The sequence below is a fragment of the Citrobacter sp. B72 genome (assembly GCF_016894305.1).
Classification (GTDB): Bacteria; Pseudomonadota; Gammaproteobacteria; order Enterobacterales; family Enterobacteriaceae; genus Citrobacter; species Citrobacter portucalensis.
In genome coordinates, this window is sequence record NZ_CP069801.1 from 4,540,841 (window position 1) to 4,598,511 (window position 57,671).

The 57,671-nt window shown below is 52.3% G+C and carries 49 protein-coding genes, 1 tRNA gene and 3 rRNA genes (2 of these 53 running past the window's edge); 32 read left to right on the plus strand and 21 right to left on the minus strand.

Features of this window, described 5'->3' with window-relative positions; genetic code table 11:
- The 5 genes from JQN59_RS21800 to JQN59_RS21820 all read right to left on the minus strand — a co-directional run.
- Window positions 1-720, minus strand: partial view of a SulP family inorganic anion transporter gene (locus tag JQN59_RS21800; RefSeq protein ID WP_008785980.1) — the 5' end (the start) only. It extends 1,002 nt beyond the left edge of the window; 720 of the gene's 1,722 nt are visible here — the first part of the coding sequence; its start codon is at window positions 718-720; the stop codon falls past the left edge of the window.
- Window positions 721-1,055: 335 nt separating this feature from the next.
- A 5S ribosomal RNA gene (rrf, locus tag JQN59_RS21805) occupies window positions 1,056-1,171 on the minus strand.
- A 94-nt stretch (window positions 1,172-1,265) separates the two neighbouring features.
- Window positions 1,266-4,173: ribosomal RNA gene (locus JQN59_RS21810) — 23S ribosomal RNA — on the minus strand.
- Between the two features lie 221 nt (window positions 4,174-4,394).
- Window positions 4,395-4,470: transfer RNA gene (locus JQN59_RS21815), tRNA-Glu, on the minus strand.
- Between the two features lie 85 nt (window positions 4,471-4,555).
- Window positions 4,556-6,097: ribosomal RNA gene (locus JQN59_RS21820) — 16S ribosomal RNA — on the minus strand.
- The 16S, 23S and 5S rRNA genes sit together here with 1 tRNA gene alongside, the layout of an rRNA operon.
- A 615-nt stretch (window positions 6,098-6,712) precedes the next feature.
- Here JQN59_RS21820 and JQN59_RS21825 point away from each other — a divergent pair.
- From JQN59_RS21825 to JQN59_RS21845, 5 genes are all read left to right on the plus strand, one after another.
- A complete protein-coding gene (locus tag JQN59_RS21825; RefSeq protein WP_003826772.1) occupies window positions 6,713-8,344 on the plus strand; it encodes a sensor histidine kinase in 1,632 nt (543 codons plus the stop codon).
- Complete coding sequence (gene dcuR / locus JQN59_RS21830; RefSeq protein ID WP_008786975.1) at window positions 8,341-9,060, plus strand: two-component system response regulator DcuR; 720 nt, start codon at window positions 8,341-8,343, stop codon at window positions 9,058-9,060. Before JQN59_RS21825 ends, dcuR begins: the two co-directional genes overlap by 4 nt.
- A 717-nt stretch (window positions 9,061-9,777) precedes the next feature.
- The gene (gene dcuB, locus JQN59_RS21835; protein ID WP_003031873.1) at window positions 9,778-11,118 is read left to right on the plus strand and encodes an anaerobic C4-dicarboxylate transporter DcuB; all 1,341 of its coding nucleotides are present in this window, start codon (window positions 9,778-9,780) and stop codon (window positions 11,116-11,118) included.
- Window positions 11,119-11,214: 96 nt separating this feature from the next.
- The gene (gene fumA / locus JQN59_RS21840; RefSeq protein WP_008786974.1) at window positions 11,215-12,861 is read left to right on the plus strand and encodes a class I fumarate hydratase FumA; all 1,647 of its coding nucleotides are present in this window, start codon (window positions 11,215-11,217) and stop codon (window positions 12,859-12,861) included.
- A 147-nt stretch (window positions 12,862-13,008) separates the two neighbouring features.
- Entirely contained in the window at window positions 13,009-13,632 is a 624-nt protein-coding gene (locus JQN59_RS21845) for a DUF2238 domain-containing protein (RefSeq protein WP_032941584.1), read from the plus strand.
- A 20-nt stretch (window positions 13,633-13,652) separates the two neighbouring features.
- Here JQN59_RS21845 and JQN59_RS21850 read toward each other — a convergent pair whose 3' ends face one another.
- The 3 genes from JQN59_RS21850 to melA all read right to left on the minus strand — a co-directional run bounded on the left by JQN59_RS21850 (window position 13,653) and on the right by melA (window position 16,788).
- Window positions 13,653-13,907 carry a SemiSWEET transporter gene (locus JQN59_RS21850; protein WP_032942140.1) on the minus strand — a complete coding sequence of 85 codons (255 nt, stop codon included), beginning with the start codon at window positions 13,905-13,907 and terminating at the stop codon, window positions 13,653-13,655.
- Between the two features lie 2 nt (window positions 13,908-13,909).
- On the minus strand, window positions 13,910-15,340 hold the full coding sequence (melB, locus tag JQN59_RS21855) for a melibiose:sodium transporter MelB (RefSeq protein WP_149608183.1): 1,431 nt from the start codon (window positions 15,338-15,340) through the stop codon (window positions 13,910-13,912).
- Window positions 15,341-15,432: 92 nt separating this feature from the next.
- Window positions 15,433-16,788: an alpha-galactosidase gene (melA, locus tag JQN59_RS21860; RefSeq protein ID WP_149608182.1), complete on the minus strand. Its 1,356-nt coding sequence runs from the start codon at window positions 16,786-16,788 to the stop codon at window positions 15,433-15,435.
- 269 nt (window positions 16,789-17,057) lie between these two features.
- On the opposite strand from melA, the gene melR reads away from it, so the two are divergent.
- From melR to pmrB, 7 genes are all read left to right on the plus strand, one after another.
- Window positions 17,058-17,990 (plus strand): transcriptional regulator MelR, encoded by a 933-nt coding sequence (gene melR, locus JQN59_RS21865; RefSeq protein ID WP_003826756.1) that lies wholly within the window; start codon window positions 17,058-17,060, stop codon window positions 17,988-17,990.
- A 237-nt stretch (window positions 17,991-18,227) separates the two neighbouring features.
- Window positions 18,228-20,495 carry an arginine decarboxylase gene (gene adiA / locus JQN59_RS21870; protein ID WP_020996085.1) on the plus strand — a complete coding sequence of 756 codons (2,268 nt, stop codon included), beginning with the start codon at window positions 18,228-18,230 and terminating at the stop codon, window positions 20,493-20,495.
- A gap of 314 nt (window positions 20,496-20,809) precedes the next feature.
- Complete coding sequence (locus JQN59_RS21875) at window positions 20,810-21,571, plus strand: AraC family transcriptional regulator (RefSeq protein ID WP_149608181.1); 762 nt, start codon at window positions 20,810-20,812, stop codon at window positions 21,569-21,571.
- A 127-nt stretch (window positions 21,572-21,698) separates the two neighbouring features.
- On the plus strand, window positions 21,699-23,036 hold the full coding sequence (adiC, locus tag JQN59_RS21880; protein ID WP_003031853.1) for an arginine/agmatine antiporter: 1,338 nt from the start codon (window positions 21,699-21,701) through the stop codon (window positions 23,034-23,036).
- Between the two features lie 146 nt (window positions 23,037-23,182).
- Window positions 23,183-24,820 (plus strand): phosphoethanolamine transferase EptA, encoded by a 1,638-nt coding sequence (eptA, locus tag JQN59_RS21885; protein WP_048215101.1) that lies wholly within the window; start codon window positions 23,183-23,185, stop codon window positions 24,818-24,820.
- A 4-nt stretch (window positions 24,821-24,824) separates the two neighbouring features.
- Window positions 24,825-25,493 carry a two-component system response regulator PmrA gene (pmrA, locus tag JQN59_RS21890; protein ID WP_008786966.1) on the plus strand — a complete coding sequence of 223 codons (669 nt, stop codon included), beginning with the start codon at window positions 24,825-24,827 and terminating at the stop codon, window positions 25,491-25,493.
- A gap of 9 nt (window positions 25,494-25,502) precedes the next feature.
- Window positions 25,503-26,576: a two-component system sensor histidine kinase PmrB gene (gene pmrB / locus JQN59_RS21895; RefSeq protein WP_103015279.1), complete on the plus strand. Its 1,074-nt coding sequence runs from the start codon at window positions 25,503-25,505 to the stop codon at window positions 26,574-26,576.
- Here the strand turns inward: pmrB and pmrR are convergent.
- Both pmrR and proP read right to left on the minus strand, forming a co-directional pair.
- Window positions 26,570-26,659, minus strand: a complete 90-nt coding sequence (gene pmrR / locus JQN59_RS21900) for an LpxT activity modulator PmrR (protein ID WP_003826741.1) — start codon at window positions 26,657-26,659, stop codon at window positions 26,570-26,572. The genes pmrB and pmrR overlap by 7 nt on opposite strands.
- A 987-nt stretch (window positions 26,660-27,646) precedes the next feature.
- On the minus strand, window positions 27,647-29,149 hold the full coding sequence (gene proP / locus JQN59_RS21905) for a glycine betaine/L-proline transporter ProP (protein WP_003826737.1): 1,503 nt from the start codon (window positions 29,147-29,149) through the stop codon (window positions 27,647-27,649).
- Window positions 29,150-29,848: 699 nt separating this feature from the next.
- Here proP and kdgT point away from each other — a divergent pair.
- On the plus strand, window positions 29,849-30,847 hold the full coding sequence (gene kdgT / locus JQN59_RS21910) for a 2-keto-3-deoxygluconate transporter (protein ID WP_128317538.1): 999 nt from the start codon (window positions 29,849-29,851) through the stop codon (window positions 30,845-30,847).
- A 30-nt stretch (window positions 30,848-30,877) separates the two neighbouring features.
- On the opposite strand, the gene JQN59_RS21915 is transcribed toward kdgT, so the two are convergent.
- Both JQN59_RS21915 and crfC read right to left on the minus strand, forming a co-directional pair.
- Complete coding sequence (locus JQN59_RS21915) at window positions 30,878-31,771, minus strand: diguanylate cyclase regulator RdcB family protein (protein WP_048227455.1); 894 nt, start codon at window positions 31,769-31,771, stop codon at window positions 30,878-30,880.
- Window positions 31,768-34,125 (minus strand): clamp-binding protein CrfC, encoded by a 2,358-nt coding sequence (crfC, locus tag JQN59_RS21920; protein ID WP_136392398.1) that lies wholly within the window; start codon window positions 34,123-34,125, stop codon window positions 31,768-31,770. Before crfC ends, JQN59_RS21915 begins: the two co-directional genes overlap by 4 nt.
- Before the next feature lie 541 nt (window positions 34,126-34,666).
- Between crfC and JQN59_RS21925 the strand changes: the two genes are divergently transcribed.
- The 16 genes from JQN59_RS21925 to phnP all read left to right on the plus strand — a co-directional run bounded on the left by JQN59_RS21925 (window position 34,667) and on the right by phnP (window position 46,603).
- Complete coding sequence (locus JQN59_RS21925; RefSeq protein ID WP_003031835.1) at window positions 34,667-35,002, plus strand: zinc ribbon domain-containing protein YjdM; 336 nt, start codon at window positions 34,667-34,669, stop codon at window positions 35,000-35,002.
- Window positions 35,003-35,141: 139 nt separating this feature from the next.
- Window positions 35,142-35,591, plus strand: coding sequence for a VOC family metalloprotein YjdN (gene yjdN, locus JQN59_RS21930; RefSeq protein ID WP_048215105.1), 450 nt, complete (start codon window positions 35,142-35,144; stop codon window positions 35,589-35,591).
- A 132-nt stretch (window positions 35,592-35,723) separates the two neighbouring features.
- On the plus strand, window positions 35,724-36,512 hold the full coding sequence (phnC, locus tag JQN59_RS21935; protein ID WP_048215106.1) for a phosphonate ABC transporter ATP-binding protein: 789 nt from the start codon (window positions 35,724-35,726) through the stop codon (window positions 36,510-36,512).
- A 23-nt stretch (window positions 36,513-36,535) separates the two neighbouring features.
- On the plus strand, window positions 36,536-37,552 hold the full coding sequence (gene phnD / locus JQN59_RS21940) for a phosphonate ABC transporter substrate-binding protein (protein ID WP_008786961.1): 1,017 nt from the start codon (window positions 36,536-36,538) through the stop codon (window positions 37,550-37,552).
- Between the two features lie 133 nt (window positions 37,553-37,685).
- Complete coding sequence (gene phnE, locus JQN59_RS21945) at window positions 37,686-38,465, plus strand: phosphonate ABC transporter, permease protein PhnE (protein ID WP_016155398.1); 780 nt, start codon at window positions 37,686-37,688, stop codon at window positions 38,463-38,465.
- 20 nt (window positions 38,466-38,485) lie between these two features.
- Window positions 38,486-39,211: a phosphonate metabolism transcriptional regulator PhnF gene (phnF, locus tag JQN59_RS21950; RefSeq protein ID WP_020996086.1), complete on the plus strand. Its 726-nt coding sequence runs from the start codon at window positions 38,486-38,488 to the stop codon at window positions 39,209-39,211.
- Entirely contained in the window at window positions 39,212-39,664 is a 453-nt protein-coding gene (gene phnG, locus JQN59_RS21955) for a phosphonate C-P lyase system protein PhnG (protein WP_008786958.1), read from the plus strand.
- Entirely contained in the window at window positions 39,661-40,257 is a 597-nt protein-coding gene (gene phnH, locus JQN59_RS21960) for a phosphonate C-P lyase system protein PhnH (RefSeq protein WP_008786957.1), read from the plus strand. Before phnG ends, phnH begins: the two co-directional genes overlap by 4 nt.
- Window positions 40,257-41,324 carry a carbon-phosphorus lyase complex subunit PhnI gene (locus JQN59_RS21965; protein ID WP_048215109.1) on the plus strand — a complete coding sequence of 356 codons (1,068 nt, stop codon included), beginning with the start codon at window positions 40,257-40,259 and terminating at the stop codon, window positions 41,322-41,324. Before phnH ends, JQN59_RS21965 begins: the two co-directional genes overlap by 1 nt.
- 46 nt (window positions 41,325-41,370) lie before the next feature.
- The gene (gene phnJ / locus JQN59_RS21970; RefSeq protein WP_049259807.1) at window positions 41,371-42,162 is read left to right on the plus strand and encodes an alpha-D-ribose 1-methylphosphonate 5-phosphate C-P-lyase PhnJ; all 792 of its coding nucleotides are present in this window, start codon (window positions 41,371-41,373) and stop codon (window positions 42,160-42,162) included.
- Window positions 42,159-42,917, plus strand: coding sequence for a phosphonate C-P lyase system protein PhnK (gene phnK, locus JQN59_RS21975; RefSeq protein WP_003844769.1), 759 nt, complete (start codon window positions 42,159-42,161; stop codon window positions 42,915-42,917). Before phnJ ends, phnK begins: the two co-directional genes overlap by 4 nt.
- Before the next feature lie 121 nt (window positions 42,918-43,038).
- Window positions 43,039-43,725 carry a phosphonate C-P lyase system protein PhnL gene (gene phnL / locus JQN59_RS21980; protein ID WP_003826708.1) on the plus strand — a complete coding sequence of 229 codons (687 nt, stop codon included), beginning with the start codon at window positions 43,039-43,041 and terminating at the stop codon, window positions 43,723-43,725.
- Complete coding sequence (gene phnM / locus JQN59_RS21985; protein ID WP_149608180.1) at window positions 43,722-44,858, plus strand: alpha-D-ribose 1-methylphosphonate 5-triphosphate diphosphatase; 1,137 nt, start codon at window positions 43,722-43,724, stop codon at window positions 44,856-44,858. Before phnL ends, phnM begins: the two co-directional genes overlap by 4 nt.
- A gap of 2 nt (window positions 44,859-44,860) precedes the next feature.
- Window positions 44,861-45,415, plus strand: coding sequence for a ribose 1,5-bisphosphokinase (gene phnN / locus JQN59_RS21990; RefSeq protein ID WP_048215112.1), 555 nt, complete (start codon window positions 44,861-44,863; stop codon window positions 45,413-45,415).
- Complete coding sequence (gene phnO / locus JQN59_RS21995) at window positions 45,402-45,836, plus strand: aminoalkylphosphonate N-acetyltransferase (RefSeq protein WP_048215113.1); 435 nt, start codon at window positions 45,402-45,404, stop codon at window positions 45,834-45,836. The genes phnN and phnO overlap by 14 nt, the downstream gene beginning before the upstream one ends.
- Window positions 45,837-45,844: 8 nt before the next feature.
- Window positions 45,845-46,603, plus strand: coding sequence for a phosphonate metabolism protein PhnP (gene phnP, locus JQN59_RS22000; RefSeq protein WP_149608179.1), 759 nt, complete (start codon window positions 45,845-45,847; stop codon window positions 46,601-46,603).
- Window positions 46,604-46,655: 52 nt separating this feature from the next.
- Here phnP and JQN59_RS22005 read toward each other — a convergent pair whose 3' ends face one another.
- The 4 genes from JQN59_RS22005 to JQN59_RS22020 form a co-directional block, all read right to left on the minus strand.
- A complete protein-coding gene (locus JQN59_RS22005; RefSeq protein ID WP_008786950.1) occupies window positions 46,656-46,997 on the minus strand; it encodes a HigA family addiction module antitoxin in 342 nt (113 codons plus the stop codon).
- Window positions 46,998-47,017: 20 nt separating this feature from the next.
- A complete protein-coding gene (locus tag JQN59_RS22010; RefSeq protein WP_032942116.1) occupies window positions 47,018-47,320 on the minus strand; it encodes a type II toxin-antitoxin system RelE/ParE family toxin in 303 nt (100 codons plus the stop codon).
- A gap of 156 nt (window positions 47,321-47,476) precedes the next feature.
- Entirely contained in the window at window positions 47,477-47,806 is a 330-nt protein-coding gene (gene yjdP, locus JQN59_RS22015) for a DDRRRQL repeat protein YjdP (protein WP_003031807.1), read from the minus strand.
- Between the two features lie 69 nt (window positions 47,807-47,875).
- Entirely contained in the window at window positions 47,876-50,140 is a 2,265-nt protein-coding gene (locus JQN59_RS22020; RefSeq protein ID WP_149608178.1) for a hybrid sensor histidine kinase/response regulator, read from the minus strand.
- 114 nt (window positions 50,141-50,254) lie between these two features.
- On the opposite strand from JQN59_RS22020, the gene JQN59_RS22025 reads away from it, so the two are divergent.
- From JQN59_RS22025 to JQN59_RS22035, 3 genes are all read left to right on the plus strand, one after another.
- Window positions 50,255-51,778 carry a sugar ABC transporter ATP-binding protein gene (locus JQN59_RS22025; protein WP_003844755.1) on the plus strand — a complete coding sequence of 508 codons (1,524 nt, stop codon included), beginning with the start codon at window positions 50,255-50,257 and terminating at the stop codon, window positions 51,776-51,778.
- Window positions 51,771-52,766, plus strand: coding sequence for an ABC transporter permease subunit (locus JQN59_RS22030; protein WP_008786947.1), 996 nt, complete (start codon window positions 51,771-51,773; stop codon window positions 52,764-52,766). The genes JQN59_RS22025 and JQN59_RS22030 overlap by 8 nt, the downstream gene beginning before the upstream one ends.
- 88 nt (window positions 52,767-52,854) lie before the next feature.
- Window positions 52,855-53,796 (plus strand): ABC transporter substrate-binding protein, encoded by a 942-nt coding sequence (locus tag JQN59_RS22035; RefSeq protein ID WP_003826688.1) that lies wholly within the window; start codon window positions 52,855-52,857, stop codon window positions 53,794-53,796.
- A 73-nt stretch (window positions 53,797-53,869) separates the two neighbouring features.
- Here the strand turns inward: JQN59_RS22035 and JQN59_RS22040 are convergent, their stop codons facing one another.
- The 5 genes in view from JQN59_RS22040 to JQN59_RS22060 are tightly spaced (at most 46 nt apart) and all read right to left on the minus strand, a layout consistent with a single transcriptional unit that may run on beyond the window.
- On the minus strand, window positions 53,870-55,276 hold the full coding sequence (locus JQN59_RS22040; protein WP_149608177.1) for a hypothetical protein: 1,407 nt from the start codon (window positions 55,274-55,276) through the stop codon (window positions 53,870-53,872).
- Window positions 55,273-55,533: a PAAR domain-containing protein gene (locus JQN59_RS22045; protein ID WP_003826683.1), complete on the minus strand. Its 261-nt coding sequence runs from the start codon at window positions 55,531-55,533 to the stop codon at window positions 55,273-55,275. The genes JQN59_RS22040 and JQN59_RS22045 overlap by 4 nt, the downstream gene beginning before the upstream one ends.
- A gap of 1 nt (window position 55,534) precedes the next feature.
- Complete coding sequence (locus JQN59_RS22050) at window positions 55,535-56,308, minus strand: T6SS immunity protein Tli3 family protein (protein ID WP_149608176.1); 774 nt, start codon at window positions 56,306-56,308, stop codon at window positions 55,535-55,537.
- Between the two features lie 46 nt (window positions 56,309-56,354).
- On the minus strand, window positions 56,355-57,134 hold the full coding sequence (locus JQN59_RS22055) for a T6SS immunity protein Tli3 family protein (RefSeq protein WP_204528149.1): 780 nt from the start codon (window positions 57,132-57,134) through the stop codon (window positions 56,355-56,357).
- Between the two features lie 46 nt (window positions 57,135-57,180).
- A protein-coding gene (locus tag JQN59_RS22060) for a T6SS immunity protein Tli3 family protein (protein WP_149607428.1) crosses the window boundary here: on the minus strand, window positions 57,181-57,671 show its 3' portion. 289 nt of this gene lie beyond the right edge of the window; 491 of the gene's 780 nt are visible here — the last part of the coding sequence; the start codon falls outside the window, past its right edge; the stop codon is at window positions 57,181-57,183.

Consider the following 57,671-nt stretch of genomic DNA (forward strand, 5'->3'; position numbering starts at 1 on the left):
AGACTGAAAGCCCGATCCCCCAATAGTGGCAATCCCATACTGCTGCGCAGATGTAATCCATACCAGCGCCGTTGTTATCACAATAGCAATCAACGGTGCTGGCCATTGGCTACGAAACGTTTTGATAGCTATTAAAATCGCTAACGTTAGGATGGAGATACCTAAGGTTAATAAATGAATTTCTGAGAGTCGGCCAGGCAGGGCAATGATCTTCTCAATCACTTGCTCTTCATCAAGCGTAATCCCCAACACCTTACCGAGTTGCCCGACAATAATCGTCACGGCAACCCCGTTAAGCAGACCCGTTAGAATGGGATGCGAAAGCAAGTCAGCAAGCGCACCCAGGCGAAATTTACTGGCAAGCAGGCACCATCCCCCCATCATCACAGTCATGACAATTGTCAACTGCCAGTGAAGTTCTGGGTTTCCGGCAGAAAGAGGAACCACAACGGCCGCAATTACCGCGCAGGTCGTGGCATCAGGGCCAACAATCAATTGGCGGGAAGAACCAAACAGCGCATAAGCTAGCATTGGCAAAACGCAGGAATATAACCCGACGATAGCCCCGACTCCCGCCAACTCAGCGTAAGCAATCGCAACCGGTAGTGCTACGGCAGCAACGGATAATCCGGCTTTAACATCATGTTTTAGCCAGCTTTTATCGTACGCTAATAAATTTTTTAGCCCCGGCATGTAGTTTAATACCATTTTTCCGAACACTTTATTCTCCGGATAGACCCTTACTTATAGATAAAGGTACACGTAACTGTCGCAGGCGATCCTGATATTTTCGGGAGGTAATACAGAAAATTCAGATTGGGGGTTTACCGCATATACCGCAGGATGGCTTGTGTTATGGAGGCTCAGGATATAGCTTTGCACCCGATGGTGCGGTGTTGTGATGTGCCTGATGCGCTGCGCTTATCAGGCCTACAAAATACGTTCAGCCCGGCCCCTGCAGGCGGATAAGGCGGTACGCCGCATCCGGCGGTTTTCATCCCGCACAGACGCAAAAAAGCCCATCCGTCAGGATGGGCTTTTTCACTTTAATTGATGCCTGGCAGTTCCCTACTCTCGCATGGGGAGACCCCACACTACCATCGGCGCTACGGCGTTTCACTTCTGAGTTCGGCATGGGGTCAGGTGGGACCACCGCGCTACAGCCGCCAGGCAAATTCTGTTTATCAACACACCTCCTGGGCATGTCGATGTTATCTGTATCAGGCTGAAAATATCTCTCTTCGCCAAAACATCTTCGGCGTTGTAAGGTTAAGCCTCACGGTTCATTAGTATCGGTTAGCTCAATGTATCGCTACACTTACACACCCGACCTATCAACGTCGTCGTCTTCAACGTTCCTTCAGGACCCTTAAAGGGTCAGGGAGAACTCATCTCGGGGCAAGTTTCGTGCTTAGATGCTTTCAGCACTTATCTCTTCCGCATTTAGCTACCGGGCAATGCCATTGGCATGACAACCCGAACACCAGTGATGCGTCCACTCCGGTCCTCTCGTACTAGGAGCAGCCCCCCTCAATTCTCCAGCGCCCACGGCAGATAGGGACCGAACTGTCTCACGACGTTCTAAACCCAGCTCGCGTACCACTTTAAATGGCGAACAGCCATACCCTTGGGACCTACTTCAGCCCCAGGATGTGATGAGCCGACATCGAGGTGCCAAACACCGCCGTCGATATGAACTCTTGGGCGGTATCAGCCTGTTATCCCCGGAGTACCTTTTATCCGTTGAGCGATGGCCCTTCCATTCAGAACCACCGGATCACTAAGACCTGCTTTCGCACCTGCTCGAGCCGTCACTCTCGCAGTCAAGCTAGCTTATGCCTTTGCACTAACCTCCTGATGTCCGACCAGGATTAGCTAACCTTCGTGCTCCTCCGTTACTCTTTAGGAGGAGACCGCCCCAGTCAAACTACCCACCAGACACTGTCCGCAACCCGGATTACGGGTCTACGTTAGAACACCAGCCATTAAAGGGTGGTATTTCAAGGATGGCTCCATGCAGACTGGCGTCCACACTTCAAAGCCTCCCACCTATCCTACACATCAAGGACCAGTGTTCAGTGTCAAGCTATAGTAAAGGTTCACGGGGTCTTTCCGTCTTGCCGCGGGTACACTGCATCTTCACAGCGAGTTCAATTTCACTGAGTCTCGGGTGGAGACAGCCTGGCCATCATTACGCCATTCGTGCAGGTCGGAACTTACCCGACAAGGAATTTCGCTACCTTAGGACCGTTATAGTTACGGCCGCCGTTTACCGGGGCTTCGATCAAGAGCTTCTCCTTACGGATAACCCCATCAATTAACCTTCCGGCACCGGGCAGGCGTCACACCGTATACGTCCACTTTCGTGTTTGCACAGTGCTGTGTTTTTAATAAACAGTTGCAGCCAGCTGGTATCTTCGACTGATTTCAGCTCCATGGGTAAACCACTTCACCTACATATCAGCGTGCCTTCTCCCGAAGTTACGGCACCATTTTGCCTAGTTCCTTCACCCGAGTTCTCTCAAGCGCCTTGGTATTCTCTACCTGACCACCTGTGTCGGTTTGGGGTACGATTTCGTGTTACCTGATGCTTAGAGGCTTTTCCTGGAAGCAGGGCATTTGTTACTTCAGCACCGTAGTGCCTCGTCATCACACCTCAGCGTTAATAAGGTACCGGATTTACCTGGAACCTCCGCCTACATGCTTAAACCGGGACAACCGTCGCCCGGCTAACATAGCCTTCTCCGTCCCCCCTTCGCAGTAACACCAAGTACAGGAATATTAACCTGTTTCCCATCGACTACGCCTTTCGGCCTCGCCTTAGGGGTCGACTCACCCTGCCCCGATTAACGTTGGACAGGAACCCTTGGTCTTCCGGCGTGCGGGTTTTTCACCCGCATTATCGTTACTTATGTCAGCATTCGCACTTCTGATACCTCCAGCATACCTCACGACACACCTTCAACGGCTTACAGAACGCTCCCCTACCCAACAACACATAGTGTCGCTGCCGCAGCTTCGGTGCATGGTTTAGCCCCGTTACATCTTCCGCGCAGGCCGACTCGACCAGTGAGCTATTACGCTTTCTTTAAATGATGGCTGCTTCTAAGCCAACATCCTGGCTGTCTGTGCCTTCCCACATCGTTTCCCACTTAACCATGACTTTGGGACCTTAGCTGGCGGTCTGGGTTGTTTCCCTCTTCACGACGGACGTTAGCACCCGCCGTGTGTCTCCCGTGATAACATTCTTCGGTATTCGCAGTTTGCATCGGGTTGGTAAGTCGGGATGACCCCCTAGCCGAAACAGTGCTCTACCCCCGAAGATGAATTCACGAGGCGCTACCTAAATAGCTTTCGGGGAGAACCAGCTATCTCCCGGTTTGATTGGCCTTTCACCCCCAGCCACAAGTCATCCGCTAATTTTTCAACATTAGTCGGTTCGGTCCTCCAGTTAGTGTTACCCAACCTTCAACCTGCCCATGGCTAGATCACCGGGTTTCGGGTCTATACCCTGCAACTTAACGCCCAGTTAAGACTCGGTTTCCCTTCGGCTCCCCTATTCGGTTAACCTTGCTACAGAATATAAGTCGCTGACCCATTATACAAAAGGTACGCAGTCACACCCCAAAGGGTGCTCCCACTGCTTGTACGTACACGGTTTCAGGTTCTTTTTCACTCCCCTCGCCGGGGTTCTTTTCGCCTTTCCCTCACGGTACTGGTTCACTATCGGTCAGTCAGGAGTATTTAGCCTTGGAGGATGGTCCCCCCATATTCAGACAGGATACCACGTGTCCCGCCCTACTCTTCGAGTTCACAACACATGCACTTTTGTGTACGGGACTTTCACCCTGTATCGTGCGACTTTCCAGACGCTTCCACTAACACACATGCTGATTCAGACTCTGGGCTGCTCCCCGTTCGCTCGCCGCTACTGGGGGAATCTCGGTTGATTTCTTTTCCTCGGGGTACTTAGATGTTTCAGTTCCCCCGGTTCGCTTCATTACGCTATGTATTCACGTAATGATAGTGTGTCGAAACACACTGGGTTTCCCCATTCGGAAATCGCCGGTTATAACGGTTCATATCACCTTACCGACGCTTATCGCAGATTAGCACGTCCTTCATCGCCTCTGACTGCCAGGGCATCCACCGTGTACGCTTAGTCGCTTAACCTCACAACCCGAAGATGTTTCTTTCGATTCATCATCGACTTGCAAAAATTTGAGAGACTCGAACACACCGCTTTTCATTTCTTATTACGGAGAAATGAAACAGTGTGTCGTTTCAATTTTCAGCTTGATCCAGATTTTTAAAGAGCAAATATCTCAAACGTGACTCGAAAGTCAGTTTTGAGATACTTCGGTCGGCGACTTTCACTCACACATACCAGCAAGTGGCGTCCCCTAGGGGATTCGAACCCCTGTTACCGCCGTGAAAGGGCGGTGTCCTGGGCCTCTAGACGAAGGGGACACTGAAGTCTCAATCGCAAGACGCCTTGCTATTTACTTTTCATCAGACAATCTGTGTGAGCACTACAAAGGCAGGTTCTTTAAGGTAAGGAGGTGATCCAACCGCAGGTTCCCCTACGGTTACCTTGTTACGACTTCACCCCAGTCATGAATCACAAAGTGGTAAGCGCCCTCCCGAAGGTTAAGCTACCTACTTCTTTTGCAACCCACTCCCATGGTGTGACGGGCGGTGTGTACAAGGCCCGGGAACGTATTCACCGTGGCATTCTGATCCACGATTACTAGCGATTCCGACTTCATGGAGTCGAGTTGCAGACTCCAATCCGGACTACGACATACTTTATGAGGTCCGCTTGCTCTCGCGAGGTCGCTTCTCTTTGTATATGCCATTGTAGCACGTGTGTAGCCCTACTCGTAAGGGCCATGATGACTTGACGTCATCCCCACCTTCCTCCAGTTTATCACTGGCAGTCTCCTTTGAGTTCCCGGCCTAACCGCTGGCAACAAAGGATAAGGGTTGCGCTCGTTGCGGGACTTAACCCAACATTTCACAACACGAGCTGACGACAGCCATGCAGCACCTGTCTCAGAGTTCCCGAAGGCACCAAAGCATCTCTGCTAAGTTCTCTGGATGTCAAGAGTAGGTAAGGTTCTTCGCGTTGCATCGAATTAAACCACATGCTCCACCGCTTGTGCGGGCCCCCGTCAATTCATTTGAGTTTTAACCTTGCGGCCGTACTCCCCAGGCGGTCGACTTAACGCGTTAGCTCCGGAAGCCACGCCTCAAGGGCACAACCTCCAAGTCGACATCGTTTACGGCGTGGACTACCAGGGTATCTAATCCTGTTTGCTCCCCACGCTTTCGCACCTGAGCGTCAGTCTTTGTCCAGGGGGCCGCCTTCGCCACCGGTATTCCTCCAGATCTCTACGCATTTCACCGCTACACCTGGAATTCTACCCCCCTCTACAAGACTCTAGCCTGCCAGTTTCGGATGCAGTTCCCAGGTTGAGCCCGGGGATTTCACATCCGACTTGACAGACCGCCTGCGTGCGCTTTACGCCCAGTAATTCCGATTAACGCTTGCACCCTCCGTATTACCGCGGCTGCTGGCACGGAGTTAGCCGGTGCTTCTTCTGCGAGTAACGTCAATCGCTGCGGTTATTAACCACAACGCCTTCCTCCTCGCTGAAAGTACTTTACAACCCGAAGGCCTTCTTCATACACGCGGCATGGCTGCATCAGGCTTGCGCCCATTGTGCAATATTCCCCACTGCTGCCTCCCGTAGGAGTCTGGACCGTGTCTCAGTTCCAGTGTGGCTGGTCATCCTCTCAGACCAGCTAGGGATCGTCGCCTAGGTGAGCCGTTACCCCACCTACTAGCTAATCCCATCTGGGCACATCCGATGGCAAGAGGCCCGAAGGTCCCCCTCTTTGGTCTTGCGACGTTATGCGGTATTAGCTACCGTTTCCAGTAGTTATCCCCCTCCATCGGGCAGTTTCCCAGACATTACTCACCCGTCCGCCACTCGTCACCCAAGGAGCAAGCTCCTCTGTGCTACCGTTCGACTTGCATGTGTTAGGCCTGCCGCCAGCGTTCAATCTGAGCCATGATCAAACTCTTCAATTTAAAAGTTTGATGCTCAATGAATTAAACTTCGTAATGAATTACGTGTTCACTCGTTGAGACTTGGTATTCATTTTTCGTCTTGCGACGTTAAGAATCCGTATCTTCGAGTGCCCACACAGATTGTCTGATAAATTGTTAAAGAGCAGTTGCGACGCGCTTTAGCGCTCTGTCGCGAGGTGGCGTATATTACGCTTTCCTCTTTCAGAGTCAACCCTCATTTTCAGGTTTTTCTCTTCAACCGAACCGGCTGTTTGTGTGAAGTGATTCACATCCGCCGTGTCGATGGAGGCGCATTATAGGGAGTTTCCTGCGGCCCGCAACCCTTAAATGACAGAAAAATGACTGACTGCTGCATTCCACAGCAAAACCCCGCCTTATACCCATTTACACACAGAGTTATCCACAATCGTAAGGAAATTATCTGTAAGCGTCCCTAAAAAGGGAGAGAATCGGTATGAAAACCTCTATTATGAAAACCTCTATATAGAAAGAAATTCACTCTACGCTATATAAAGAAGAAGGACTGACAACTTAAGCGCCATAATCCCTACCACCTTTGAATTACGCACCCCATCAGGCAATAATACCCGCACAAACCGTGATTTCAGGACCGTGATGAGATACTCCCTGCAACGTACTGCTATACGTAAACGCCCGATGAAGCTTGGCACCACCGTGATCCTCATGGTTAGTGCAGTACTCTTCTCCGTGCTGCTTGTCGTTCATCTGATTTATTTCTCGCAGATCAGCAACATGACGCGCGATGCATTAGCGAGTAAAGCGCTTGCGGTCGCGCGAACGCTAGCCAACTCTCCGGAGATCCGCCAGGGACTAATGAAAAAGCCCGAGGAAAGCGGCATTCAGGCGATTGCCCAGGCGGTGAATAAGAGCAACGACTTTTTGTTCATCGTCGTCACTGATATGCAAAGCATTCGTTACTCCCATCCCGAAGCGCAGCGAATCGGTCAGCCATTTAAAGGTGATGACATATTGCTGGCCCTGCAGGGTAAAGAGAATGTCGCCATTAATCGCGGATTCTTGGCTAAAGCTCTACGTGTATTTACTCCTATCTATGACGAACATCACCGGCAGATTGGCGTCGTGTCGATCGGCCTTGAGCTAAGCCGGGTGACTGAGCAGATCAATAACAGCCGCGGCAGCATCATCTGGTCAATCTTATTTGGCGTACTGGTTGGACTGCTCGGTACATGGGTATTTGTCAAAGTCCTCAAGCGCATTCTGTTTGGCCTGGAGCCTTATGAAATCTCCAATCTGTTCGAACAACGCCAGGCGATGCTGCACTCTATAAAGGAAGGTGTTATTGCCGTTGACGAATGCGGTGAAGTGACCCTGATTAACCAGGCTGCGCAGGAGCTGCTGGATTATCACAAATCACAAGATGATGCCCAGCTCTCCACACTCAGCCATGCGTGGTCACAGGTGGTCGATTTTTCACAGGTACTACATGACGGAACGCCACGCCGCGATGAAGAGATCATGGTGAAGGATCGGCTACTCTTAATTAACACGGTCCCGGTACTCAGCAACGGTAAAATCATCGGTGCCATTTCAACCTTCAGAGATAAGACTGAAGTCCGAAAACTAATGCAACGTCTGGATGGTATGGTCAACTATGCCGACGCACTTCGTGAACGATCCCACGAATTCATGAATAAATTGCACGTGATTCTGGGATTATTGCATCTGAAAAGTTATAAGCAGCTTGAAAATTACATCCTGAAGACCGCAAACAATTATCAGGAAGAAATTGGCTCACTGTTAGGAAAAATAAAATCACCGGTGATCGCAGGATTTTTACTCAGTAAGATTAATCGCACATCTGATTTAGGCCATAGTCTGGTCATTAGCAATGAAAGCCAGTTACCGGAAAATAGCAACGAAGATCAGGTGGCGGTGCTGATTACCGTTCTGGGGAATCTGATTGAAAACGCCCTGGAAGCGCTAGGTCAAGAACCTGGTGGTGAGATCAGCGTATCCTTGCATTATCGACACGGCTGGTTGCATTGCGAAGTGAATGACGATGGTCCGGGGATTGCCCCCGAAAACATTGAGCACATCTTTGAGAAGGGCGTTTCGTCAAAAGGAACCGAACGGGGCGTTGGTTTAGCGCTTGTTAAACAACAGGTTGAAAACGTTGGCGGTAATATTTCCGTCGAGTCTGAACCTGGGATCTTCACCCAATTTTTTGTACAGTTACCGTGGAATGGTGAGAGGGCCAGCAGATGATCAATGTCTTAATTGTCGATGACGATGCAATGGTAGCGGAATTAAACCGCCGTTATGTCGCGCAACTCTCCGGTTTTCACTGCTGCGGCACAGCCTCCACGCTGGAGAAAGCAAAAGAGATAATCTTTCATAGCGGTCATCATATCGATCTGATTTTGCTAGATATTTATATGCAAAAAGAAAACGGTCTGGACCTGCTGCCGGTTCTGCACAGCGAAGGTTGCAAGTGTGATGTCATCGTCATCTCTTCCGCCGCTGATGCCACCACCATCAAAGATTCACTTCACTACGGTGTTGTTGACTACCTGATCAAACCTTTCCAGGCTTCCCGGTTTGAAGAAGCGCTCACCGGCTGGCTGCACAAGAAAAATGAGATGGACAAGCATCAGTATTATGAACAGTCTGAGCTTGACCAGCTGATTCACGGCAGCTCTTCCAATGAACAGGAAGCACGGCGCTTACCTAAAGGGTTAACGCCACAAACGTTACGCACGCTGTGTCAGTGGATTGATGAGCACCAGGATCAGGAGTTCTCCACGGATGAGCTGGCCAACGAGGTCAATATCTCGCGCGTCTCTTGCCGTAAATACCTTATCTGGCTCGTCAATTGTCACATCTTATTTACCAGCATCCATTATGGCGTGACCGGCAGACCTGTTTATCGTTATCGCGTGCAGGCTGAACACTACTCATTGCTTAAACAATATTGCCAATAAATACACTTGGGATTATTTGTTATTTGAAAGTAACAATTATTAAAATAATGAAAAATCCCAATTTCACCAGCTGGCACTGTAAAATTATAAATTTGCGTTAGATCAAATATATTTGTATCCGGCATGTTAAATGTATTATTTTAATATTGACAACCATCACACTGTTTTTAATTTCAAAATCGCTAACAAAAGTTAATTAAGTATTATCTAACTCGCAGAGTGTGTATTTTTACCCATAAAGGATTAGTCTGAAATTAACCAGACATACAAAATCTAGACTGGTAGCAATGGAGACCATGCTACGTACCATGGACACCGTACATTTTTGTGAGCAAATAAAAGTATCCCCACGCCAACTTCATCACATCATGAAATGGCGTGACCGTGATCACATAAATAACCCACTCACTCATTCTGCCGGTGGTTCATGTAATAGCGGAAAACGCAAAACAGATAAATTACAGCGTCAACCGCGGCTCTCCATGTTCAGCTCTGCTTCCCATCGCCTGAGGATTCTCTCCTCTGATCAAAGCCACAGAAAAAAACTAAATATCGCCATAACTTTAAAAAAACATTCTAGCAAGACATTTGAACATTAATCGCAAATACGGACATATCGAATACTGACCATTTTTTGATGCTTATTCTGGCAAAAAAGAATGTGGCACAGATCCATTTTTCAAAAAATTGACTGGGTTTTTCGCGAGGGTAAATAAAATGTTATTTAGTATACAACTTCTCATAATATTAATATGTTTGTTTTATGGTGCCAGAAAGGGCGGTATCGCGCTGGGTTTATTAGGCGGTATCGGCCTGGTCATTCTGGTTTTCGTTTTCCATCTCCAGCCGGGTAAACCACCTGTAGATGTCATGCTGGTTATTATTGCCGTGGTGGCCGCATCGGCAACCTTGCAAGCCTCCGGCGGCCTTGACGTTATGCTGCAAATCGCTGAAAAGCTGCTGCGCCGTAACCCAAAATACGTTTCCATCGTCGCACCTTTCGTTACCTGCACCCTGACGATTCTCTGCGGTACAGGGCACGTGGTATACACCATCCTGCCAATCATTTATGACGTTGCCATTAAGAACAATATTCGCCCGGAACGTCCGATGGCGGCGAGTTCTATCGGCGCGCAGATGGGGATTATCGCCAGCCCGGTTTCTGTAGCCGTGGTGTCACTGGTGGCAATGCTGGGTAACGTAACGTTTGAAGGCAAGCATCTCGAATTCCTCGACCTGCTCAGCATCACCATCCCGTCTACCCTGTTGGGTATCCTGGCGATCGGTATCTTCAGCTGGTTCCGTGGTAAGGATCTGGATAAAGATGAAGAGTTCCAGAAGTTCATTTCCGTACCTGAAAACCACAACTATGTGTATGGCGATACCGCCACGCTGTTAGACAAAAAGCTGCCGAAAAGCAACTGGCTGGCCATGTGGATCTTCCTGGCTGCAATCGCCGTTGTTGCCGTGCTTGGCGCGTTCTCTGAGCTGCGTCCTACCTTTAGCGGCAAACCGCTGTCAATGGTGCTGGTTATCCAGATGTTCATGCTGCTGACCGGTGCGCTGATTATTATCTTGACGAAGACCAATCCCGCTTCAATATCTAAAAACGAAGTCTTCCGTTCCGGTATGATCGCGATTGTGGCGGTGTACGGTATTGCCTGGATGGCCGAAACAATGTTCGGCGCGCACATGACAGAAATCGAAGGTGTGCTGGGCAATATGGTGAAAGAGTATCCGTGGGCCTATGCAATTGTTCTGCTGCTGGTATCCAAATTTGTAAACTCCCAGGCAGCGGCGCTGGCAGCGATTGTTCCGGTCGCGCTGGCAATCGGGGTTGATCCCGCGTACATCGTGGCTTCTGCTCCGGCATGTTACGGTTACTACATTCTGCCGACCTACCCGAGCGATCTGGCTGCTATCCAGTTTGACCGTTCCGGCACCACCCACATCGGCCGCTTCGTTATCAACCACAGCTTCATTCTGCCTGGCTTGATCGGCGTAAGCGTATCCTGTGTCTTTGGTTGGATCTTCGCCGCAATGTACGGTTTCCTGTAATCACAGTTCGCGTGCCGTCCACGTTGGTACGGCACGCCACCATGAAGACACAGAGAATTTTAAAATTCCTGAGAAAAATGAAAAGGCTGGAAGCAAATGTCAAAAGTTGAATTCACTTACCAGGCGGCTTTCCCACTGGGGGAAGACAAAACTGAGTACTACCTGCTGACATCCGATCACGTCAGCGTCGGCGAGTTTGAAGGCGAAACAATCCTGAAAGTAGCCCCTGAAGCACTTACACTACTGGCCCAGCAAGCCTTCCACGATGCCTCCTTCATGCTCCGCCCAGAACACCAACAGCAAGTCGCCTCAATTCTCCATGATCCCGAAGCCAGCGAAAACGATAAGTACGTGGCGCTGCAGTTCCTGAGAAACTCCGAAATCGCCGCCAAAGGCGTGTTGCCAACTTGCCAGGACACCGGTACGGCAATCATCATGGGTAAAAAAGGTCAGCGTGTTTGGACCGGCGGCGGCGATGAAGCGGCGCTCTCCAAAGGCGTATTTAATACTTATATCGAAGATAACCTGCGCTACTCGCAAAACGCGGCGCTGGATATGTACAAAGAAGTGAATACCGGCACCAACCTGCCCGCACAGATCGATCTGTACAGCGTGGACGGCGACGAATACAAATTCCTGTGCGTGGCCAAAGGCGGCGGCTCAGCCAACAAAACCTATCTGTATCAGGAAACCAAAGCGCTGCTGACTCCCGGCAAACTGAAAAACTTCCTGGTTGAGAAAATGCGCACGCTGGGTACCGCAGCTTGCCCTCCGTATCACATCGCATTCGTTATTGGCGGTACGTCAGCGGAAAGCACCCTCAAAACGGTGAAGCTGGCCAGCACACACTACTATGACGCGCTGCCGACTGAAGGCAATGCTCACGGCCAGGCATTCCGCGATCTGCAACTGGAACAAGAACTGCTGGAAGAAGCGCAGAAACTCGGCCTTGGTGCTCAGTTCGGCGGGAAATACTTCGCACATGATATCCGCGTGATCCGCCTGCCTCGCCATGGCGCGTCCTGCCCGGTTGGTATGGGTGTTTCTTGCTCCGCAGACCGTAACATCAAGGCCAAGATCAACCGCGAAGGGATCTGGATTGAAAAACTGGAACATAACCCAGGTCAGTATATTCCGGAATCTCTGCGCCAGGCGGGCGAAGGCGAAGTGGTTAAAGTTGACCTTAACCGCCCAATGAAAGAGATCCTCGCCCAGCTCTCTCAGTACCCGGTTTCTACTCGTCTGTCACTGAGCGGTACTATCATTGTTGGTCGTGACATTGCCCACGCGAAGTTAAAAGAACGTATTGAGTCCGGCGAAGGTCTGCCGCAGTACGTGAAAGATCATCCGATCTACTACGCGGGTCCGGCCAAAACGCCTGCAGGCTACCCGTCCGGTTCTTTAGGTCCAACTACCGCGGGTCGTATGGACTCCTACGTTGACCTGTTGCAGTCTCACGGCGGCAGCATGATCATGCTGGCAAAAGGTAACCGTAGCCAGCAGGTGACTGACGCCTGCCACAAACACGGCGGCTTCTACTTGGGCAGCATCGGTGGACCAGCAGCGGTACTGGCGCAGCAGAGCATTAAGCATCTGGAATGCGTGGAATACCCGGAGCTGGGTATGGAAGCTATCTGGAAAATCGAAGTAGAAGATTTCCCGGCTTTCATTCTGGTCGATGACAAAGGCAACGATTTCTTCCAGCAAATCGTCAGCAAACAATGCGCTAACTGCGCGAAGTAACCCATTCGGCCCGGCACTGGACTGGCACTAAATTTTTGGCGTCAGTCCAGCGATCCCCCCGGGCCAACTTTATCCCCCCATTTACTGGTATTGAATTTTTGCCGTTCACAGGGAATAGTGATCTTTTCCATTACGTGTGAATTCGCAATGCTCCGCACTCTGAACCCCACAATCTTGCGCACCGGTGCATTGATCCTGGCGCTGATTCTAATCTACACCGGTATCTCTGCCTCGGAGAAAATCACCTGGCTGATGGAAGTCACGCCAGTCATTATTGTCGTCCCGCTGTTGCTGGCTACCATGAAGCAGTACCCATTGACGCCGCTGCTTTATACGTTGATTTTCTTGCACGCCATCATTCTGATGGTAGGCGGGATGTATACCTACGCCAAAGTCCCCGTCGGTTTTCAGGTTCAGGAATGGCTGGATCTCAGTCGAAACCCCTATGACAAGCTGGGCCACTTCTTCCAGGGGCTGGTACCAGCCCTGACGGCAAGAGAGATTTTAGTGCGCGGCAATATTGTCCGTGGTCGTAAGATGCTGGCATTTTTGGTCTGCTGCGTAGCACTGGCGATTAGCGCAATGTATGAACTCATCGAATGGTGGGCCGCGCTGGCAATGGGACAAGGTGCGGATGACTTCCTTGGCACGCAGGGTGACCCGTGGGATACCCAGTCAGACATGTTCTGCGCCCTGCTCGGTGCGTTAACAACGGTCCTCGCACTGGCGGGCTGGCACAATCGGCAGTTGAAAACGGCCGGAGAGCGCTAACGCTTCTCCGGCAATCTACATTACCTACTGCGATACTTGATAACCAGAATCGGCAAGGCGAACAACAGTGTCAGAAAGTTCGCCATGCTGACGGCAGTATCTTCAATCAATAATCCGTAAATCAGCCACAAAACCAGCCCGCACACAAACATCACATACATCAAACCGGAGATGCCTTGCGTGTTGCGAGTGGTAATAACCTTAATGGCTTGCGGTAAGAAAGAGAGCGTCGTCAGGCTGGCCGCCAAATATCCAATCAACGAATGCCATTCCATCGCTACGCCTTCACATCGCCTGGAGCCACTACCGCAATAGCCGGGATATCCGGTTGCTCATGGTGCTGAGGCACCTTGCGATACTTATCCAGTAAATGGATCTGGATCCTGCGCAGGGTGTCGCCATTCAGTCGATAAAAGCGGAAATACAGGACTAAGGTCACCACAAAAAAGAGTGCGGGTAGCGCTATCATAATAAACTGCATGCCAACGATGGTTTCGGCAGACTGCGCGACATTTGGCGCGTAATTAATCACTCCGAGTATCAACGCGATAAAGAAAGCGGCAAATGCTGACCCACCTTTTACCACCATTGTCTGCACCGAATAAGCGATACTTTCACAACGAACATTAAGTTTGTATTCGCCGTAATCAACGGTATCCGCCACCATAATGACCTGCAACACCCAGAAAAGCGCAGAACCAATATTCAGTAAAACACCCGCTATAACAATCAGTAAGATATTATGGAAATCTGCCAGCGCCATCACCAGTAGTACGCTACAGCTAAGCACCGGCAACACCGATGCCCCAGCCCACAAGATCCGTCGTGACAACGCGTTTACCAGCCGAGGAAAGAAAATCAGCGTCAACAGGTTTGCCGCACCTGCGTAAGACATGTAGTACGGGAAGAGACTTGCATCGCCAATCACGTAGGTAAAATAGTAAATGGCAAAGCCAGCAATGATATTAGATGCAATATTGTAAGCCAGTGCCATACCTAACAGGCAGGATAGCTGGTCATTTTTATAGATGAGCCCAATGATCGCTTTCAACCCAAGACGACTGCTGTCTGCCGTGGCCTCACTGTCTGACGAATAAACCTCATGCACATTCCGTAGCGTCACAACGGTGGAAACGATAAAGAACGCGATGAGAATTAGTGTAAACATCTGAAAACCAAAACCACGATCTGCTCCGCCAACATAGCTCACAAAAGGCAGCGTCACGCCTGCGGTAACAAACCCAGAAAGGCTGGCGAAGAAACGGGGGTACGGCACCAGTTGTTCACGCTCGCGTTTATCCAGCGTAATGGTTGGCACCAGTGACCAGAATGGAATATCCATAATGGTGTAGGTCATTCCCCATAATATATACGTCACGCAAACAAATACGACCTGCGCAGTACCCTCAAAAAGATGTGCGCTAAAAAGCAAAAACAGCACCAATGAGTTCGCCAGCGTACCGAGCAAGATCCAGGGTTTAAATTTTCCCCAGCGCGATCGGGTGGCGTTCACAATCCAGCCCATGATGGGATCGTTTACCGCATCCCAGATCCTTGCCGCCAGGAACAACGTTCCGACCAGCCCCACCGATAATCCCACTACGTCGGTGTAGTAATACATCAGGTACATGTACACAATACCGATGGCGAAATCCTTACCAAACGCTCCAAATCCATAACTGAGTTTTGTTGTCAGAGATATGCTCATAGGGTATCGGGTCGCTGTTACCAGCGCCCGCCTTCTGTAAGAGGAAACGTCAGAGGTTAAACGCCGGATGCAATGCCCGGCGTGATTGTGTATTAACGGTGCAGCCAGGCCGGCAGCCAGTCGCCGTGAGACGCGATCAGGTCGTCCACCAGCGCATAAATCTCTTCAATCCCCAGTACCGCGGCGGTATGCGGATCCATCATCGCCGCGTGATAAACGCGATCGCGATTCTCCGTCAGGATGGCTTCCGTTAGCAGGGTCTGAACATTGATATTGGTTTGCATCATGGCCGCCAAATGTGACGGGAGAGTCCCGACTTTCGTTGGCTGAATACCATTCGCATCAACCAGACAAGCGACCTCAACGCAGCAGCCTTGCGGCAGGTTATCGATCAGATTGTCATTGCGAACGTTGCCATACACGACGCTCGGTTCACCGGTCCAGATAGCATTCATGATAGTGCTGGCATATTCGCGCGACGGTTTAATGTCGATCCGCTCAGCCGTTTTGTACTCTTCCAGCTCTTTTTTCCAGTTCGCCAACTGTTCCACACAACGTTTCGGATATTCATCCAATGGCACCTTATAGCGCTCAATCAAATCTTCACGCCCCGGTTTGATAAACCACGGCGTATATTCGGCGAAGTGCTCCGACGATTCGGTGACGAAATACCCCAATTTTTTGAACATTTCATAACGCACAATGTTCTGGCAACGGGTATTTCCGTGAATATTTGGTTTCGGCGCCTGACCGGATTCATAGGCCGCCAGCAGCTCCGGGTAGAGATTCACATAGGCACCGTCCGCCGTTTTGCGCTCCAGCTCCAGATAAAACGCCATATGGTTGATCCCGGCACTGCGATAGCGCAAAGAAGCAGGGTCGAGGTTCAGATCGCGGGCCAACTCCTCCGCCGTCCCCTGCACCGAATGACACAACCCAACCTGCTTAATATGCGGATAGCGCGCATACATTGCCCAGGTGTTCATTGCCATCGGGTTAACGTAGTTAAGCATTGTGGCCTGCGGACAGACTTCGGTCATATCCTCACAAATCTGCCATAAATGCGGGATGGTGCGCAGCGCGCGCATAATGCCGCCCGGCCCCAGCGTGTCGGCAATCGTCTGCTCCAGACCATGGCGTTTACACACCGTAAAATCGGTGACGGTACAAGGTTCATAGCCGCCAATCTGGAAAGCGACCACCACAAAATCAGCATCCTGTAATGCTGCTTTTTGATCGGTATAGCAGGTGATTCGTCCAGACGCGCCCGCAGAATCCATCAACTTGCGCACAACAACGTGTGACTCTTCCAGACGCGTAGGATCGAGATCCATCAAGGCGATATGCGCAGATTTAAGCGCATCGCGGTGAAAGACGTCCCCAAGAATATTTTTGACGAAAATCGTGGAACCGGCGCCGATAAAGGTAATTTTGGGTGCAGACATCATGACTCTCCAGAACATTAGTGAACACAGTCATGGTGGCACAGCGCATAGATGAAAACCTCCGACTTCCCTGCTGAGCATTCCCATAAACTCAGATCATCACTCTGCGCCCTATTGGATCTGAGTTTATGGGACAAAATTACCCAAAAAGCAGAGTATGCGGCCGCAAAATGTCGCTATGCTCAATGGTAACGGTCCAATTTGTGTCCTGATTCTCAGCCTTAATACGTGTTAAATGACATGATTCTGATAATTCAGGAAATGGAGCAACCATGAGTACATTACCGACATCGCCTCTCCCTCCCGATCCGCACATGTGCAGTAGCGATGAAGAACAAACCCGCAGCCCGCTATCGCTGTACTCAGAATATCAACGGATGGATATCGAGTTGCGCTCACCGCATGCTATGCCTGCCAGCCACTGGCATGGGCAGGTGGAGATCAATGTTCCGTTTGATGGTGACGTCGAGTACCTTATCAACAACGAAGTCGTGCAGATAAAACAGGGACACATCACGCTATTCTGGGCCTGTACACCGCATCAGCTCACGCGTCCGGGCAGCTGCCAAAGCATGGCTATCTTCAATTTACCGATGCACCTTTTCCTCTCCTGGCCGCTGGATCGCGAGCTGATCAACCATGTTACCCATGGAATGGTCATCAAATCGCTGGCGTCGCAGCAGTTGAGCACCTTTGAGGTTCAGCGCTGGCAACAGGAACTGAGCAACCCGAACGAACAAATTCGCCAGCTCGCCATTGATGAAATTGGTCTGATGCTCAAACGGTTTAGCCTTTCCGGCTGGCAGCCTATCCTGGTCAATAAAACCTCGCGAACCCACAAAAACAGCGTGTCGCGGCACGCCCAGTTTTACGTCAGCCAAATGCTGAGCTTTATTGCCGACAACTACGATCAGGCGCTCACCATCAACGACGTCGCGGAACACGTGAAGCTCAACGCCAACTACGCGATGGGGATTTTCCAACGCGTAATGCAACTCACCCTGAAGCAGTACATCACGGCAATGCGGATTAATCACGTCCGCGCATTGCTTAGCGATACCGATAAAACCATTCTCGACGTTGCGTTGACCGCCGGATTCCGATCCAGCAGCCGTTTTTATGACACCTTCAGCAAGTTTGTCGGCATGTCGCCGCAGCAGTACCGCAAACTAAGCCAGCAGCATCGGCAAACAATCGCTGGTTGATATCATTCGGCAATATCAGTATCAGCCAAAAAAATATTCCCCCTGTCGATAAACGGCGGTGAAAAACCGCCAACAAGCAAACATAACCTACTGTTTAAAAACAAATTAAACACAAATCAGACTATTTTTTACCCGCTTTACAGCCCATTTTGACAGGATAATACTTGCCTGCGTCACATTCATACGGTGTGTCTGCAATTCATAGATTGCAACCTTTCCACAACCGGGTAAAAGATGATGAAAGTATTAATTGTTGAAAGTGAGTTTCTGCATCAGGACACCTGGGTCGGTAGCGCTGTCGAACGTCTGGCTGACGCATTAAGCCGCCAAAATGTTACCGTCATTAAGTCCACCTCATTCGACGATGGTTACGCAATCCTCGCCGCCAATGAAGCCATTGATTGCCTGATGTTCAGCTATCAAATGGAACAACAAGACGAGCACCTGAACGTCAGGCAATTGATCGGCAAGCTCCACGAGCGCCAGCAAAACGTTCCCGTTTTCCTGCTGGGCGATCGCGAAAAAGCCACCGCATCGCTGGATCGCGACCTGTTGGAGCTTGTCGATGAATTCGCCTGGATTCTGGAAGATACCGCAGACTTTATCGCCGGTCGCGCCGTTGCGGCGATGACCCGCTACCGCCAACAACTTCTGCCACCACTGTTCAGCGCGCTGATGAAGTACGGCGACATCCATGAATACTCCTGGGCAGCTCCGGGTCACCAGGGCGGCGTCGGATTCACCAAAACGCCGGCCGGTCGTTTCTACCATGATTACTATGGTGAAAACTTATTCCGTAGCGACATGGGTATTGAACGCGCATCGCTCGGCTCGCTGCTGGATCATACCGGCGCGTTTGGCGAGAGCGAAAAATATGCCGCCCGCGTATTTGGCGCTGACCGCTCCTGGTCCGTGGTGGTCGGGACTTCCGGCTCTAACCGCACCATCATGCAGGCTTGTATGACCGATGATGACGTCGTGGTGCTGGATCGTAACTGCCATAAATCCATCGAGCAGGGGCTTATCCTCACCGGGGCAAAACCGGTGTACATGGTGCCAAGCCGCAACCGGTACGGCATTATCGGGCCTATCTACCCGCAGGAAATGCAGCCTGAAACATTGCAGAAAAAGATCAGCGAAAGCCCGCTGACCAAAGGTAAAGCCGGGCAAAAACCGTCTTACAGCGTTGTGACCAACTGTACCTACGACGGTGTTTGCTACAACGCCAAAGAGGCCCAGGACCTGCTCGCGCAAACCAGCGATCGCATCCACTTCGATGAGGCCTGGTACGGCTATGCTCGCTTCAACCCAATTTATGCCGATCACTACGCCATGCGTGGCGCGCCGGGCGATCATAACGGTCCTACCGTTTTTGCCACCCACTCGACCCACAAACTGCTGAATGCGCTTTCTCAGGCATCTTACATTCACGTTCGTGAAGGTCGTGGGGCCGTGAACTTCTCCCGCTTTAACCAGGCGTACATGATGCACGCCACTACCTCTCCGCTGTATGCCATCTGCGCCTCAAACGACGTGGCGGTCTCCATGATGGACGGTAACAGCGGCCTGTCGCTCACCCAGGAAGTGATCGACGAAGCGGTCGATTTCCGTCAGGCCATGGCACGGTTGTACAAAGAATTCACCGCCGAAGGCGACTGGTTCTTCAAACCGTGGAACAAAGAGATTGTGACCGATCCGCAGACCGGCAAAACCTATGACTTTGCCGATGCGCCAACCCAACTCCTGACCACCGACCAGAACTGCTGGGTAATGCGCCCGGGTGAATCCTGGCACGGATTTAAAGACCTGCCGGATAACTGGAGCATGCTGGACCCGATCAAAGTCAGCATTCTGGCTCCGGGGATGGGCGACGATGGTGAACTGGAAGAGAACGGCGTACCGGCTGCACTGGTCACCGCCTGGCTTGGCCGTCACGGCATCGTGCCGACCCGCACCACCGATTTCCAGATTATGTTCCTGTTCTCTATGGGGATTACCCGCGGGAAATGGGGCACACTGATCAACACGTTGTGCTCTTTCAAACACCATTACGATGCCAATACCCCGCTGGCACAGGTGATGCCAGAACTGGTTGAGGAACATCCAGACACTTACGCCAACATGGGCATTCACGATCTGGGCGACACCATGTTCGCCTGGCTGAAAGAGAACAACCCAGGCGCACGTCTTAACGCGGCCTACTCCGGCCTGCCTGTTGCTGAAATCACCCCGCGTGAAGCCTATAACGCGATAGTCAGCGATAACGTTGAGATGGTGGCCATTGAAAATCTGCCGGGTCGTATAGCCGCGAATTCCGTAATTCCTTACCCACCAGGAATTCCGATGCTGCTATCCGGGGAAAACTTTGGCGACGCCAATAGCCCGCAGATTAGTTATCTACGTTCGTTGCAGTCCTGGGACCACCACTTCCCTGGATTTGAACATGAAACCGAAGGAACGGAAATTATTGACGGTGTGTACCACGTTATGTGCGTGAAAGCATAATGTCGTTTTATAGATAGTCCGATGTTTAAGGTAGACATGTCATGCTTGAGTAATTCCTGAGTATTGCTGCAAAACAATAACATTGTCATACCTTTTTGCGCGGGACCACCCCGCGCTTTTTTTATACGCAAATAGCGCCTTTCCACTTGCGTACAAAAATGTGTACATAAGAAAAATCCCGCCAAACATTGTAATTAATTTCAGACACGTTATTTTATTGCAGTCCTGGTTTCATCATACAATTTCAATTTAGCCGATTTGGCTCATCTGATGTTGAGCTACGGTGTTTTATGTTCATATTCCTGGAGTTGGGTATGAGGCTTTGCAGCAAAGAAGCTTGTGTTGTTGTATTAACGGAGAAGGATGTTTGGTTAAGGATTAACGGTAAAGAAGCCATCAGTTTAAAAGATAATCATATGGCACTGGTGGCATGCGATAATAATATTATCGATTTCTCATCACTTAATAACGCATTGGTCGTACATATCAGCCGCGATATCATTAAAGATTATCTGCGCTTTTTAAATAAAGACCTTTCACAGATCCCACTCTGGCAACGCAGTGCCAGCCCAGTGATGACCGCCGCGTGCCTGACGCCGGATGTCTTCAGGGTGGCAGCCCAACATAGCGTAATGGACACAGTGAACGAAGCTGAAAGAGAGCGTACGCGCTCGCTACTGTTCACGGTGTTATCACGCTTTCTCGACAGCAAAAAGTTTATTTCTTTGCTCATGTATATGCTACGCAACTGTATCAGCGATAGCGTTTATCACATTATTGAGAGCGATATACATAAAGACTGGAATTTAAGCATGGTTGCCAGTTGCTTATGCCTGAGTCCCAGTTTGTTAAAGAAAAAGCTCAAAAGTGAAAATACAAGTTACAGCCAAATAATTACCACATGTCGCATGCGATATGCCGTCAATCAATTACTGATGGACGGCAAAAACATTTCTCAGGTCTCTCAACTGTGTGGATATAACAGTACCTCATACTTTATCTCCGTATTCAAAGAGTTCTATGGGATGACGCCTCTGCATTATGTTAGCCAACATAGGGAGCCATCCGCCGCCTGATTTTTAATCAGTTAGCGATAAGCCATAATAATATCAGCATTAGCGATACCCCAGCTCCGTCATCATTAAACAGACTTTTGACGAGGTATGATAAGGCGTCATTTATCCTTATCAGGAGTTAAAAAATATGTCGACGGATGCTGATGCTCACAAAGTGGGCTTAATCCCCGTCACCCTTATGGTGTCGGGGAATATTATGGGTTCCGGTGTATTCCTGCTACCCGCAAACCTTGCGTCAACTGGCGGGATTGCAATCTACGGATGGTTGGTCACGATTATCGGTGCTCTGGCACTGTCGATGGTGTACGCCAAAATGTCGTCCTTAGACTCCAGTCCCGGTGGTTCTTATGCTTACGCCCGCCGCTGCTTCGGTCCTTTTTTGGGCTACCAGACCAACGTACTGTACTGGCTGGCCTGCTGGATTGGTAACATCGCCATGGTGGTCATTGGCGTCGGTTACCTGAGCTACTTCTTCCCCATCTTAAAAGATCCGCTGGTCCTGACGCTGACCTGCGTCGTAGTGCTGTGGATCTTCGTATTACTGAACATTGTCGGACCGAAAATGATCACCCGCGTGCAGGCCGTCGCAACGGTACTGGCACTGGTGCCAATTGTCGGGATTGCCGTCTTCGGCTGGTTCTGGTTCCGCGGTGAAACCTATATGGCAGCCTGGAACGTCAGCGGGATGAACACCTTCGGCGCGATTCAAAGCACTCTGAACGTCACCTTGTGGTCATTTATCGGGGTGGAAAGCGCCTCCGTTGCGGCTGGCGTGGTTAAAAATCCCAAACGTAACGTACCTATCGCTACCATGGGCGGCGTGCTGATTGCCGCTGTTTGCTACGTGCTCTCCACCACCGCAATCATGGGTATGATCCCTAACGCGGCGCTGCGTGTATCAGCCTCTCCGTTCGGTGATGCCGCACGTATGGCGCTGGGTGACACCGCTGGGGCGATAGTTTCCTTCTGTGCTGCTGCCGGGTGTCTTGGTTCTCTGGGCGGCTGGACGCTGCTTGCCGGGCAAACCGCCAAAGCCGCAGCCGATGACGGCCTGTTCCCACCGATTTTTGCCCGCGTGAACAAAGCCGGTACGCCAGTGGCCGGGTTAATTATTGTCGGCATCCTGATGACCATCTTCCAGTTCAGCAGCATGTCGCCGAACGCAGCAAAAGAGTTTGGTCTGGTCTCTTCGGTTTCCGTTATCTTCACCCTGGTGCCGTATCTGTACACCTGCGCCGCGCTGCTGCTGCTCGGCCATGGCCACTTTGGTAAAGCACGCCCGATGTACTTACTGGTGACCTTTATCGCCTTTGTCTACTGCATCTGGGCGGTTGTCGGTTCCGGCGCCAAAGAAGTGATGTGGTCGTTCGTCACGCTGATGATCATCACCGCGCTGTACGCATTGAACTACAACCGGATCCATAAAAACCCGTATCCACTGGATGCCCCGGTAAACAATAACTAACGCCAACAATCGTCGTGGCCCGATGGCGTAAGTTCATCGGGTCAACGTTCTCCTACCGCTCTTCGAAAAATCAACATTAAGAACTTAAGGTTGGCTTAATTTTACTTTGAGAGGATTTGCGCCACATAGTCGATGGAACCCCCTTAATGTTAAAGCTCTTGTTTAAAAGGCCCACTCTCGGGCTAATCAGCTGGCTTCTGCTGATCTCATTTTATCTTGCGACCTTCCTGAACATTGCGTTCTATAAACAAGTGCTGCAAGACCTGCCTCTGGACTCTGTGCGTAACGTGCTGGTGTTTTTATCAATGCCAGTCGTCGCGTTCAGCGTCATGAACATCGTGCTGACGCTGGCCTCATTCCTGTGGCTTAATCGCCTGGTGGCGTGCATTTTCATTCTGGTTGGTGCATCGGCCCAATATTTCATCATGACCTACGGCATCATCATCGACCGCTCGATGATCGCCAATATGATGGACACTACGCCCGCCGAAACCTTTGCTTTGCTGACGCCGCAAATGCTCATCACACTCGGGGTGAGCGGCATTCTGGCCGCGCTCATTGCCTGCTGGGTAAAAATTAAACCGATCACGCCAGTTATGCGCAGCGTACTGTTTCGTGGCGCGAACATTCTGATCTCCGCGCTGCTGATCGTGCTGGTCGCTGCGTTCTTCTATAAAGATTACGCCTCACTGTTTCGCAACAACAAAGAACTGGTGAAATCCCTCAGTCCATCCAACAGCATTGTGGCGACGTCATCCTGGTATTCACACCAGCGACTGGCCCACCTGCCGCTGGTGCGCATTGGCGAGGATGCACATCGCAATCCGTTGATGGTGAAAGAAAAGCGTAAGAACCTGACGATTGTGGTTCTCGGCGAGACCTCGCGCGGCGATAACTTCTCCCTGTCAGGCTACTCGCGCCAGACCAACCCGCTGCTGGAAAAAGATGATGTGGTCTATTTCCCCCGCACCACATCCTGCGGAACGGCAACGGCAGTATCAGTACCCTGCATGTTCTCGGATATGCCACGCGCGCACTACGACGAAGAACTGGCACAGCATCAGGAAGGCGTACTCGACATCATTCAGCGGGCGGGAATTAACGTTCTGTGGAACGATAACGACGGCGGCTGCAAAGGGGCTTGCGACCGGGTTCCACACCAGAATATGACTAAGCTGAACCTGCCAGGGCAGTGTATTGACGGTGAATGCTACGATGAAGTCCTGTTCCACGGGCTGGAAGAGTACATTAATAATCTGCAAGGCGACGGCGTGATTGTGCTGCATACCATCGGCAGCCACGGTCCGACCTATTACAACCGCTATCCTGCGCAGTTTAAGAAATTTACGCCAACCTGCGATACCAACGAAATCCAGACCTGTTCGCAGCAACAGTTGGTCAATACTTACGACAACACCATTCTTTACGTTGACTATATTGTTGATAAAGCGATCAATATACTGAAAGAACATCAGGATAATTTCACCACCAGCCTGGTGTATCTTTCCGATCACGGCGAATCCTTAGGGGAAAATGGCGTCTATTTGCACGGCCTGCCGTATTCGATTGCACCAGATACGCAAAAACATGTGCCGATGCTGCTGTGGCTCTCAGAAGATTATCAGCAACGCTATCAGGTCTCTCAGACATGTTTGCAAAAACGGGCAAGCTCAGAAGACTTCTCGCAGGATAATCTCTTCTCAACTCTGCTGGGATTAACGGGCGTGCAAACACAGAAATATCAGGCGGCAGATGATATTCTGCAACCCTGCCGGGGAGGCTAAACGAATGAAAATTCTGATTGTTGAAGACGACACGTTGTTACTACAGGGACTGATACTCGCTGCACAAACAGAAGGCTACGCCTGTGATGGCGTGTCAACCGCCCGTGCAGCCGAGCAGTGTCTGGAGACCGGACATTACAGTCTGGTTGTTCTGGACCTGGGCTTGCCGGATGAAGACGGTTTGCACTTCCTGACCCGTATCAGACAGAAGAAATACTCTCTCCCCGTGCTGATCCTCACCGCCCGTGACACGCTCAAAGACCGGGTCAGCGGGCTGGACGTGGGTGCCGATGACTATCTGGTCAAACCGTTCGCACTGGAAGAACTGCACGCCCGCATCCGGGCACTTCTGCGTCGCCACAACAATCAGGGTGAAAGTGAATTAATTGTCAGCAATCTGACACTGAATATCGGTCGTCGCCAGGTGTGGATGGACGGACAAGAGGTTATCTTAACGCCGAAAGAATACGCGCTCCTGTCGCGTCTGATGCTCAAGGCAGGCAGTCCTGTTCACCGGGAAATTCTGTATAACGACATCTACAGCTGGGATAACGAACCGTCGACCAATACGCTGGAAGTCCATATCCATAATCTGCGCGATAAAGTGGGGAAATCACGCATCCGCACGGTCAGGGGATTTGGCTATATGCTGGTCGCCACTGAGGAAAGCTAAGTGAAGCTGCTGCAATATCTAAAACGACCTCTCCCTCTTCGCCAACGGTTAATACTGACGATCGGTCTAATTCTGCTGGTCTTTCAGCTCATTAGCACCTTCTGGTTGTGGCACGAAAGTACCGAGCAAATACAGTTATTCGAACAGGCGCTGCGCGATAACCGTAACAACGATCGCCACATCATGCATGAGATCCGCGAGGCTATCGCCAGCCTGATCGTCCCCGGCATCTTTATGGTCAGCCTGACGCTGCTAATTTGCTACCAGGCGGTGCGACGTATTACCCGTCCCCTTGCCGATCTGCAAAAAGAGTTAGAGGCGCGAGCAGCCGATAACCTGGCCCCCATTGAAATTCACAGCTCAACCGTTGAGATCCAGGCCGTTGTCTCAGCGCTCAATGACCTGGTAACGCGGCTGACCAGCACTATTGAAAACGAACGTTTATTTACCGCCGATGTCGCCCACGAACTGCGCACACCGCTGTCAGGCGTTCGCCTGCATCTGGAATTATTATCCAAAACCCATAAGGTCGACGTTACGCCGTTGATTGCCCGCCTTGATCAAATGATGGACAGCGTATCGCAGCTGCTGCAACTCGCCCGCGTCGGACAGTCGTTTTCGGCCGGGAGCTACCAGCATGTCAAACTGCTGGAGGACGTTATTCTGCCCTCCTACGATGAACTCAGCACCATGCTGGACCAACGTAAACAGACGCTGCTCCTGCCACAAAGCGCGGCGGACGTTGTCGTGCGTGGCGATGCTACGCTGTTGCGGATGCTGCTACGAAATCTGGTGGAAAACGCGCATCGTTACAGCCCGGAAGGCACCCATATTACGATTAGCCTGAACACCGAGCATGATGCCGTCCTGGCCGTCGAAGATGAAGGGCCGGGCATTGATGAAAGTAAATGCGGGGAGTTAAGTAAAGCATTCGTCCGTATGGACAGCCGTTTTGGTGGGATTGGGCTGGGGCTGAGCATTGTCAGTCGCATCACCCAGTTACATCACGGGCATTTCTATCTGCAAAATCGCCAGGGAGCCAGCGGCACTCGCGCATGGGTGGAATTGGCGAAAAATCAGTAAGAGCTCACCCACACATACAAAAAGCTGCTGACAATCAGCACACTGCACACGGTGGTCAAACTTTCATAAATACGGGTTTTCATGACACTCTCCTCCGAAACTATGGAGGAGAGTTTGCCTGACACAGATTAAGCCAACCTTAAGTTGATATCATAAGACACCTTATCCGGCCTACTGAGTACAATGCTGCCCGTAGGCCTGATAAACGTAGTCTCATCAGGCAATAACACGAATGCCCTGGCCATGCGCCGGATGGCGGCTAACACCTTATCCGGCCTACTGAGTACAACGCTGCCCGTAGGCCTGATAAACGTAGTGCCAAGGCAATAACACGAATGCCCTGGCCATGCGCCGGATGGCGGCTTGCGCCTTATCCGGCCTACTGAGTACAATGCTGCCCGTAGGCCTGATAAACGTAGTGCCATCAGGCAATAACACGAATGCCCGGGCCATGCGCCGGATGGCGGCTAGCGCCTTATCCGGCCTACTGAGTACAATGCTGCCCGTAGGCCTGATAAACGTAGTGCCATCAGGCAATAACACGAATGCCCTGGCCATGCGCCGGATGGCGGCTAGAGCCTTATCCGGCCTACTGAGTACAATGCTGCCCGTAGGCCTGATAAACGTAGTGCCATCAGGCATTAACACGAATGCCCGGGCCATGCGCCGGATGGCGGCTAGCGCCTTATCCGGCCTACGAAAGTACAACGCTGCCCGTAGGCCTGATAAACGTAGTGCCAAGGCATTAACACGAATGCCCGGGCCATGCGCCGGATGGCGGCTAGAGCCTTATCCGGCCTACTAAGTACAACGCTGCCCGTAGGCCTGATAAACGTAGTGCCATCAGGCAATAACACGAATGCCCGGGCCATGCGCCGGATGGCGGCTAACGCCTTATCCGGCCTACTGAGTACAACACTGCCCGTAGGCCTGATAAACGTAGTCTCATCAGGCAATAACACGAATGCCCGGTCCATGCGCCGGATGGCGGCTAGCGCCTTATCCGGCCTACGAAAGTACAACGCTGCCCGTAGGCCTGATAAACGTAGTGCCATCAGGCAATAACACCGTTACTCTTCAATACGCGGATGCTGCTGCACCAGACGCGTGCGCTTAACCTGTAGCTCAGCAATTTCCTGATCGATATCTTCGATTTTCTGTTCAATGTTATCGTAGTGTTCGCCGAGGATCTCTTTCGCTTCCTGAATATCCGAAGCAGCAGGTGTCGCGCCTTTCAGCGGCTGATTAGCCGTCTCTTTCATGGTCACGCCGGTAATCAAACCTACTACCGCAATCACCATCAGATAATAAGCGGGCATCATCAGATTCTGCGAGCTTTCCACCAGCCATGCGGCCAATGTCGGAGTCAGACCGGCGATTAATACCGAGATATTAAACGCGGCGGCCAGCGCACTGTAGCGAATATGCGTCGGGAACATCGCCGGTAACGTTGACGCCATCACCCCGGTAAAGCAGTTGAGGATCACCGCCAACATCAACAATCCGGCGAAAATCAGGCCAATAACGTTACTGTTAATCAGAATAAATGCCGGAATCGCCAGCACAAACAGCGCAATACTGCCCATGATCACAAACGGACGACGCCCGAAACGGTCGCTGAGCAACCCCATAATCGGCTGCACAAACAGCATACCAATCATGATGGCAATAATAATCAACACGCCGTGGTCTTCAGAGTAATGCAGGTTATGCGACAGATAGCTCGGCATATAGGTGAGCAGCATGTAGTAGGTGACGTTGGTGGCAATCACCAGACCAACACATGCCAACAGGCTGCGCCAGTGCTTAGTCGCAATCTCTTTAAACGAGACCTTAGGACCTTCCTGCAGACCCTGACGATCGCCCTGCTCCAGTTTATCCACGTGCTGCTGGAACGCCGGCGTCTCTTCCAGCGCATGGCGCAGGTACAGACCAATCAGCCCTAACGGTAGAGCCAGGAAGAACGGAATACGCCAGCCCCACTCAAGGAAGTTATCCTCGCCGACGATAGTTGAGATCAGGACCACCACGCCCGCGCCCAGCACAAACCCGGCAATCGAGCCGAAGTCCAGCCAACTGCCCATAAATCCGCGCTTACGGTCTGGCGAGTACTCTGCGACAAAAATCGATGCCCCGGTATACTCTCCGCCGACCGAGAACCCCTGCGCCATCTTACACAGCAACAGCAGAATCGGTGCCCAGATACCAATTGAGGCATAAGAGGGAATAAGACCGATACAGAATGTACTGATCGACATGATCACGATGGTGATAGCGAGTATCTTCTGACGACCGTATTTATCGCCGAGCATACCGAAGAACAATCCGCCAAGCGGTCGAATCAGAAAGGGAACAGAGAAGGTGGCGAGTGCAGCAACCATCTGCACGCTGGGGTCAGCCCCCGGGAAGAACACTTTACCTAATGCGTAAGCAACAAATCCATAAACACCAAAATCGAACCACTCCATCGCATTACCTAACGACGCTGCGGTAATGGCTTTTCGCAATTTACCGTCATCAATGATGGTAACGTCGCGCAGCGTTATCGGTTTTATTTTTTTCCTTTTTAGCATACTCGTCCTCATAGACTTAGCCCTGTCACGCTCCAGTTCGAGTCCCCTAACGCCCATGCGTCAGGGTCATCACCGAGCGGGGAATGCACAGGCGCATTCCCTGTAACAAGCGTAGCAGGTTTACTTACACTGACGAGAAACGCACAGTACAACCGAACCTGTTGACGCCTGATTGGGCGGTTAATGACCTCTTTACCCTAACAGCGTTTAAATTTGTGATCAACTTCACATATAGTTTTTCATTTCGTCAACATGCGTAAATTAGGTCATTCTTAGTCAGCTTTTTTACATGTAATGCTTGCGATTTACTGACAATTAAATACAAGAATAAATCGCTTTATTGCACCAACAATCACAGCGGTCACTATTATTCTGCTAGCAAAAAAACCACCTAATCCCTTCACAAAAAGATCACAGCTTTTTTAATAATCAGACCGACCGGAAACTTTTGCGCGGAATATGTGATGAAGATAACTAAAACATCGTTTTATTTTGATTGAATCAATGTTCCCATGAATGCAAACTAATTCCAGACGCAATATCCCTGGGAGCAGCAACACGCTCAACGTATGCCGCGTTAGATTTTATAAAACAAAGAGATAGCGATTTTCTTTGTTAAGAAATACCAGTAACCATTTGAATTTATTAATTTTTACCCTCTTGCGCGAGTTTTAGCAGCGACAAGACATGAGGACGTTTATGAAAATTAAAGCCACGATTGAACGCATCCCCGGCGGAATGATGTTGATTCCTCTGTTATTAGGCGCAGTGTTAAATACGTTAGCTCCGGATACCGGTGCGTATTTCGGTTCGTTTACCAAAGGAATGATCAGCGGAACGGTACCGATTCTGGCAGTGTGGTTTTTTTGTATCGGCGCATCTATCGATTTGCGGGCAACCGGTACGGTATTACGCAAGTCCGGTACGCTGGTAATAACCAAAATAGCCGTGGCTTGGGTAGTGGCAATGATTGCTGCTTCATTTATTCCTGATACCGGTATTCAAACTGGGTTCTTTGCAGGCCTCTCAGTTTTGGCAATTGTCTCCGCAATGGACATGACCAACGGTGGTTTGTACGCCAGTCTGATGAACCAGTACGGCACCAAAGAAGAGTCCGGCGCATTTGTGTTGATGTCTCTGGAATCCGGTCCGTTAATGACCATGGTGATCCTCGGCTCTGCGGGTCTGGCCTCCTTCGAGCCACACCATTTCATCGGCGCGGTATTACCGTTCCTGATTGGCTTTACGTTGGGCAACCTGGATCACGACCTGCGTTCTTTCTTCAGCAAAGCCACACCGGTGTTGATCCCGTTCTTCGGCTTCGCGTTGGGTAACACTATTAACCTGAGCGTGATCGTTGATACCGGTCTGCTGGGTATCATGCTGGGTGTCGCGGTTATCGTCATCACCGGTATCCCGCTGATTATTGCTGACCGTGTTATTGGTGGCGGGAACGGTACGGCAGGCGTCGCAGCCTCTTCAGCAGCAGGCGCTGCGGTAGCAAACCCGGTGATTATCGCCCAGATTAATCCGGCGTTCGAACCGGTTGCCGCATCCGCTACGGCGCTGGTTGCCGCCAGCGTAATTGTCACCGCCATTCTGGTGCCGATTATCACCGCGCTGTACGCCAAACGTTTTAATAAAAACCTGGTCGCCAACGAAGCGGTGGCCACCCCGGCAGACTCTCTGCACCACTAAACCTGCCTTTATCCTACTCACCAGCCCTGCTCAATTGACGAGCAGGGTCGGTGCAAAAATCTCCTCAACCATCGCATCGACCAGCCGCTTTGCCGAACACAATCGCGGCATTCCCAGCGCCACATTTTGCCAACGCTGCGTCACCGACCAGCTTACCGGATGACGTTGCGCATCGCACCAGCTCCCCAGCCAGCTCAGCATATCGTTATACTCGCCCGATCCGCCGACAGCTGGCGTGCTGAGCCAATGATGATAATAATGACGCGTAGCGGGCGCTGCATTCACGCTGTCCGCCAATGCCTGAGCCGCCATGGTTCGCAGGTTATCTTTTAGCATTAACACCACATCGGCATTCGCTAACCGGCAGGCATCACCAAAAGCTCCCCAACGTAGCTCCTCCAGCGCGACAAAACAGCGTCCTGGTAACGACCAGCCGTCATACGCGCCAGCCCGCCAGCGGGTAAAAATTTGTTCGCTATGCTCGCCCGCCTGAACCGTGAGGCCGCGCTGGGTCAGCGCCTTCTCTTTATACGCCGCGCGTTGGGTAAACCAGTCAGTCAGTGAATTTATTTGCTGTAAAAGACCGGGGGTTGAAAGCCCACGCGGGTGTTCTGTTTGTTGCAAAAACATCAGCCCTTCGGCGATCCGTACTAGCGCCAGATGACCCGGGTCAATCATGCCTGCCAGCTTCTCCACCAGCTTAAGGCGCATCACCAGATGCTCGCTGGACACTCCCGCCATCACCCACGCACGCAGTTGCGTTTGGGATAACACTTCCTGCGTCAGACGCGCACGCAGCCGCTTCTGCTGTTGCAGAAAACCGCCGGAACGTTTGGTTTCATCTCCCTGAACCAGATCGACCATAAACTTCGGGTAGACACACTCCAGCGTCCTCCCGGGGCCTTCCAGTAAAACGTTAGTCATGTGTGCTCGGTTGCAAAAAGGGTATTGATATCGTCACGCAGCAATCGGGAATCTTCATAAAGCCATGCCGCAATCGTAATGCGCTGCTGCAATTGCTCATTCATTGCATTCACCGCCGATTCATTTTGTTGGCGTAGCGTCAGGCTCTCACTCAGACTCGCCTGCAATTGCGCCAGGCACAGAGAGAAATCAGCAAAAAATGTGGCCATGCCAGCCGTAACGGAGATATCGACCTGAGCAGCTAAAGCTTTACGAATTTGTTGGCAAAACTGGGAGACGTACTGCACAAGGTTTTTATGCAATGCGCCCATATCAATGAGATAACGCGTTTTTGTTTCGACGTAATCATTCCATCCCCAGTTGGGTTGATTTAGCCAACGAGAGAAAGTGTCACGCACCACACCGCCAGTAGACGGCGCATTTTCTGCCGGAATATCCTGCTCAATGGCCTCGTTAAACAATTGGCGGGTATTGAAATTAAACATCGCCGTATGGAACGCTGGAAAACGGATCCGCGCACGAAAACCGGCGTGGTTTAGCTCCTCTTTCACCCTTTGCTCAATTGGCCGCATCGCGTCATTTAGCGCCCGGGAGAGCGTCGACTCAAGCTGTTCAAAACGCAGGGCTAAGTCCCGGCTGATGCTTTCCTGCGCCGCCAGCAATACCCCCTCACAGGATGAGCGAATTTTATCTAACACAATTTTCGCCTGCCCTTCATCATGCAGCACCAACATCTCTCCGGCCATTTCTGCCGTATTCACAGCATTCCCCAGACCGTGTTGTGACATCATCAGGACGTTATCTTTGACAAAGAACGTATTGATACCGCAAAGAATCTCAGTCTGTTGCTCACTGAGATAGGCAGCGGCAGCCTCCAGCGCCAGTTCTACTTCATGGCTGACTTCATCGCTCACCCGCCCCTGGCTCACTTCTAACTGCTGCATATCCTCTTCAATATGCGTGATGTTCAGCCGCAGTTTGTCATAGGCGACCGTTAACCCGTGGGCGCGAAATTCCAGATATTCGTGCACGCTTTGTGCATAGTTCAATAACTTATGTGACGCAGAGCGAAGCGCATACAACGAAGCATTAGCATAAGCGGCGTGGATCACTTTCTGGATCGGCTGTTCAAACAGCGAGTCTTCCCACAACAGGTCGGCGGCATGGCGGATGTGTTCCGTATCGTCAAGATCGGTGGTGCGCCAGCGTCTGCCAAGCGCCGCTTCGGCAAAATCCTGCACCCAACGTTGCTCCTGATGATCCGGCAGTCGCCCGCGCGTCGTCAGCTCATGACGCGCCCTGTTTGCCAGATAGCCCCACATTGAGGAGACCGGATAAATTCTTTCAGGGGCGATTCCGCCTTGCATCAATGTGCCGGAAATCAACGCCCGCACCTGGTCTTCATCGTCACTGTTGCGGTCTTTCTGATCGAACTTGTTCACCAGCGCATACAGCGGAACTGACTTGCCGACCGCCATAATCGCCTGACGCACTTCCTCATCGGAAATCGATTTCAGTTGGGTGTAATCCAACACCGCCAGCACCGCAGAGGCCCGCACCAGCTGTTCATTGAGCATTTTTTGTAAGTGCGGTTGTCCCGCCTCGTTCGGCCCCGGCGTATCCAGCAGCGTTAATTGCCCTGGGTAGCTTGCCTGTCCGGCCAAATGGACAAATTCAACCTCAATAACCGGAATATGCTCAATCGCAGCATAGGCAGCAAAAGGAAAATCAACGTCCAATGCTTTTGACAGGCGCACCAGGTCGTTCAGGCTTTTAAGACAATGGAAAATAGGCTGTGCGCCAAGATAATACCGTTCAAATGCCACACCATTTTCAATATGTTGCAGCAGGACATTCATATCCTTGTCAATTTCCAGGGTCTGCGTAAGACGCAGGCGATCGCACTCGCGCACGCGTTGCTGCAAAACCTTCATTAAGGCATCGATCGGCGCGACATGTGAAAAATGCAGCACCGGCTCTTTCTGCCCCGGCGTATGGCGTATTAGCGTTGGTAACGCCGTCATGGGGCGATTACGATTAGGTAACACCTCTGTCCCCACAATCGCGTTAATCGTCGTCGATTTTCCCGCTTTCATGGTGCCAACAATCGCCAGCACCATTTCCAGACGCGTAATCTTGCGCAGCTCATTATTGAGCGTTGCTTGCTGGACATCCATGCCACGCGCGCTGAAATGCAGGGGCTGAACAACCTGACTGCTATGCTCTCCTTGTTTTAGCGCGACATCATCCAACGAGGTCACGGGCAATTTTTGCAATTGCCTGAGATGTTCAAGCGAGAGCATCAGCAAGCGTTCCGCTTCCTGACTTAATTCATAAATTGTCTGTGTGTGCATGGAAAATTTTTCCTTAACGCAAATAGCATTACTTTTATTTAGCCCAATCGTTTTATTTATAGATTTTTTGGCTTTTATAATTACGTATAGAAATAATTAAAATCAAAACAACCAATTGATATTATTAAAATAAATTTGGTGTATAACCGCTGGCCCGATGCCTCTCACTTATGAAAATAAGTAAGAAAGATAGACAGCGTAGTTCAGTTTTAAAAAATGCCAGCGGAATCCCCCTACTAAATTTAAGGGGTTCAATGATATTCAATCACAATGACTTAGGCATTTCTAAGCAATGTTACCTATGAATATCAGATATTTCGCCTCACCTTATCTTAAATATCTAAGCGTAGCAATTTCCCTTAAAAAATATTCCGCCATACTTTCATTGAGGTGAAAGCAGAGGGTCTTTACAGCAGATCATTTTGCGTAATCGCGCAGTAGTCCCGACAAATGCAGGGATTTTATGTATAATTGCGGCCTTTTTCGGCAATCTGCCATTTTTTGGGCGCATTTGCCCCTGCTGACTTTTGAGGAAATCCACATGTCATTACCACACTGCCCGCAATGCAACTCCGAATACACTTACGAAGATAACGGCATGTTCATCTGCCCGGAATGCGCTCACGAATGGAACGATGCTGAACCGGCGCAGGATAGCGACGAACTGATCGTTAAAGATGCCAACGGCAACTTGCTGGCTGACGGCGACAGCGTGACCGTCGTGAAAGACCTGAAGGTAAAAGGTAGCTCTTCCATGCTGAAGATTGGTACCAAAGTGAAAAACATTCGTCTGGTTGAAGGTGACCACAACATCGATTGCAAAATCGATGGCTTTGGCCCAATGAAGCTGAAATCTGAGTTTGTGAAAAAGAACTGATGCAAATTGCCTGATAGCGCGACGCTAATCAGGTCAACACCAGCTCATCTGCCAGGCGGGAAGCTCATACTTCCCGCCTGGTTTATTTTTGCAGACGCTAACTACACTTAATTGGCTTCTTTTACCTGAGGTAAAGATTATGCCGTTAAGTCCCTATATCTCCTTTGCAGGCAACTGCGCTGACGCTATCGCCTACTATCAAAAAACGTTAGGCGCTGAGCTACTCTACAAAATCAACTTCGGTGAAATGCCCAAATCGGCGCAGGAAAGCGAAGATGGTTGCCCTTCAGGCATGAAATTCCCCGACACCGCCATCGCCCACGCCAACCTGCGCGTTGCGGGCAGTGACATCATGATGAGCGATAGCGCCCCGGACGGAAATGCTCACTACTCTGGCTTCACGCTGGTGCTCGACACGCAAAACGTCGATGAAGGCAAACGCTGGTTTGATAACCTGGCAGCAAACGGAAAAATCGAAATGGACTGGCAGGAAACCTTCTGGGCCCACGGTTTCGGTAAAGTGAGCGACCAGTATGGCGTGCCGTGGATGATCAACGTCGTCAAACAACAGCAACCCCCTACAGAGTAATCCAACGGGAGGCCAGCCCTCCCGTACTGTCATCAAATAGCGCTCAACTCTTCATCGTCTAGTAACCATCCCTTAACGAAAACGTCACATTAATCCGCCACGATGGGGCCACTTTTTTAGGGAGGCCGCATCATGCAAACGATTATTCGCGTCGAGAAACTCTCCAAGTCCTTCAATCAACATCAGGCGCTCAATGCGGTTGATCTGAACATCTGTTCCGGTGAGATGGTGGCTCTGCTTGGGCCGTCTGGCTCCGGCAAATCCACCCTTTTACGTCATTTAAGCGGTTTGATCACCGGTGATAAATCCCCCGGTAGCCGCGTCGAGCTGCTGGGCCGCACCGTTCAACATGAAGGCCGCCTGGCGCGCGATATCCGCAAAAGCCGTGCCCACACCGGCTACATCTTCCAGCAGTTCAATCTGGTGAACCGCCTGACGGTGCTGGAGAACGTCCTGATTGGCGCGCTCGGCAGCACGCCGTTCTGGCGCACCTGTTTTAGCTGGTTTAGCCAGGAACAAAAACAGCGCGCGCTCCAGGCGCTGACCCGCGTGGGCATGGCGCACTTTGCATACCAGCGCGTTTCCACACTTTCGGGTGGGCAACAGCAGCGTGTCGCAATCGCCCGCGCACTGATGCAGCAGGCCAAAGTGATCCTCGCCGACGAGCCGATTGCTTCGCTGGACCCGGAATCCGCACGGATCGTGATGGACACCCTACGCGAGATAAACCAGACCGACGGCATCACCGTGGTCGTCACGCTGCATCAGGTGGATTACGCCCTGCGCTACTGCGAACGCATCGTCGCGCTGCGCCAGGGCAACGTCTTCTTTGATGGCAGCAGCCAGCATTTTGATAACGATCGTTTTGACCATCTCTACCGCAGCATGAACCGCGTCGAACAGAACGCGCAGGCTGCCTGACATCCCCACAATGAGGAATGGAAATGAGCTATAAGACCGTTGCCGCGCTGGCCTTCACCAGCATGTTTAGTCTCAGCACACTGCTCACCCCGGCCCATGCCGAAGAGCAAGAAAAAGCGCTGAACTTTGGCATTATTTCGACCGAATCACAGCAAAATCTGAAACCGCAGTGGGAACCGTTCCTGAAGGACATGGAAAAATCACTGGGCGTGAAAGTGAACGCCTTCTTCGCCCCGGACTACGCCGGGATCATCCAGGGAATGCGCTTTAACAAAGTTGATATCGCCTGGTACGGCAACCTCTCGGCAATGGAAGCGGTGGATCGCGCTAACGGGCAAGTGTTTGCCCAGACCGTCGCCGCCGACGGATCCCCAGGTTACTGGAGCGTGTTGATCGTTAACAAAGACAGCCCGATCAATAACCTGAACGATCTGATCGCCAAACGTAAGGATCTGACCTTCGGCAACGGCGATCCCAACTCAACGTCAGGCTTCCTCGTCCCCGGCTACTACGTCTTCGCCAAAAACAACATCTCCGCCAGCGACTTCAAACGCACCGTTAACGCCGGACACGAAACCAACGCGCTGGCCGTCGCCAACAAGCAGGTCGATGTCGCCACCAACAACACCGAAAACCTCGACAAGCTGAAAACTTCCGCACCGGAAAAACTGAAAGAGCTGAAGGTGATCTGGAAGTCGCCGCTGATCCCGGGCGATCCGATCGTCTGGCGTAAAAACCTCTCCGAAACCACCAAGGACAAGGTGTACGACTTCTTTATGAATTACGGCAAAACGCCGGAACAGAAAACCGTACTGGAACGCCTGGGATGGGCACCGTTCCGCGCCTCCAGCGATCTGCAACTGGTGCCGATTCGCCAGCTGGCACTGTTTAAAGAGATGCAGGGTGTGAAGGACAACAAAGGGCTGAACGAGGAAGAGAAAACCAGCAAAACCTCGGCATTGAAAGCGCAGCTCGATGACCTTGACCGTCTGACCGCCGCACTGGGCGCTATGACCAGCGTCACCAAAGCGGTGCAGTAAACCTGGTGACCAAATTGTAGGCCTGATAAGCGCAGCGCCATCAGGCAATGCAAGGGATTCCATGCCGGATGGCGGTGCCAGCACCTTATCCGGCCTACAACAGACCCGAAACATCGACACCCAGGAGCTAAACATGCAAACCATCACCGTCGCCCCGCCCAAACGTAGCTGGTTCTCGCTGCTGAGCTGGGCCATTCTTCTCGCCGTGCTGGTGGTCTCGTGGAAAGGTGCCGAAATGGCCCCGCTCACGCTGATCCAGGATTCCGGCAATATGGCGACCTTCGCCGCCGACTTCTTCCCGCCGGACTTCAGCCAGTGGCAGGACTATCTCGGTGAAATGGCCGTCACCCTGCAAATTGCCGTCTGGGGGACTGCCCTCGCCGTTGTGCTGTCGATTCCCTTCGGCCTGATGTGCGCCGATAACCTCGTGCCGTGGTGGATTTACCAGCCGATGCGTCGCCTGATGGACGCCTGCCGCGCCATCAATGAAATGGTCTTCGCCATGCTGTTCGTGGTCGCCGTCGGGTTAGGCCCATTCGCCGGGGTGATGGCGCTGTTTATCCACACTACCGGGGTGCTCTCCAAGCTGCTTTCCGAAGCGGTAGAAGCTATTGAGCCAGGTCCGGTAGAAGGCATTCGCGCCACCGGTGCCAACAAAATTGAAGAGATTCTGTACGGCGTTCTGCCACAGGTCATGCCGCTGCTTATCTCTTACTCGCTGTATCGCTTTGAATCCAACGTTCGCTCGGCCACGGTGGTCGGAATGGTGGGTGCAGGCGGTATTGGCGTGACCTTATGGGAAGCGATTCGCGGCTTTCAGTTCCAGCAAACCTGCGCCCTGATGGTGTTAATCATCGTCACCGTCAGCCTGTTGGATTTCCTTTCCCAGCGTTTGCGTAAGCACTTTATCTGATTAGCGAGGCATTGATTGCTATGCACTTGTCTACACATCCGACCAGTTATCCAACGCGTTATCAGGAAATTGCCGCGAGACTTGAGCAGGAGCTACGTCAACATTATCGCTGCGGTGACTATCTGCCCGCCGAGCATCAGCTTGCCGCGCGCTACGAGGTAAACCGCCACACCCTGCGCCGCGCCATTGACCAGTTGGTTGAACGCGGTTGGGTTCAGCGTCGTCAGGGCGTCGGCGTGCTGGTGCTGATGCGCCCGTTCGATTACCCGCTTAATGCCCAGGCGCGCTTTAGTCAGAATCTGCTGGACCAGGGCAGCCATCCCACCAGCGAAAAACTGCTGGCGGTGCTGCGTCCGGCCTCCAGCCACATTGCCGATGCGCTCAGCATAAACGAGGGCGATAACGTGATTCACCTGCGCACCCTGCGCCGGGTTAACGGCATCGCACTGTGCCAGATCGACCACTATTTTTCCGACCTCTCGCTGTGGCCGCTGCTGCAAGGCTTCAACAGCGGTTCACTGCATGACTACCTGCGCGAACAGTCCGGTCTGACGCTGCTACGCACGCAAACGCGCATCAGCGCCCGCCGCGCGCAGGCCAAAGAGAGCAAGGTACTGGAAATCCCCAATATGGCGCCGCTGCTGTGCGTGCGCACCCTGAACCACCGTGAAGGCGAAGAACACGCGGCGGAATACTCCGTCAGCCTGACCCGCGCCGACATGATCGAATTCACTATGGAGCACTGAATGCATTTCGATACCGCCACCCGCCAGCGCTGGATGCGCGCGCTGGCTTACAGCAATGCCGATGCCCTGAACGCCCGCATCACCGCGCTCAAACTAACGCCGGACTATGAACTTATCCGCGCTCCGGAAAGCGGACTGATGCAGATCCAGGCCCGTATGGGCGGTACCGGCAACCGCTTCTTTGCTGGCGACACCACGCTTACCCGCGCAGTGGTACGCCTGAAGAGCGGCACGCTGGGTTACAGCTACCTGCTGGGACGCAATAAACAACATGCCGAGCAGTGCGCGGTGATTGACGCACTGCTGCAGGAACAAACGCATTTCCAGAACCTAATGGAAACCTTAATTGCCCCGCTGGAAGCGGAACGCGATGCGCTGATTAACGCACGCCGTGCCGAAGTCAACGCCAGCCGGGTCGACTTCTTCACGCTGGTACGCGGAGATAACGCATGACACGATCTACAGCACTTCTGACCGCTTTTAATTTACCCGTTCAGGATGCTCAGCAGAGCTTTCGTCGCCTGCTGAAAGCCATGAGCGAACCGGGCGTAATCGTCGCCCTGCATCAACTGAAACATGGCTGGCAGCCGCTGGGTCTGGCGACCACCAGCGTGCTGCTGACCCTGGTCGATGGCGACACGCCGGTCTGGCTGGCGCCGTCGATGGATAACGATATTGCCCGCCAGAACCTGCGTTTTCATACCAACGCGCCGCTGGTGGATCAGCCGCAGCTGGCGGCCTTTGCCGTCGCCGACGAGCGCATCAGCAGCGAACAGCTTAACGCCCTCTCCGCCGGTTCAGCCGTCGCGCCAGAGACCAGCGCCACGCTGATTGTGCAGGTCTCTGGCTTAAGCGGCGGACGCATGCTGCGTCTGACCGGAGCGGGCATTGCCGAAGAGCGCATGATCGCGCCACAGCTGCCGGAATGCCTGATTCACGAACTCACCGAACGCCCGCACCCGTTCCCACTGGGGGTCGATTTGATCCTCACCTGCGGCGAACGCCTGCTGGCTATTCCGCGAACCACCCATGTGGAGGTGTGCTGATGTACGTCGCCGTCAAAGGGGGCGAAAAGGCGATAGCCAACGCCCACGCCCTACAGGAAAACCGACGCCGGGGCGATGAAACCATAGCTGAACTGAGCGTGGCACAAATCGAACAGCAGATGAACCTGGCCGTTGACCGGGTAATGACCGAAGGCGGCATCGCCGACCGCGAACTGGCGGCACTGGCGCTGAAGCAGGCCAGCGGCGATAACGTCGAAGCCATCTTCTTGCTCCGCGCCTACCGCACTACGCTGGAAAAAGTGGCGGTCAGCGAGCCGCTTAACAGTGCAGAAATGCGCCTTGAGCGCCGAATCTCGGCGGTCTACAAAGATATTCCCGGCGGGCAACTGTTGGGTCCAACCTATGACTACACCCATCGCCTGCTGGATTTTACCCTGCTGGCCAATGGCGAAACGCCGCCTCTGCGCAGCGCAGACGGCGCGCAGGATGCCTCCCCGCACGTTTTTTCCCTGCTGGCCAACCAGGGGCTGGCAAAGCGTGAAGAGGATGATGGCGCGACACCCGACGACATCACCCGCACGCCGCCGGTTTACCCCTGCTCACGCGCTTCACGTCTGCAGCAGCTGATGCGCGGTGACGAGGGCTATCTGCTGGCGCTGGCCTACTCCACCCAGCGCGGCTACGGGCGCAACCACCCGTTTGCCGCCGAAATCCGCAGCGGCTATGTGGCACTGGAAACCGTACCGGAAGAGCTGGGATTTGCGGTGAACGTCGGCGAACTGCTGATGACCGAATGCGAAATGGTGAACGGGTTTGTCGCACCAGAAAACGAATCTCCCCATTTTACCCGCGGCTACGGGCTGGTGTTCGGTATGAGCGAACGTAAAGCGATGGCGATGGCGCTGGTGGACCGCGCCCTACAGGCAGCCGAATACGATGAAACGGTCACAGGACCGGCGCAGGACGAAGAGTTCGTGCTGGCGCATGCGGATAACGTCGAGGCGGCGGGTTTTGTTTCGCACCTCAAACTTCCCCATTACGTCGATTTCCAGGCCGAACTGGAACTGCTCAAACGCCTGCAACAGGAGGCCACCCGTGACCACTAACCTCTCCGGCTACAACTTTGCCTATCTTGATGAGCAGACCAAACGCATGATCCGCCGCGCAATTCTGAAAGCGGTGGCAATCCCGGGTTACCAGGTCCCGTTTGGCGGACGTGAAATGCCGATGCCCTACGGCTGGGGAACCGGCGGTATTCAGCTTACCGCCAGCGTGATTGGCGAGCCGGACGTACTGAAGGTGATTGACCAGGGCGCAGACGACACCACTAACGCCGTGTCGATTCGTAATTTCTTCAAGCGTGTGACCGGGGTGAATACCACTGAGCGTACGGAAGATGCGACGCTGATCCAGACCCGCCACCGCATCCCGGAAACGCCGCTGGTGGAAGATCAGATAATCATCTTCCAGGTACCGATCCCTGAGCCGCTGCGCTTTATCGAACCGCGTGAAACGGAAACTCGCACCATGCACGCGCTGGAAGAGTACGGCATCATGCAGGTGAAACTGTATGAAGATATCGCCCGCTTCGGCCATATCGCCACCACTTACGCCTATCCGGTGAAGGTCAATGACCGCTACGTCATGGACCCGTCGCCCATCCCGAAATTCGACAATCCAAAGATGGACATGATGCCGGCCCTGCAACTGTTTGGCGCTGGCCGCGAAAAGCGTATCTATGCCGTTCCACCTTACACCCGCGTGGAGAGCCTCGATTTCGACGATCACCCGTTTACCGTGCAGAGCTGGGATGAGCCTTGCGCCATCTGCGGCTCAACCCACAGCTATCTCGATGAAGTGGTGCTCGATGACACCGGCAAACGCATGTTTGTCTGCTCCGACACCGACTACTGCCGCCAACAGAGCGAGGCCCTCAGCAAATGACGCAACCGCTGCTTTCAGTCAACAACCTGACCCATCTCTACGCGCCGGGAAAAGGCTTCAGCGATGTCTCTTTTGACCTGTGGCCAGGCGAAGTGCTGGGCATCGTCGGCGAGTCCGGTTCCGGCAAAACCACGCTGCTGAAATCGATCTCTTCACGGCTGACGCCGCAGAGCGGTGAGATTTTGTATCAGAACCGTTCGCTGTACGGCATGAATGAGGCCGACCGTCGCCGTCTGCTGCGCACCGAATGGGGCGTGGTGCATCAGCATCCGCTGGATGGCCTTCGCCGTCAGGTCTCCGCAGGCGGCAATATCGGCGAACGTCTGATGGCCACCGGCGCGCGCCACTATGGCGACATTCGTGCCACCGCGCAGCGTTGGCTGGAGGAGGTGGAGATCCCTGCCTCGCGTATCGACGATCTGCCCACCACCTTTTCTGGCGGCATGCAGCAGCGCCTGCAGATTGCCCGCAATCTCGTCACCCATCCCAAACTGGTGTTTATGGACGAACCTACCGGCGGGCTGGACGTTTCCGTACAGGCCAAACTGCTGGACCTGCTGCGCGGCCTGGTGGTGGAACTTGATCTGGCGGTAGTGATTGTCACCCACGATTTGGGCGTCGCGCGCCTGCTGGCCGACCGTTTACTGGTGATGAAGCAAGGTCAGGTGGTGGAAAGTGGGTTAACCGACCGCGTGCTCGACGACCCGCATCATCCGTATACCCAGTTGCTGGTGTCGTCGGTGTTGCAGAACTGATTTTTTGTTGTGCCGGATGGCGGCTGCGCCTTATCCGGCCTACGGAGCGGCATTGGTTGTAGGCCTGATAAGCGAAGCGCCATCAGGCAATCGAACGCAAAAATGTCTAAAGAGGCTAAAAATGAACGCGATCCGCGTTGAAAATGTCAGTAAAACTTTTGTCCTGCATCAGCAAAACGGTGTGCGTCTGCCGGTGTTGCAAAACGCCACTCTGGACGTTAAAAGCGGCGAATGCGTGGTGCTGCACGGTCACTCGGGCAGCGGCAAATCCACATTGCTGCGTTCGCTGTACGCCAACTACCTGCCGGATGAAGGACACATCCACATCCGCCACAGCGATGAATGGGTCGATCTGGTGCAGGCCCCGGCGCGCAAAGTACTGGAGGTTCGCCGTTCAACCATCGGCTGGGTGAGCCAGTTCCTGCGCGTGATCCCGAGGATTTCCGCGCTGGATGTGGTGATGCAACCGCTGCTGGATCTGGGGGTCTCCCGTGAGGAGTGTGCAGCCAAAGCAGCTAACCTGCTTACCCGCCTGAACGTGCCGGAGCGGTTGTGGCACCTGGCGCCGTCGACCTTTTCCGGCGGTGAACAGCAGCGCGTCAACATCGCCCGTGGGTTTATCGTCGATTACCCGATTCTGCTGCTCGATGAGCCTACCGCCTCGCTGGACGCCAAAAACAGCGCCGCCGTCGTTGCATTGATTGAAGAAGCGAAAGCCCGCGGCGCAGCAATTGTCGGCATTTTTCACGATCAAACCGTGCGCGACCGCGTAGCGGATCGTCTGCATCTGATGGGAACAACAGCATGATTATCAATAATGTAAAGCTGGTACTGGAAGATGAAGTGGCGCAAGGATCGCTGGAAATCGAGGGCGGAGTCATTCGCACCTTTGCAGAAAGTCCGAGCAGCCTACCTGAGGCGCTGGACGGCGAAGGCGGCTGGCTGCTACCAGGGCTTATCGAGCTGCATACCGATAATCTCGACAAATTTTTCACCCCGCGCCCGAAGGTAGACTGGCCTGCCCACTCGGCGATGAGCAGTCACGACGCGCTAATGGTCGCCAGCGGCATTACCACCGTGCTGGACGCGGTGGCAATTGGCGATGTGCGCGACGGCGGCGACCGTCTGGAAAATCTGGAGAAGATGATCAATGCGGTCGAAGAGACGCAAAAGCGCGGGGTCAATCGCGCCGAGCATCGCCTGCACCTGCGCTGTGAGCTGCCGCATCACACTACCCTGCCGCTGTTTGAAAAACTGGTCAGCCGCGAGCCGGTAACGCTGGTGTCGCTGATGGATCACTCGCCAGGCCAGCGTCAGTTCGCCAATCGCGAGAAGTACCGCGAGTATTATCAAGGCAAGTATTCGCTCACCGACGAGCAGATGGCCCGCTATGAAGAAGAACAGTTAGCGCTGGCGGCGCGTTGGTCACAGCCCAATCGCGCGGCGATTGCCCAGATGTGTCGTGAGCGCCAGATTGCGCTGGCGAGCCATGATGATGCCACCCATGATCATGTGCTGGAATCGCACCAGCTTGGCAGCGTGATCGCCGAATTTCCCACCACCTTCGAAGCGGCTGAAGCCTCGCGCCAGCATGGTATGAACGTGCTGATGGGCGCGCCGAACATCGTGCGCGGAGGATCTCATTCCGGCAATGTGGCGGCGCATAAGCTGGCTGAGCTGGGGCTACTGGATATTCTTTCTTCCGATTACTACCCCGCCAGCCTGCTCGACGCGGCATTTCGCGTGGCGGATGACGACGCCAACCGCTTTACCCTGCCGCAGGCCATTCACATGGTGACCCGCAATCCGGCGCGGGCATTAAATCTCGACGATCGTGGCGTTGTTGCCGAAGGCAAACGCGCGGATCTGGTGCTGGCACACCGCAAAGGCGGCAACATCCATATCGACCACGTCTGGCGTCAGGGCAAAAGGGTATTCTGACTATGGGTAAACTGATCTGGCTGATGGGGCCATCCGGCTCCGGTAAGGACAGTCTGCTGGCCGAACTCCGCCAGCAGGAACCGGCGCAACTGCTGGTGGCGCACCGTTACATCACCCGCGCCGCCAACGCCGGGAATGAAAATCATATTGCGCTGAGCGAACAAGAATTTTTTACCCGCGCCGGGCAGAACCTGCTGGCACTGAGCTGGCACGCCAATGGCTTCTACTACGGCGTTGGTGTGGAGATTGACCTCTGGCTACACGCCGGTTTTGATGTGGTGGTCAACGGCTCGCGTGCACATCTGCCCCAGGCGCAGGCCCGTTACGGCACATCTTTACTCTCCATTTGCTTACAGGTTTCTCCGGCGATTTTACGCCAGCGCTTGCAGGCTCGTGGACGGGAGAGCGAAACGGAAATCGCCGCCCGTCTTGAGCGCGCAGCCCGCTACGCCCCGTATGACTGCCACGTCCTGAACAACGATGGAAGTTTACTACAGTCTGTCGATACACTACTCACACTGATGGGACGCAAGGAGAAGAAACATGTCTGTCTGTGAATTACGCCGCGCAACGCTATACGATACCGATGCGGTTTATGCGCTCATCTGTGAGTTGAAACAGGGTCAATTCGACCTGCAGGCCTTTAGTGCCGGGTACGCCGCAAATCTGCAAGATCCCAATATGCACTACCAACTGGCGCTGCTCGACGGACAGGTCGTCGGCTTGATTGGTCTGCATCTGCAGTTTCATCTGCACCACGCTAACTGGATTGGCGAAATACAGGAACTGGTGGTGATGCCGCAGGCGCGAGGATTAACGGTAGGCAGTCAGTTACTGGCCTGGGCCGAAGCCACCGCGCGCGAAGCGGGTGCAGAGATGACCGAGCTTTCCACCAGCACTCAACGCCTTAACGCTCACCGTTTTTATCAGCGCGAAGGCTATACCCAGAGCCATTTTCGCTTCACTAAACCGTTGTAGGGGGAGCCATGGGTCTGACCATTACGCTGACGGGAACGGGCGGCGCGCAGCTGGTGCCGACATATGGCTGCGACTGTGCGGCCTGCCAACGAGCACGCTTACAGGCGCAATACCGTCGACGCCCTTGTAGCGGGGTGGTCAAGTTCAATAATACGGTGACGCTGCTGGACGCAGGGCTCCCACATCTGATGGACGACTGGCCGGCGGGCAGCTTCCAGCAGTTTCTACTGACCCACTATCATATGGATCATGTGCAAGGGCTGTTTCCGTTGCGCTGGGGTGTGGGGGCGACTATCCCGGTGTACGGTCCGTCGGATGAACAGGGTTGCGACGATCTGTTTAAGCATCCCGGCATCCTCGATTTTAGCCATACCGTGGCACCGTTCGTGGTGTTCGACCTGCAAGGATTGCAGGTAACGCCGCTACCGCTCAACCATTCAAAGCTGACGTTTGGTTATCTGCTGGAGACCGCACATAGCCGCGTGGCGTGGCTCTCCGATACCGCCGTACTTCCCGACAAGACGTTGAAGTTTCTCCACAATAACCAGCCTCAGGTGATTATCATCGACTGCAGCCATGCCCCGCGCGCCGAGCCACCGCGCAATCATTGTGATTTAAACACCGTTATCGCCTTAAACGAAGTTATCCGCTGCCCACGGGTGATCCTGACGCATATCAGCCATCAGTTTGACCTGTGGATGATGGAACATCCGCTACCAGTAGGGATTGAGGCAGGATATGACGGAATGGAGATTGTGCTGGAGTAAGGAAAATTGCCGGATGCGATGAAAACATCTTATCCGGCCTACAAACAGATGATTAAGCGACTTTTTTTGCGCCGACATCTCGCTGCGCAATAAAATCTTTAACTGAAACAATCCGGTTCAGTTCTTCTTGCGCCCGCATGTCATTTTCAACTTCCCACAGGTCAACCGCCGCCTGTAGGTTACGCCAGAAATCAACGGAGGTATCGAACGCTTTTGCCAAACGAAACGCCATATCCGTTGTTAATTTGCGATTATTGTTGACCAGTGCGCTCACTGTATTGCGGTGAACATGCAGAATTTCAGCCAGATCGTTGATTTTCAGATCAAGCGGTTCCAGGTATTCATATTGCAGGATATCACCCACAGTCGTTGGTTTTCTGGATGCCTGTTTCATATCGTTACCTTACGTTTTCTCTAATAGATGTGTGGATCTAAGTACACATCTTCGGCCTTACCATTAATCCATTTAAATATTAATCGGTACTGCTTGTTTACTCTGATTGAAGAATATTCCTGTAATTTTCCGGTTAACTCTTCATATCTGTTACCGGGTGGCGAGCGCAAATCCCGATGCGAAACAGCCGCATTAATGATATCCAGCTTTCTGGCTAATGCAGTGTGAATATCCGCAGGTATTTTTCTGTGCGATGTCGCCCGTTCAAAAAAATCTTCAAGCCATGTATCCCGAAAATTTCTGATATTTAATGATTTAGACATTCCATTGCCAGCACCTTTTCCATAAGCATAGAGAGATTGTAGTGCATACATGCACTGTGCTCAAGTGCGTTCATTAACATAAAATGGTGAGCTGTTGGGCGAGCAGGTAAATCCCTGCCAGAAAGATAAAATACCCATAAATTTAAATCGTTACCGCTAACGATCGTAATCTTCTTCCATTCTGCGCTCTTCGTCTTCTAACTGACGCCGTTCTTGATCGAGCTGGCGCTGGCGGTCATCCAGTTGGCGACGTCGATCTTCAAACTGGCGGCGGCGATTGTCATATTGCCTGCGCCGGTCGTCACTCATCTGGCGCTGCCAGCTTTCATCACGGGAGTCATCATAATCCCGCCCGTTGTCCGGTTTGTATGCGTCGTTAATCGCCTGCTGAATATTACCAATGGCGTCATCGATAATATCCGCCTGTGCCGATACGGTGGTCAGCATTAGTAAACTAAAAAGAAGGAATGTCGCGGAGCGTTGCATAAAACCAGCCTCATCAAGAAACTCGCCCCACGGTAATCAAAGCGTATTTGCGCGGGTAGCGGAGGAATCTCAATTACGCGAATGCCGCAGCGCCTGCGCCAGCTCTCCCCGAGTAAAAGGCTTACGCAATAGCGCCACATCCGGCAACGCCGGGTTATGCGCCGGACGTAAATCCTGACCGCTAATCAGCAGGATGGACAACTGCGGATAATGTGCCAGCGCATGATTCACCACATCCACGCCGCTCAACCCTCCTGGTAGCATTAAGTCGCTGATTAAAATATCAATCTCGGATGAAGCCGCCAGCATATGCATCGCCTGTTCGCCGTTGGCGGCCTCTAACGTCAGGTAGCCCAGCAGGTGTAACTGCTCGCACAACGTCTGGCGTACATCGGCTTCATCTTCAAGCACCAACACCAGTTTTTCACCGCTGTTCGCCGCATGTACCGCCACCGGTTCTGCCTGAGCCTGCACCGGCACAACGGCGCGAGGCAGTTGTAGCCTGACCGTCGTTCCCTGCCCGGGAGCGCTTTCAATCTCCACCCGACCTCCGGACTGGCGCACAAAACCGTAAACCATCGACAGCCCCAGTCCGCTGCCGCTACCGGTCTGTTTGGTGGTGAAAAACGGCTCGAAGACCTGGGCTTTCACCTCCTGTGACATCCCGCTCCCCTGGTCGGCAACCTCCAGCATCACCATATCCTGCTTGCGCCCATCGCTGCGCGTGACCCGCTGATTCCAGGTACGGATTTTAATCGTGCCCGCCTGCCCGTCCATGGCGTCACGGGCGTTCATCACCAGATTGATAATAGCGTTTTCCAGTTGGCTGACGTCAATCCACGCGGGCCAGGCGGGAGACTGGGCTTCAATCTCCAGCGTCAACGTGGCCGGAAGAGAGTGGCGCATCAGTTCGCCCAGATTTTCCAGCAGCGTTTTCAGCTCCACCGCATGAGGGTGCAACGACTGTTTGCGCGAAAAGGCCAGCAGTCGCTGGGTAAGCAACGCCCCACGCTCGGCGGCTTTTAGCGCCCGATTGACCCGTGGCGCATCGGGCGACTCCGGATTCACCAGATCCAGACTGCCAATAATAACCGCAAGCAGGTTATTGAAATCATGTGCTAATCCGCCCGTCAATTGCCCCACCGCCTTCAGCTTTTGGCTGTGCAACAGCGCCTCTTCCAGCCCCTGACGTTCGGTGCGATCGATTTCCATCTGGCTGGTTTTTTCTTTTAGCAGTCGGGTGGTGTGCTCCAGCGACGCCGTATTCCTGGCAAAGACGCTAAAGGCGCGGGCCAGCTCGCCTAACTCATCACGACGCTGCAGGGCCGGTACGCTGACGTCTGATTCACCGTGCGCCAGCCGGGTCATCGCCCGTGAAATGGCCGTCAGGTTGGAACCGAGATTACGGTAGATATACCACCCAGCAAAACCGGTGATCACCACCGCCAGCAGCGCAAACACTAAAATAAACAACGCGCCGGATTGCAGTTCCTGATGGCTTTGCGCCACCCGTTGCTCTGAGATCAGCGCCACCTGCGAGGCATACTGATTGATATCGCTGTTGAGGATCGCCACCAGCGCTTTGATATGAAACATATACCAGTTGATGGCCAAATCGCTCTGCTCCAGCGCGTAAGAGAGCGGCTCCAGCTTATGCAGTTCCTGGTTGAAGTCGTTGAGGATACCGCTAATCAGCGGACTAGCATGGCGCAAGGGAAGCGCAGGCATCACCGCATCCAGTTGTTTCACCACCGAACGCGGCGTGGGCGTGTCGATGGCGGCAACAATTAAGCGGTCCATCTGCCCCAGCAGCGCATCATCCTGCGCGCCGGTCAACTTTTGCAGATGACGTAAATAGCTTTGATTTTGATACAGCGAACTGAGCAACGCGTTACGCTCCAGGTGTCGCCGCTGCCCGCGCTGCAACATCCCTTCTACGCTTCTTTGTAGTTCATTACTGCGCTGGATAATACGCTCGACCAGCACCGGCTCTTGCTGTGCCAGCGGCGCGGTAGCCAGTTGTTCCAGCGACTGCTTCAGCGCCCTTTGCGTCTCCTGCAGCCGCTCCGCTTCCCCTTTGTATTCCAGCGCCCCGACCACCTGCGACAACCGCACCGCCGCTGTCGCCACATTCGCCGTATCCCGCGCCAGGTTCATGCTGCCGGTCATGTCGTCAACGGTTTGCTGCTGCACCTGCTCCTGAATCTGACTGGCATGCTGAAAACCCAGCACCGCCACGCCGCTCACCATCAGCGTGACAGCCACCACCAGCAGATTGAAGAACAGCAATCGTCCGCGCGCACTGGCGAAAAAGTGACGTCCCGGTTGCGGCATATCACGCTCCGTGAAGAAAAATCGCAATATGACAAATATGAACGGCTTCTGACATTTTGCATTTACATTCCTGTGATGGACTGCTGATATCGGCCACCCCACAGGAGATCCGCCATGAGCAGGACACCAGTTCTGGAGATGCGCAACATTGCTAAAGCGTTTGGCAAATTTTACGCGCTGAAAGGGGTCGATTTAACGGTCTGGCCGGGCGAGATTCATGCCCTGATGGGCGAGAATGGCGCGGGGAAGAGCACCCTGATGAAGATCCTCGCGGGCGCCTATACCGCCACCAGCGGTGAGATCCTGATTGACGGTCAGCCGTTCCATATTCGCGGTCCTAAAGATGCGCTTAGCGCAGGCATCACGCTGATTTATCAGGAGATGCAGCTCGCGCCGAACCTGACGGTAGCGGAAAATATCTTTCTTGGCAGCGAGCTGTCGCGCGGCGGGCTGGTCCAGCGTAAAGAGATGGTCATGCAGTCGCAGAAAGTCATCGACCGACTCGGCGCCCAGTTTAAGGCTAGCGACCGTGTGATGACGTTGACCATCGCCGAACAGCAGCAGGTGGAAATTGCCCGCGCCCTGCACCGTAACAGCCGCATTCTGGTAATGGATGAACCCACCGCCGCCCTCTCCTCACGTGAAACCCACCGCCTGTTTGAACTGATCATGCGCCTGCGCGATGAGGGGATGGCGATTATCTACATCAGCCACCGCATGGCGGAAGTGTACGAACTCTCGGACCGCGTCAGCGTCCTGCGTGACGGGCAATATGTTGGCAGCCTGACCCGCGACAAGCTCAACGCCTCGGAGCTGGTACGCATGATGGTGGGCCGTCCGTTGAGCGATCTGTTCAACAAAGAGCGCGACATTCCCTTAGGTAAAGCACGCCTCAATGTTCATCACCTGACCGACGGCCATAAAGTCCAGCCGTGCAGCTTGCTGGTGCGCTCCGGGGAGATCGTCGGCCTGGCCGGGCTAGTCGGTGCCGGGCGTTCTGAACTGGCTCAGCTTATTTTTGGCGTGCGTAAAGCCATCGGCGGCATGATTGAAGTAGACGGTGAACCGGTAGTGATCCACTCCCCGCGCGAGGCGATTGACCACGGCATTGGCTTTCTGACGGAAAACCGCAAAGAACAGGGATTATTTTTAGAGCTGGCAGCGGCAGAAAACATCACCATGGCGACTCTGGAGCGTGACGCCAACTGGGGCATGCTCGATCGCAAAAAGGCGCAGGCTATTTCCGATGACGCCATCAAGCTGCTCAACATCCGCGTGCCGCACGCACAGGTACGCGCGGGCGGGCTGTCCGGCGGAAATCAGCAAAAACTGCTGATTTCACGCTGGGTCGCGATCGGCCCACGTATTTTGATCCTCGATGAACCCACGCGCGGCGTGGACGTCGGTGCCAAAAGCGAGATCTACCGGATCATGAACGATATGGCGCGCAAAGGCGTAGCGATCCTGATGATCTCCAGCGAGCTGCCGGAAGTCGTCGGTATGAGCGATCGCGTTTATGTCATGCGGGAAGGCAGTATTGCCGGCGAGCTGAACGGACAAAGTATTACCCAGGAAAATATTATGACGCTGGCAACCGGCGTGAACGACTCCCACCATCAGGCGGTGCCCCATGAATAATCCAACCACTCCCCAGCAGGTGGCGAAATCCGCCTCCGCAAAAAAAATGCTGATGAGCGATCTGATGCAAACGGTCGGTATCTTACCGATTCTCATCCTGATTGTGGCGGTATTTGGCTTTATCGCGCCTAACTTTTTTACCGAAAGCAACCTGCTGAATATTACCCGTCAGGCCTCAATCAACATCGTGCTGGCGGCTGGCATGACCTTCATTATTTTGACCGGCGGGATCGACCTCTCGGTTGGCTCGATTCTCGGTACCACCGCTGTCGCAGCCATGGTCGTTTCTCTTATTCCTGAGCTTGCCATGCTGTCGATTCCGGCGGCGCTGATGCTCGGTCTGGTGCTGGGGCTGTTTAACGGCGCGCTGGTCGCTTTTGCCGGACTACCGCCGTTTATCGTCACGCTTGGAACCTATACGGCGCTGCGCGGTGCGGCCTATCTGCTGGCCGACGGTACAACGGTGATTAACTCCAATATCAGCTTTGAGTGGATCGGTAACAACTATCTCGGCCCGGTTCCGTGGCTGGTGGTCATTGCGCTGGCGGTGGTGGTGGTGTGCTGGTTCATTCTGCGCCGCACCACGCTCGGCGTTCATATCTACGCGGTCGGCGGCAATATGCAGGCCGCACGTTTAACCGGGATCAAAGTGTGGCTGGTGCTGCTGTTCGTCTACGGCATGAGCGGTTTGCTCTCAGGTCTTGGCGGGGTGATGAGCGCCTCGCGGCTGTATAGCGCCAACGGCAACTTAGGTATGGGTTACGAGCTGGACGCCATCGCGGCGGTGATCCTCGGCGGCACCAGCTTTGTTGGCGGGATCGGCACCATCACCGGCACGCTGGTGGGGGCGTTGATAATCGCCACGCTCAATAACGGCATGACGCTGATGGGCGTCTCCTATTTCTGGCAACTGGTGATCAAAGGGGCGGTGATCATCATAGCGGTGCTGATCGACAAATACCGTACCCGACACCATCAAAGTGCATAGACAAGCTTACTGGCCTGCTCATTCGTAGGCCTGATAAGCGCAGCGCCATCAGGCGTATAACAACAATACCCTACGTGAGGAAACGAGTATGCGTTTGAAGCCATTAGTAACCGCGCTCTGTGCTGGCGCCCTGCTTGCTGCAGCTCCGTTTGTGCAGGCAAAGGAACTGAAATCGATCGGCGTTACGGTAGGCGATCTGGCCAACCCGTTCTTCGTGCAGATCACCAAAGGCGCGGAGCTGGAAGCACGCAAGCTGGCAGGTGATAGCGTTAAAGTAACGCTGGTTTCCAGCGGTTACGATTTGGGGCAACAAGTGTCGCAAATCGACAACTTTATTGCCGCAAAAGTCGACATGATTATCCTTAACGCCGCCGACTCCAAAGGCATCGGCCCGGCGGTAAAACGCGCGAAAGACGCCGGGATCGTGGTGGTTGCCGTTGACGTGGCGGCGGAAGGCGCAGACGCGACCATTACCTCCGATAACACCCAGGCAGGTGAAATGGCCTGTAAATACATTACCGACCGCCTGAAAGGCAAAGGCAACGTCGTCATCATCAACGGGCCGCCGGTTTCCGCCGTCCAGAACCGCGTGGAAGGCTGCCAGACTGAGTTCAAACGCCACCCGGACATCAAGGTGCTGTCGCATAACCAAAACGCCAAAGGCAGTCGCGAAGGCGGGCTGGAGATCATGACCGCGTTGCTGGCGGCGAATCCGAAGATCGACGGCGTATTCGCCATTAACGATCCGACGGCGATCGGTGCCGATCTGGCGGCAAAACAGGCGCAGCGTAGCGAATTCTTTATTGTCGGCGTAGATGGATCCCCGGACGGTGAAGAAGCGCTTAAGCGCGAAAACTCACTATTTGTGGCGACTCCGGCGCAAGATCCGCAGGTGATGGCTGCCAAAGCGGTCGAAATCGGCTATGACATATTGCAGGGGAAACCCGCTCCGAAAGAACCCGTGCTAATCCCGGTGACGATGATCGATAAAAACAACGTCGGCAGTTATAAGGGTTGGACGGTTAAATAAATCCTGAACCGACTGATGCTCTCCTTGCATAAAGAGAGTCAAAGAAGCAAAAGCGCCCGTCAGGGCGCTTACCTCATAAAAACTGAGAGTAATAAATATCCATTTCCTCTTCTATATTATGACTCAGTATAAAAGAAAAAATCATAACCGCCGTGTAAATTACCGGAATACCAATAGCTAAAGGTGTAAACGTATACCAGGGGTGACTTTGGAACAGTTCCAGTGGTACGAGACTTACAAATCCCATACACCATAAAATAATTGCGCACAATTTTATGACTCTCCAATAATCATGGAAATCCAGCTTATCAAGTGCCGGACAAGATCCTGGATATTTAGCAGCTAGTATGCCGGATTGAATAGTATCTGCGGATGCACTGGCGAATAACTGATGGCCTTGACCATATTTTGCAGCATCCGCAGCCAACGCTAATACAACCCAGCGCTGAACCTCTGTGCTTCGCCCAGTAACGGCCTCCAGTTCATATCGACTATCGGCCAAAATGCTCGTTTTTGCGTTTTCTATCCCACTAAATAATACGAACTTTGACTGCTTATCCAGTGAGTTGAACCATAGTTTTTTAATTTTACTAACATCAACTTGCTGTGCAGAAAGATATGTACTTACGATTTCATCAAGATAGTAAGGGATACTGTCCATCATGCGTAATAAATATAAAGGTGTGTCTTTATCTTTAATCAGTTGTGTATTGGTAAAAATGAATGCATTAGCACTTTCAAAAAAATCAGAATTATTTTCATCATGCAATTCAACGGTAATAACCAGGTTATTTTCAGAGATATTTAAATCAACCCAGTCATTTATTAAAAAATAATCAGGGCATTTGTGAAGAATATTAATTTTTCCGACCTTATCGTTGGGGATGCTCAGACTTGCCAGCACCGCCTTGAAACTATTGCCGATAGTGTCATCCGCTCCCTTAACGTACAGCCAGGTAGTAAAAGGCCGATAATCCCTGACAAGAGAACATTTGAGGGGCTCTATCAACTGCCTTAGTACTTTATCAACTCTGGTGTCATCCATTGAGTCAACTTCAATATCAATGCGTAACGGCGTTGCAGAACCTGCTGGCGCTTCACCCTCTAGTTTCTGAATTTTTAATGCCAGTTCAGGCACCGGGAGAATGGATGAATAGTCTAAAAGAGGCAATGCCCGTATTGCCCAGTTTTTCCACTGGTTCATACCATACTTCTCAAGATAACCCGCATAGTAACATGGAAAAGATATAACACCGTAAGTGATTACCACCACACACCAGATTGCTAACACTATTAGCGACGGGATACCTATTGCATTCCATATCAGATCATCAGGAACTTTCTTGTCCTGCAACCAGCTGAATATATTGTACGTTATAAAAAACAGAAAGATAGCACAGCTAATGATCAGCATAATATTAAGCGGGAATTTTTCTGGTTCTTCATAGGGATTCTTGCTTGGTATCTTCCATTTCCTCATTTGCTTGTCCCCGCCGTTGGCAGTGTGGTTTTAATTGCACAACCACATGCGGCCCTACAGCCATCCACAACGACGCCTTTGCCGTCCATTGTCCAGGTTGGCTCAAAATCAAGTATTGGGAAGGTACCTTTGTGCAGAATACAAACCACAGTATCCCCCTGTAAAGCGACAGGAATTCCCATAAACTTGCTACCAGAAGCTTTATTGACATATCCGCCATTTTCCAGCGGATCGTTTAGCCTGATTACACCTTTCATATTATTTCCCTGTATCCATATCGCAGTGCATCCGGGTCCAGCCCTTATAGCCCACCACCTCCGGTTCTTTGTCCGGCAGGTTTTGATAGTTGGCCTTATAACCTTCCGTTAAATGGGCTAAAGATGCTTTCATAAACACCACCGTTCCCCAGGCGCGCCCTGGCGATTCAGGTCTCATATGGCCGTTCACATACTCGCCACCGGATTTATGCTTGCCTGGCCTGTAGAGATAATAGGTGTCATCAAAGTATTGATAATCTATACCCGGACCACCCGGCGCCAGACGCGTGTCGTCAAAAGGGTATGAGCTCATATACAAATGCCCCTGTGCAGTGGTAATAAATGCCTGATTATTAACCACCACTACTCTTTTTATTTCTTTTCCTTCAGGATAGTCGCGCATAATACCATCTGAGTTTCTCTCCAGCGCCGGGAAAGGAGCCATATATTTTGCGACCTGCCACGTTTGTCCGTAATCTTTAGATATTTTATATGCCCCTGGCTCCCACTCAGGCACAAGTATGTACTGTTCTGAGGGATGGATAAACTCACCCGAGAATACCCTATAGATTGGATTGCCATAAATTGATTTGTGGATCTTTCTTTTTATGTCATGGTAAACAACATATCCTTCACAATCATAACCGATCAACTCCAGGTAGCGATTATCATCAAACCGGTAAATTACCTGTGAGGGTGTTTTTTTTGTACAGGCAGCGATAGCACATAGCGAAATAGTTCCGATTATTATTTTTAACGCACTTCCCTTATTCATAATTTATCCTTAAACGTTAAGCGGTTTTGGCATATCCCATTGCAGATTATTTCCCTGCATCCATATCGCAGTGCATCCGGGTCCAGCCCTTATAGCCCACCACCTCCGGCTCTTTGTCCGGCAGGTTTTGATAATTCGCTTTTTCTGACTCAACAAGATTATCCAGTCCTTTTTTCATAAAAATAACCATACCCCACGCATACCCTGGAGATTCAGGTCTGATGTGGGCATTCACATACTTGCCACCGGATTTATGCTTGCCTGGCCTGTAGAGATAATAGGTGTCATCAAAGTATTGATAGTCTATACCTGGACCACCCGGCGCCAGACGCGGGTCGTCAAAAGGGTATGAGCTCAGATATAAATGCCCCTTCGCCGTGGTAATAAATGCCTGATTATTAACTACCACCACTCTTTTTATTTCTTTTCCTTCAGGTCTATCTACCATATTCCCATCAGAATTTTTCTCTTGCCCCTGAGATGGGGACATATACGTTGCGACCTGCCACGTTTGTCCGTAATCTTTAGATATTTTATATGCCCCAGGCTCCCATCGCGGTATCAGAATATACTTATCTGATGGATGAATATATACTCCGGAAAAGATCTGATACGTTGAATAAACGCCATTTACTAATTCCTTATGTATATTCCTTCTGGTATCATGATACCAAAGTGCACCTTCGCAATCGAAGCCCTTTAGTTCAAGATACCGGTTATCGTCATAACGATAAATAACTTGAGTTGGTATTTTTTTTGTACAGGCAGTGATAGCGAATAGTGAAACTGCGCCGATTAATACTCTTATCGTAATTCCTGGCTTCATAATTCATCCTTAAACGTTAAGCGGTTTTGGCATATCCCATTGCAGATTATTTCCCTGCATCCATATCGCAGTGCATCCGGGTCCAGCCCTTATAGCCCACCACCTCCGGCTCTTTGTCCGGCAGGTTTTGATAATTCGCTTTTTCTGACTCAACAAGATTATCCAGTCCTTTTTTCATAAAAATAACCATACCCCATGCATACCCTGGAGATTCAGGTCTGATGTGGGCATTCACATACTGGCCACCGGATTTATGCTTGCCTGGCCTGTAGAGATAATAGGTGTCATCAAAGTATTGATAATCTATACCCGGTCCACCCGGCGCCAGACGCGGGTCGTCAAAAGGATATGAACTCAGATATAAATGCCCCTGTGCAGTGGTAATAAATGCCTGATTATTAACTACCACCACTCTTTTTATTTCTTTTCCTTCAGGTCTGTCACGCATAATGCCGTCTGAGTTCCTCTCCAGCGACGGGAAAGAGGCCATATATGTTGCCACCTGCCACGTTTGTCCGTAATCTTTAGATATCAGAT

Excerpts from the sequence above, each read along its gene's own strand:
- JQN59_RS22030 (WP_008786947.1), top strand. The coding sequence starts at position 51,771 with ATGAATAATCCAACCACTCCCCAGCAGGTGGCGAAATCCGCCTCCGCA.
- JQN59_RS22020 (WP_149608178.1), bottom strand. The coding sequence starts at position 50,140 with ATGCCGCAACCGGGACGTCACTTTTTCGCCAGTGCGCGCGGACGATTG.
- JQN59_RS21965 (WP_048215109.1), top strand. The coding sequence starts at position 40,257 with ATGTACGTCGCCGTCAAAGGGGGCGAAAAGGCGATAGCCAACGCCCAC.
- JQN59_RS21825 (WP_003826772.1), top strand. The coding sequence starts at position 6,713 with ATGAGATACTCCCTGCAACGTACTGCTATACGTAAACGCCCGATGAAG.
- dcuR (WP_008786975.1), top strand. The coding sequence starts at position 8,341 with ATGATCAATGTCTTAATTGTCGATGACGATGCAATGGTAGCGGAATTA.
- JQN59_RS21915 (WP_048227455.1), bottom strand. The coding sequence starts at position 31,771 with ATGACTAACGTTTTACTGGAAGGCCCCGGGAGGACGCTGGAGTGTGTC.
- JQN59_RS21850 (WP_032942140.1), bottom strand. The coding sequence starts at position 13,907 with ATGGAATGGCATTCGTTGATTGGATATTTGGCGGCCAGCCTGACGACG.
- JQN59_RS22025 (WP_003844755.1), top strand. The coding sequence starts at position 50,255 with ATGAGCAGGACACCAGTTCTGGAGATGCGCAACATTGCTAAAGCGTTT.
- JQN59_RS22055 (WP_204528149.1), bottom strand. The coding sequence starts at position 57,134 with ATGAAGCCAGGAATTACGATAAGAGTATTAATCGGCGCAGTTTCACTA.
- phnM (WP_149608180.1), top strand. The coding sequence starts at position 43,722 with ATGATTATCAATAATGTAAAGCTGGTACTGGAAGATGAAGTGGCGCAA.
- dcuB (WP_003031873.1), top strand. The coding sequence starts at position 9,778 with ATGTTATTTAGTATACAACTTCTCATAATATTAATATGTTTGTTTTAT.
- phnG (WP_008786958.1), top strand. The coding sequence starts at position 39,212 with ATGCATTTCGATACCGCCACCCGCCAGCGCTGGATGCGCGCGCTGGCT.
- phnF (WP_020996086.1), top strand. The coding sequence starts at position 38,486 with ATGCACTTGTCTACACATCCGACCAGTTATCCAACGCGTTATCAGGAA.
- JQN59_RS21925 (WP_003031835.1), top strand. The coding sequence starts at position 34,667 with ATGTCATTACCACACTGCCCGCAATGCAACTCCGAATACACTTACGAA.
- crfC (WP_136392398.1), bottom strand. The coding sequence starts at position 34,125 with ATGCACACACAGACAATTTATGAATTAAGTCAGGAAGCGGAACGCTTG.
- fumA (WP_008786974.1), top strand. The coding sequence starts at position 11,215 with ATGTCAAAAGTTGAATTCACTTACCAGGCGGCTTTCCCACTGGGGGAA.
- phnJ (WP_049259807.1), top strand. The coding sequence starts at position 41,371 with ATGATCCGCCGCGCAATTCTGAAAGCGGTGGCAATCCCGGGTTACCAG.
- phnC (WP_048215106.1), top strand. The coding sequence starts at position 35,724 with ATGCAAACGATTATTCGCGTCGAGAAACTCTCCAAGTCCTTCAATCAA.
- phnD (WP_008786961.1), top strand. The coding sequence starts at position 36,536 with ATGAGCTATAAGACCGTTGCCGCGCTGGCCTTCACCAGCATGTTTAGT.
- pmrA (WP_008786966.1), top strand. The coding sequence starts at position 24,825 with ATGAAAATTCTGATTGTTGAAGACGACACGTTGTTACTACAGGGACTG.
- JQN59_RS22035 (WP_003826688.1), top strand. The coding sequence starts at position 52,855 with ATGCGTTTGAAGCCATTAGTAACCGCGCTCTGTGCTGGCGCCCTGCTT.
- adiC (WP_003031853.1), top strand. The coding sequence starts at position 21,699 with ATGTCGACGGATGCTGATGCTCACAAAGTGGGCTTAATCCCCGTCACC.
- yjdP (WP_003031807.1), bottom strand. The coding sequence starts at position 47,806 with ATGCAACGCTCCGCGACATTCCTTCTTTTTAGTTTACTAATGCTGACC.
- melR (WP_003826756.1), top strand. The coding sequence starts at position 17,058 with ATGAGTACATTACCGACATCGCCTCTCCCTCCCGATCCGCACATGTGC.
- proP (WP_003826737.1), bottom strand. The coding sequence starts at position 29,149 with ATGCTAAAAAGGAAAAAAATAAAACCGATAACGCTGCGCGACGTTACC.
- phnL (WP_003826708.1), top strand. The coding sequence starts at position 43,039 with ATGAACGCGATCCGCGTTGAAAATGTCAGTAAAACTTTTGTCCTGCAT.
- JQN59_RS22010 (WP_032942116.1), bottom strand. The coding sequence starts at position 47,320 with ATGTCTAAATCATTAAATATCAGAAATTTTCGGGATACATGGCTTGAA.
- melA (WP_149608182.1), bottom strand. The coding sequence starts at position 16,788 with ATGATGTCTGCACCCAAAATTACCTTTATCGGCGCCGGTTCCACGATT.
- phnP (WP_149608179.1), top strand. The coding sequence starts at position 45,845 with ATGGGTCTGACCATTACGCTGACGGGAACGGGCGGCGCGCAGCTGGTG.
- JQN59_RS22040 (WP_149608177.1), bottom strand. The coding sequence starts at position 55,276 with ATGAGGAAATGGAAGATACCAAGCAAGAATCCCTATGAAGAACCAGAA.
- eptA (WP_048215101.1), top strand. The coding sequence starts at position 23,183 with ATGTTAAAGCTCTTGTTTAAAAGGCCCACTCTCGGGCTAATCAGCTGG.
- yjdN (WP_048215105.1), top strand. The coding sequence starts at position 35,142 with ATGCCGTTAAGTCCCTATATCTCCTTTGCAGGCAACTGCGCTGACGCT.
- kdgT (WP_128317538.1), top strand. The coding sequence starts at position 29,849 with ATGAAAATTAAAGCCACGATTGAACGCATCCCCGGCGGAATGATGTTG.
- JQN59_RS21875 (WP_149608181.1), top strand. The coding sequence starts at position 20,810 with ATGAGGCTTTGCAGCAAAGAAGCTTGTGTTGTTGTATTAACGGAGAAG.
- adiA (WP_020996085.1), top strand. The coding sequence starts at position 18,228 with ATGAAAGTATTAATTGTTGAAAGTGAGTTTCTGCATCAGGACACCTGG.
- pmrR (WP_003826741.1), bottom strand. The coding sequence starts at position 26,659 with ATGAAAACCCGTATTTATGAAAGTTTGACCACCGTGTGCAGTGTGCTG.
- phnH (WP_008786957.1), top strand. The coding sequence starts at position 39,661 with ATGACACGATCTACAGCACTTCTGACCGCTTTTAATTTACCCGTTCAG.
- JQN59_RS22050 (WP_149608176.1), bottom strand. The coding sequence starts at position 56,308 with ATGAATAAGGGAAGTGCGTTAAAAATAATAATCGGAACTATTTCGCTA.
- JQN59_RS21845 (WP_032941584.1), top strand. The coding sequence starts at position 13,009 with ATGCTCCGCACTCTGAACCCCACAATCTTGCGCACCGGTGCATTGATC.
- JQN59_RS22045 (WP_003826683.1), bottom strand. The coding sequence starts at position 55,533 with ATGAAAGGTGTAATCAGGCTAAACGATCCGCTGGAAAATGGCGGATAT.
- phnN (WP_048215112.1), top strand. The coding sequence starts at position 44,861 with ATGGGTAAACTGATCTGGCTGATGGGGCCATCCGGCTCCGGTAAGGAC.
- phnK (WP_003844769.1), top strand. The coding sequence starts at position 42,159 with ATGACGCAACCGCTGCTTTCAGTCAACAACCTGACCCATCTCTACGCG.
- melB (WP_149608183.1), bottom strand. The coding sequence starts at position 15,340 with ATGAGCATATCTCTGACAACAAAACTCAGTTATGGATTTGGAGCGTTT.
- phnE (WP_016155398.1), top strand. The coding sequence starts at position 37,686 with ATGCAAACCATCACCGTCGCCCCGCCCAAACGTAGCTGGTTCTCGCTG.
- phnO (WP_048215113.1), top strand. The coding sequence starts at position 45,402 with ATGTCTGTCTGTGAATTACGCCGCGCAACGCTATACGATACCGATGCG.
- JQN59_RS22005 (WP_008786950.1), bottom strand. The coding sequence starts at position 46,997 with ATGAAACAGGCATCCAGAAAACCAACGACTGTGGGTGATATCCTGCAA.